51 protein-coding genes and 2 pseudogenes (1 of these 53 running past the window's edge) are annotated in these 56,174 nt (G+C 69.9%); 27 read left to right on the top strand and 26 right to left on the bottom strand.

Annotation, left to right across the window (positions count from 1 at the left end):
- The 3 genes from ACYVK3_RS08775 to ACYVK3_RS08765 all read left to right on the top strand — a co-directional run.
- Positions 1–132 carry the end of a VOC family protein gene (locus tag ACYVK3_RS08775; RefSeq protein WP_460496890.1) on the top strand. 309 nt of this gene lie to the left of the window's left edge, so 132 of the gene's 441 nt are visible here — the last part of the coding sequence; its start codon lies off the left edge, out of view; its stop codon occupies positions 130–132.
- A gap of 145 nt (positions 133–277) precedes the next feature.
- Positions 278–850: a hypothetical protein gene (locus ACYVK3_RS08770; protein ID WP_460496889.1), complete on the top strand. Its 573-nt coding sequence runs from the start codon at positions 278–280 to the stop codon at positions 848–850.
- Between the two features lie 225 nt (positions 851–1,075).
- Positions 1,076–3,490, top strand: a complete 2,415-nt coding sequence (locus ACYVK3_RS08765; RefSeq protein ID WP_460496888.1) for an ExeM/NucH family extracellular endonuclease — start codon at positions 1,076–1,078, stop codon at positions 3,488–3,490.
- Between the two features lie 51 nt (positions 3,491–3,541).
- On the opposite strand, the gene ACYVK3_RS08760 is transcribed toward ACYVK3_RS08765, so the two are convergent.
- The 4 genes from ACYVK3_RS08760 to mshB form a co-directional block, all read right to left on the bottom strand.
- Positions 3,542–4,324 (bottom strand): PP2C family serine/threonine-protein phosphatase, encoded by a 783-nt coding sequence (locus ACYVK3_RS08760; protein WP_460496887.1) that lies wholly within the window; start codon positions 4,322–4,324, stop codon positions 3,542–3,544.
- A gap of 4 nt (positions 4,325–4,328) precedes the next feature.
- Positions 4,329–4,991 (bottom strand): MgtC/SapB family protein, encoded by a 663-nt coding sequence (locus tag ACYVK3_RS08755; protein WP_460496886.1) that lies wholly within the window; start codon positions 4,989–4,991, stop codon positions 4,329–4,331.
- 28 nt (positions 4,992–5,019) lie between these two features.
- On the bottom strand, positions 5,020–6,810 hold the full coding sequence (locus ACYVK3_RS08750; protein ID WP_460496885.1) for a pyruvate oxidase: 1,791 nt from the start codon (positions 6,808–6,810) through the stop codon (positions 5,020–5,022).
- A 66-nt stretch (positions 6,811–6,876) separates the two neighbouring features.
- Entirely contained in the window at positions 6,877–7,755 is an 879-nt protein-coding gene (gene mshB / locus ACYVK3_RS08745) for a PIG-L family deacetylase (protein WP_460496884.1), read from the bottom strand.
- 209 nt (positions 7,756–7,964) lie between these two features.
- On the opposite strand from mshB, the gene ACYVK3_RS08740 reads away from it, so the two are divergent.
- The 4 genes and pseudogenes from ACYVK3_RS08740 (at position 7,965) to ACYVK3_RS08725 (ending at position 12,400) form a co-directional block, all read left to right on the top strand.
- Positions 7,965–8,771, top strand: coding sequence for a hypothetical protein (locus tag ACYVK3_RS08740; RefSeq protein ID WP_460496883.1), 807 nt, complete (start codon positions 7,965–7,967; stop codon positions 8,769–8,771).
- Positions 8,772–8,781: 10 nt separating this feature from the next.
- Positions 8,782–10,707, top strand: coding sequence for a succinate dehydrogenase flavoprotein subunit (locus tag ACYVK3_RS08735; protein ID WP_460496882.1), 1,926 nt, complete (start codon positions 8,782–8,784; stop codon positions 10,705–10,707).
- A pseudogene (locus tag ACYVK3_RS08730) lies at positions 10,704–11,453 on the top strand (succinate dehydrogenase/fumarate reductase iron-sulfur subunit); the annotation flags it as partial. The gene ACYVK3_RS08735 and the pseudogene ACYVK3_RS08730, both read left to right, overlap by 4 nt.
- Positions 11,454–11,755: 302 nt before the next feature.
- Positions 11,756–12,400 (top strand): dihydrofolate reductase family protein, encoded by a 645-nt coding sequence (locus ACYVK3_RS08725; RefSeq protein ID WP_460496881.1) that lies wholly within the window; start codon positions 11,756–11,758, stop codon positions 12,398–12,400.
- Positions 12,401–12,460: 60 nt separating this feature from the next.
- On the opposite strand, the gene ACYVK3_RS08720 is transcribed toward ACYVK3_RS08725, so the two are convergent.
- Both ACYVK3_RS08720 and ACYVK3_RS08715 read right to left on the bottom strand, forming a co-directional pair.
- Positions 12,461–12,889 (bottom strand): organic hydroperoxide resistance protein, encoded by a 429-nt coding sequence (locus ACYVK3_RS08720; RefSeq protein ID WP_460496880.1) that lies wholly within the window; start codon positions 12,887–12,889, stop codon positions 12,461–12,463.
- 152 nt (positions 12,890–13,041) lie between these two features.
- On the bottom strand, positions 13,042–13,608 hold the full coding sequence (locus ACYVK3_RS08715) for a TetR/AcrR family transcriptional regulator (RefSeq protein WP_460496879.1): 567 nt from the start codon (positions 13,606–13,608) through the stop codon (positions 13,042–13,044).
- 84 nt (positions 13,609–13,692) lie between these two features.
- On the opposite strand from ACYVK3_RS08715, the gene ACYVK3_RS08710 reads away from it, so the two are divergent.
- From ACYVK3_RS08710 to ACYVK3_RS08700, 3 genes are read left to right on the top strand one after another with little or no spacing between them, the layout of a single operon-like run.
- On the top strand, positions 13,693–14,103 hold the full coding sequence (locus tag ACYVK3_RS08710; RefSeq protein ID WP_460496878.1) for a hypothetical protein: 411 nt from the start codon (positions 13,693–13,695) through the stop codon (positions 14,101–14,103).
- Between the two features lie 47 nt (positions 14,104–14,150).
- Positions 14,151–15,224, top strand: a complete 1,074-nt coding sequence (ychF, locus tag ACYVK3_RS08705) for a redox-regulated ATPase YchF (RefSeq protein WP_460496877.1) — start codon at positions 14,151–14,153, stop codon at positions 15,222–15,224.
- 10 nt (positions 15,225–15,234) lie between these two features.
- Complete coding sequence (locus ACYVK3_RS08700; protein ID WP_460496876.1) at positions 15,235–16,017, top strand: SDR family NAD(P)-dependent oxidoreductase; 783 nt, start codon at positions 15,235–15,237, stop codon at positions 16,015–16,017.
- Between the two features lie 53 nt (positions 16,018–16,070).
- Here ACYVK3_RS08700 and ACYVK3_RS08695 read toward each other — a convergent pair whose 3' ends face one another.
- On the bottom strand, positions 16,071–16,430 hold the full coding sequence (locus ACYVK3_RS08695; RefSeq protein ID WP_460496875.1) for a 4a-hydroxytetrahydrobiopterin dehydratase: 360 nt from the start codon (positions 16,428–16,430) through the stop codon (positions 16,071–16,073).
- Between the two features lie 424 nt (positions 16,431–16,854).
- On the opposite strand from ACYVK3_RS08695, the gene ACYVK3_RS08690 reads away from it, so the two are divergent.
- A complete protein-coding gene (locus tag ACYVK3_RS08690; RefSeq protein ID WP_460496993.1) occupies positions 16,855–17,247 on the top strand; it encodes a (deoxy)nucleoside triphosphate pyrophosphohydrolase in 393 nt (130 codons plus the stop codon).
- Here ACYVK3_RS08690 and ACYVK3_RS08685 read toward each other — a convergent pair.
- Complete coding sequence (locus tag ACYVK3_RS08685) at positions 17,244–18,440, bottom strand: type III PLP-dependent enzyme domain-containing protein (RefSeq protein WP_460496874.1); 1,197 nt, start codon at positions 18,438–18,440, stop codon at positions 17,244–17,246. The genes ACYVK3_RS08690 and ACYVK3_RS08685 overlap by 4 nt on opposite strands.
- Before the next feature lie 36 nt (positions 18,441–18,476).
- Between ACYVK3_RS08685 and ACYVK3_RS08680 the strand changes: the two genes are divergently transcribed.
- Both ACYVK3_RS08680 and ACYVK3_RS08675 read left to right on the top strand, forming a co-directional pair.
- The gene (locus ACYVK3_RS08680; RefSeq protein WP_460496873.1) at positions 18,477–18,884 is read left to right on the top strand and encodes a RidA family protein; all 408 of its coding nucleotides are present in this window, start codon (positions 18,477–18,479) and stop codon (positions 18,882–18,884) included.
- A gap of 36 nt (positions 18,885–18,920) precedes the next feature.
- Positions 18,921–20,510: an N-acyl-D-amino-acid deacylase family protein gene (locus ACYVK3_RS08675; RefSeq protein WP_460496992.1), complete on the top strand. Its 1,590-nt coding sequence runs from the start codon at positions 18,921–18,923 to the stop codon at positions 20,508–20,510.
- A 61-nt stretch (positions 20,511–20,571) separates the two neighbouring features.
- On the opposite strand, the gene ACYVK3_RS08670 is transcribed toward ACYVK3_RS08675, so the two are convergent.
- Positions 20,572–23,298, bottom strand: a complete 2,727-nt coding sequence (locus tag ACYVK3_RS08670) for a S8 family serine peptidase (protein ID WP_460496872.1) — start codon at positions 23,296–23,298, stop codon at positions 20,572–20,574.
- 248 nt (positions 23,299–23,546) lie between these two features.
- Complete coding sequence (locus tag ACYVK3_RS08665; RefSeq protein WP_460496871.1) at positions 23,547–24,278, bottom strand: hypothetical protein; 732 nt, start codon at positions 24,276–24,278, stop codon at positions 23,547–23,549.
- Positions 24,279–24,319: 41 nt separating this feature from the next.
- Between ACYVK3_RS08665 and ACYVK3_RS08660 the strand changes: the two genes are divergently transcribed.
- On the top strand, positions 24,320–25,453 hold the full coding sequence (locus tag ACYVK3_RS08660; protein ID WP_460496870.1) for a DNA recombination protein RmuC: 1,134 nt from the start codon (positions 24,320–24,322) through the stop codon (positions 25,451–25,453).
- 371 nt (positions 25,454–25,824) lie between these two features.
- On the opposite strand, the gene ACYVK3_RS08655 is transcribed toward ACYVK3_RS08660, so the two are convergent.
- Positions 25,825–26,778, bottom strand: coding sequence for a 4-hydroxy-3-methylbut-2-enyl diphosphate reductase (locus tag ACYVK3_RS08655; RefSeq protein ID WP_460496869.1), 954 nt, complete (start codon positions 26,776–26,778; stop codon positions 25,825–25,827).
- Between the two features lie 95 nt (positions 26,779–26,873).
- On the opposite strand from ACYVK3_RS08655, the gene xseA reads away from it, so the two are divergent.
- Positions 26,874–28,076, top strand: a complete 1,203-nt coding sequence (xseA, locus tag ACYVK3_RS08650; RefSeq protein WP_460496991.1) for an exodeoxyribonuclease VII large subunit — start codon at positions 26,874–26,876, stop codon at positions 28,074–28,076.
- Positions 28,073–28,279, top strand: a complete 207-nt coding sequence (locus ACYVK3_RS08645) for an exodeoxyribonuclease VII small subunit (RefSeq protein WP_460496868.1) — start codon at positions 28,073–28,075, stop codon at positions 28,277–28,279. Before xseA ends, ACYVK3_RS08645 begins: the two co-directional genes overlap by 4 nt.
- Here ACYVK3_RS08645 and ACYVK3_RS08640 read toward each other — a convergent pair.
- The gene (locus tag ACYVK3_RS08640) at positions 28,276–28,821 is read right to left on the bottom strand and encodes a DUF4245 family protein (RefSeq protein ID WP_460496867.1); all 546 of its coding nucleotides are present in this window, start codon (positions 28,819–28,821) and stop codon (positions 28,276–28,278) included. The two genes, ACYVK3_RS08645 and ACYVK3_RS08640, sit on opposite strands and share 4 nt — an antisense overlap.
- A 175-nt stretch (positions 28,822–28,996) precedes the next feature.
- On the opposite strand from ACYVK3_RS08640, the gene ACYVK3_RS08635 reads away from it, so the two are divergent.
- From ACYVK3_RS08635 to ACYVK3_RS08610, 6 genes are all read left to right on the top strand, one after another.
- Positions 28,997–29,884, top strand: coding sequence for a carbohydrate kinase family protein (locus ACYVK3_RS08635; RefSeq protein ID WP_460496990.1), 888 nt, complete (start codon positions 28,997–28,999; stop codon positions 29,882–29,884).
- Between the two features lie 58 nt (positions 29,885–29,942).
- Positions 29,943–30,959, top strand: a complete 1,017-nt coding sequence (locus ACYVK3_RS08630) for an L-histidine N(alpha)-methyltransferase (RefSeq protein ID WP_460496866.1) — start codon at positions 29,943–29,945, stop codon at positions 30,957–30,959.
- Between the two features lie 55 nt (positions 30,960–31,014).
- Complete coding sequence (locus ACYVK3_RS08625; protein WP_460496865.1) at positions 31,015–31,620, top strand: histidine phosphatase family protein; 606 nt, start codon at positions 31,015–31,017, stop codon at positions 31,618–31,620.
- A gap of 256 nt (positions 31,621–31,876) precedes the next feature.
- Complete coding sequence (locus ACYVK3_RS08620) at positions 31,877–32,416, top strand: hypothetical protein (protein ID WP_460496864.1); 540 nt, start codon at positions 31,877–31,879, stop codon at positions 32,414–32,416.
- Entirely contained in the window at positions 32,413–32,874 is a 462-nt protein-coding gene (locus ACYVK3_RS08615) for a hypothetical protein (RefSeq protein WP_460496863.1), read from the top strand. The genes ACYVK3_RS08620 and ACYVK3_RS08615 overlap by 4 nt, the downstream gene beginning before the upstream one ends.
- A 39-nt stretch (positions 32,875–32,913) precedes the next feature.
- Positions 32,914–33,162 (top strand): hypothetical protein, encoded by a 249-nt coding sequence (locus tag ACYVK3_RS08610; protein WP_460496862.1) that lies wholly within the window; start codon positions 32,914–32,916, stop codon positions 33,160–33,162.
- Positions 33,163–33,267: 105 nt separating this feature from the next.
- Here ACYVK3_RS08610 and ACYVK3_RS08605 read toward each other — a convergent pair whose 3' ends face one another.
- The 3 genes from ACYVK3_RS08605 to ACYVK3_RS08595 all read right to left on the bottom strand — a co-directional run bounded on the left by ACYVK3_RS08605 (position 33,268) and on the right by ACYVK3_RS08595 (position 38,512).
- Positions 33,268–35,409 carry a HelD family protein gene (locus ACYVK3_RS08605; RefSeq protein WP_460496861.1) on the bottom strand — a complete coding sequence of 714 codons (2,142 nt, stop codon included), beginning with the start codon at positions 35,407–35,409 and terminating at the stop codon, positions 33,268–33,270.
- A 72-nt stretch (positions 35,410–35,481) separates the two neighbouring features.
- Entirely contained in the window at positions 35,482–35,916 is a 435-nt protein-coding gene (locus ACYVK3_RS08600) for a GNAT family N-acetyltransferase (RefSeq protein WP_460496860.1), read from the bottom strand.
- Positions 35,903–38,512, bottom strand: a complete 2,610-nt coding sequence (locus ACYVK3_RS08595; protein WP_460496989.1) for a tetratricopeptide repeat protein — start codon at positions 38,510–38,512, stop codon at positions 35,903–35,905. Before ACYVK3_RS08595 ends, ACYVK3_RS08600 begins: the two co-directional genes overlap by 14 nt.
- Positions 38,513–39,505: 993 nt before the next feature.
- Between ACYVK3_RS08595 and ACYVK3_RS08590 the strand changes: the two are divergent.
- A pseudogene (locus tag ACYVK3_RS08590) lies at positions 39,506–40,639 on the top strand (HNH endonuclease signature motif containing protein); the annotation flags it as partial.
- Between the two features lie 1,037 nt (positions 40,640–41,676).
- Here ACYVK3_RS08590 and ACYVK3_RS08585 read toward each other — a convergent pair.
- From ACYVK3_RS08585 to ACYVK3_RS08575, 3 genes are all read right to left on the bottom strand, one after another.
- Positions 41,677–42,669 (bottom strand): phosphotransferase enzyme family protein, encoded by a 993-nt coding sequence (locus ACYVK3_RS08585; protein ID WP_460496859.1) that lies wholly within the window; start codon positions 42,667–42,669, stop codon positions 41,677–41,679.
- A 51-nt stretch (positions 42,670–42,720) separates the two neighbouring features.
- Positions 42,721–43,428, bottom strand: a complete 708-nt coding sequence (locus ACYVK3_RS08580) for a hypothetical protein (protein WP_460496858.1) — start codon at positions 43,426–43,428, stop codon at positions 42,721–42,723.
- Positions 43,429–43,504: 76 nt separating this feature from the next.
- Positions 43,505–44,395 carry a sulfotransferase domain-containing protein gene (locus ACYVK3_RS08575; protein WP_460496857.1) on the bottom strand — a complete coding sequence of 297 codons (891 nt, stop codon included), beginning with the start codon at positions 44,393–44,395 and terminating at the stop codon, positions 43,505–43,507.
- A gap of 122 nt (positions 44,396–44,517) precedes the next feature.
- Between ACYVK3_RS08575 and ACYVK3_RS08570 the strand changes: the two genes are divergently transcribed.
- Complete coding sequence (locus ACYVK3_RS08570) at positions 44,518–45,060, top strand: thioredoxin family protein (protein ID WP_460496856.1); 543 nt, start codon at positions 44,518–44,520, stop codon at positions 45,058–45,060.
- Here ACYVK3_RS08570 and ACYVK3_RS08565 read toward each other — a convergent pair.
- The 8 genes from ACYVK3_RS08565 to ACYVK3_RS08530 all read right to left on the bottom strand — a co-directional run bounded on the left by ACYVK3_RS08565 (position 45,044) and on the right by ACYVK3_RS08530 (position 53,617).
- Positions 45,044–46,732 (bottom strand): hypothetical protein, encoded by a 1,689-nt coding sequence (locus ACYVK3_RS08565; RefSeq protein WP_460496855.1) that lies wholly within the window; start codon positions 46,730–46,732, stop codon positions 45,044–45,046. The genes ACYVK3_RS08570 and ACYVK3_RS08565 overlap by 17 nt on opposite strands.
- A gap of 1 nt (position 46,733) precedes the next feature.
- Positions 46,734–47,621 (bottom strand): carbohydrate ABC transporter permease, encoded by an 888-nt coding sequence (locus ACYVK3_RS08560; protein ID WP_460496854.1) that lies wholly within the window; start codon positions 47,619–47,621, stop codon positions 46,734–46,736.
- Complete coding sequence (locus ACYVK3_RS08555) at positions 47,618–48,535, bottom strand: carbohydrate ABC transporter permease (RefSeq protein WP_460496988.1); 918 nt, start codon at positions 48,533–48,535, stop codon at positions 47,618–47,620. Before ACYVK3_RS08555 ends, ACYVK3_RS08560 begins: the two co-directional genes overlap by 4 nt.
- 18 nt (positions 48,536–48,553) lie before the next feature.
- Positions 48,554–49,822 carry an ABC transporter substrate-binding protein gene (locus ACYVK3_RS08550; RefSeq protein WP_460496853.1) on the bottom strand — a complete coding sequence of 423 codons (1,269 nt, stop codon included), beginning with the start codon at positions 49,820–49,822 and terminating at the stop codon, positions 48,554–48,556.
- A gap of 214 nt (positions 49,823–50,036) precedes the next feature.
- A complete protein-coding gene (locus tag ACYVK3_RS08545; protein WP_460496852.1) occupies positions 50,037–50,684 on the bottom strand; it encodes a Maf family protein in 648 nt (215 codons plus the stop codon).
- Positions 50,681–50,896: an acyl-CoA carboxylase subunit epsilon gene (locus tag ACYVK3_RS08540; RefSeq protein WP_460496851.1), complete on the bottom strand. Its 216-nt coding sequence runs from the start codon at positions 50,894–50,896 to the stop codon at positions 50,681–50,683. Before ACYVK3_RS08540 ends, ACYVK3_RS08545 begins: the two co-directional genes overlap by 4 nt.
- Positions 50,897–50,901: 5 nt before the next feature.
- Positions 50,902–51,912, bottom strand: coding sequence for an NYN domain-containing protein (locus ACYVK3_RS08535; protein WP_460496850.1), 1,011 nt, complete (start codon positions 51,910–51,912; stop codon positions 50,902–50,904).
- A gap of 130 nt (positions 51,913–52,042) precedes the next feature.
- Positions 52,043–53,617: an acyl-CoA carboxylase subunit beta gene (locus ACYVK3_RS08530; RefSeq protein WP_460496849.1), complete on the bottom strand. Its 1,575-nt coding sequence runs from the start codon at positions 53,615–53,617 to the stop codon at positions 52,043–52,045.
- Positions 53,618–53,659: 42 nt separating this feature from the next.
- Here ACYVK3_RS08530 and ACYVK3_RS08525 point away from each other — a divergent pair, with 42 nt between their 5' ends.
- The 3 genes from ACYVK3_RS08525 (at position 53,660) to ACYVK3_RS08515 (ending at position 56,148) form a co-directional block, all read left to right on the top strand.
- A complete protein-coding gene (locus ACYVK3_RS08525; protein WP_460496848.1) occupies positions 53,660–54,469 on the top strand; it encodes a biotin--[acetyl-CoA-carboxylase] ligase in 810 nt (269 codons plus the stop codon).
- An 11-nt stretch (positions 54,470–54,480) separates the two neighbouring features.
- Entirely contained in the window at positions 54,481–55,464 is a 984-nt protein-coding gene (locus ACYVK3_RS08520) for a TrmB family transcriptional regulator (RefSeq protein ID WP_460496847.1), read from the top strand.
- Between the two features lie 156 nt (positions 55,465–55,620).
- Positions 55,621–56,148 carry a YdbT family protein gene (locus ACYVK3_RS08515; protein WP_460496846.1) on the top strand — a complete coding sequence of 176 codons (528 nt, stop codon included), beginning with the start codon at positions 55,621–55,623 and terminating at the stop codon, positions 56,146–56,148.
- Positions 56,149–56,174 lie beyond the last annotated feature (26 nt).

Genomic DNA, 56,174 nt, shown 5'->3' with positions numbered 1-56,174 from the left:
ACCGTGGCCCGCCTGAAACCCCACGGCGCCGAGCTCGTCGGCGAGATCGTGCGGTACGAGGATGTCTATCTGCTCTGCTACGTCCGCGGGCCCGAAGGCATCGTCGTCGGACTGGCCCAACAGCTCGACTGATCGCGGCCGGAGCCGTCAGTCGCCGTCCGCTGCGGTTCGCGGGGGCCCTCGCGCTTGTGCGCCGGGCCGATGGCATCCGAATTCGATCGGCGTCGCATCGGTTCGGCCTCGGAGCGGTTTCCGGGCGGCCGCCTAGAATCACCGCATGATGACCTCGCGAGCTTTCCTCAAACGGCACATGGCGATCGGTGCGCTGCTCGTAGTCCTGGCCGCGGCCGGATGCGGCACGGGGTCGGACGCCGACGCGTCGAACCCCGAGTCTGCCGCGGCCACCTCGCCCTCCCCGAGCCTGGAGACCGCCGCTTCGGCCGCTCCGCGCTCCACCGCCCCCAGAAAACCGGAGGCGACGGAGGAGGACTCCGCATCGTCCGGCGAGAACAGCGCCGACTTCGAGTCCTGCGACGACGGCGCATGCGAGGTGTCCTTCTCCGGTTCGGTCGAGTTCCCCCTCAGCGGGGCCGATGGCCAGTGGACGGTGGAGGCCGCGTTCGAAGACGACGGCGTCAGGGTGAACTTGACCAAACCGAGCGGACTGGGCGGCGGCGGAGGCCTGCTGTATCACCCCGCCTGCACCTTCGCCGCCCACGCCGACGGCAGCGGGAGCCTCTCATGCGCCGAGGAAGGGCAGGAGCTGCCGGAACCAGGGGCCGGAGGGATCGTGGTGCACCTGCTGGAACGCACCGACGACACCGCGGTCATCCAGGCGATCCTGGGATGACCCCCCGGCCGGTACATCGGGGGCGCCCCAGGGGCTGAGGGGCCTCGGCAGGCACCTCGTCCCCGCCGGGCGCCCCGACCATCAGCCGCGCGAATCGGCTCACTGCCTGGCGCGCCCGTTTCGTTGCCGGGACGTCACCTGGGCGTCGAACTCATGGCCTAATCTCGAGGCGGCCCCTCGGCCCGCTCGCGCGGGCACGTATCCGTCCCCGAATCGAGGACCCTCATGCGCTCTCGTCTCTTGACCCTCGCGGTACCGGCCCTGGTGGCCGTGCCCCTGGCCGCCATGCCGGCGATGGCCGCCGAACCGGCCACCGACGGCCTCGTCATCACCGAATACGTGGAAGGCAGCAGCTTCAACAAGGCCATCGAGATCTACAACGGCACCGGCACCGCCGTGGACCTCACCGACCTGGAGTTCCGGCTCTACTCGAACGGTCGAACCCTCGCCGAAGGCCCCACCTCGTCCTACACCTTCGGCGGTGCGCTGGCCGACGGCGACGTCTTCGTGCTCGCCCACCCCAGCTTCAACGACGACGAGGGATTCGCGCTCGGCGGCGAGATCGACGCCACCTCGGGCGCGGTGAACTTCAACGGCAATGACGCGGTCGTCCTGTTCGACACCGCTTCGGGCGACGTCATCGACGGTTTCGGCCAGGTCGGCGACGACGCCGACTTCGCCGCCGACGTCACCTTGCGGCGCACCGACCTGGCCCGGGACACCGTCCCGGACGACGCGTTCACCTTGGACGCCTTCTCCTCGCACCCGAGCAACACCGTCGACCGGCTCGGCGTCCACCCCGACGAGAGCGGCGGCGAGCCGGACCCCGACCCGTCGAGCTGTGATGCGGCCGCCGGCGACATCACGCCCATCAGCGCGGTCCAAGGGTCCGGGGCCGATCCTGCGGAGCGGTACGACTCGCCCCTGGACGGCCGGACCGTCACCGTGCGCGCGGTGGTCACCATGGCCGACGCCGATCTCGACGGATTCTTCGTCCAGGAGGAGCCGGCCGATCACGACGGTGATCCGCTCAGCTCCGAGGGCCTGTTCGTCCACCGGCCGGACGGCGACCTGCCCGCCGCGGGCGACACCGTCGAGCTCACCGGCCGGGCCACCGCCTACTACGGGCTGACCCAGCTCTCCCGCCCCGAGCTCGCGATCTGCGAGGCGGCACCGGTCGAGATCGAGCCGACGCCGATCGCGCTGCCGCTCGACGGCCACGGCCGCGAAGCGCTCGAGTCCATGCTGGTCGTGACCGACCAAGACCTCGTCGTGAGCGGGCTCTTCGCGGCGTACCAGTTCGGCGAGCTGGGACTCGCCCACCCTGATCTGCTGCGCCAGCCGACGTCGGTCCACGCGCCGAGCGACCCGGCCGCGACCGAGCTGCACGAGGCCAACGCGGCTTCCTTCCTCAAGGTCAACGACCGCGACGAGGCGTCCAGCCAGTACAACCCCTTCCCGTGGGAGCTGTACGACGAGGGCCTCTCCGCGGGCGACACCATGCCCGCCGGATCGGTCGTCGGCGCCCTGAACTACAGCTTCGACGAGTTCAAGATCGAGCCGCTGGGCGACCGGTACTTCCCCGAGACCGAGGACACCGATCAGCGGCCCGAGGCTCCGGCCCTGGCCGACGGGAACGACTTCGCGTCGTTCAACGTCCTCAACTACTTCAACACCTTCGGCGACTCCGAGGTCCTGCGCGGCGCGCAGAACCAGGAGCAGTTCGAGCGGCAGACCGCGAAGATCGTCGACGCGATCCTCCAGATGGACGCCGCCGTGCTCGGCCTGATCGAGATCGAGAACGACTACGAGGACCACTACGACGACGACCCGAACACCGTCCCGTCGGTCCAGACCCTCGTCGAAGCCCTCAACGCCGAAGCCGGCGCGGAAGTCTACGACTGGGTGGTGCCCGAGGAGGACCTCCTCACCGACGAGGGCCTCGGCGGCGGCGGTCTGGGCACCGACGCGATCGCGCAGGCGCTGATCTACCAGACCGACCGCGCCGTGCCGGTCGGTCCGACGACCACCTTCGACATCAACAGCGAACTGACCGGCGACCCGGGCCTGAGCCGCTGGCCGCTGGCGCAGACGTTCAAGATCGACAAGGAATTCGTCACCGTGGTCGTGAACCACCTCAAGTCCAAGGGCTCCTCCTGCGAGAACGGCGCCGGCCCCGGCTTCGGCCTCGGCGAGGACGTCGAGACCGAGCTGACCGGCAACTGCAACCTCACCCGCGACCACGTCGTCGAGCGGCTCATCGCATGGGTCGACGAGGGCGCCACGCCGTTCCCGACCGACGACGCGCTGCTGGTGGGCGACTTCAACTCCTACGAGGAGGAGGACCCGATCGAGACGCTGGTCGACGCCGGCTTCACCGACCTGGTCCAATCGCTCGGGGACGACGCCTTCACCTACAAGTTCGACGGCCGCTACGGGCGACTGGACTACGCGTTCGCCTCGCCGTCCCTGGCCGCGAAGATCACCGACGCCGAGGTGTGGCAAATCAACTCGCGCGCCCCGGTCGGGTACCTCTACTACAACGACCCGATCGACGACACCGCGCACGGCTCGTCCGACCACGACCCGCTGCTGGTCTCCCTGGTCAGCGACGGGCCTGGACGCGGGGGCCGCAGGTAGGGCACGGCGGCGAGGGGCGGCGGCCGAGGCCGCCGCCCCTCGTTCGCGTCGCTACTGAAAGCGGATGAGCACGCCGGTCGCGTCGTCGTGCGGCTTGCCGCGGTCGTGCAGCGCGGGATCGGCGCGCTCGGCCTCCCGGACCTGTTTTAGAAGCCTCGGCACGCCGAGCGACCGCGCGGTCTCCAGCATGTCCTGCCACGAACGGCCGTACCGCTCGGTCAGTCTCGTGAGGCCGTCGGTGGCGAGCACCGCGGTCTCGAGCCCACCCGCCGGGACGGCGCCGGCGAGGGCTTCGTCGGCCGCCTCGGGATCGGTCGAGGCCACCCAGAAGCCGCCGGGGCGATTGCGGACCTCGGCGAGGTAATCGACGGGGTACCTCCGGATGCCGCCGACGTCGACGGCCTTCGGCGGATTCGCCAGGCGCGCGAGCCGATCGTCGGAGAGGACGTGCGGGTCGCCTCCGCGCCGCTGCCAGACCACGGCGCAGTCGCCGAGCACCAGCCATTCGAACCGCTCGCCCGCCACCCGGGCGAGGGCGACCGTGGCGGCCGGTGAGACCGGATTCGCGAGGTCGCATGTCGAGCGGTGCCGACCGGCGACGGCCTGGATCGCCGCCGCGAGCGCCGAACGGAGCGGCCGCCGCTCGTCCGACAGTCGCGGTGCCAGTGCGCTCGCCAGGGCGGCGACGTACCAGGGCACGTCGTGCACGCAGCCGTCGTCGGGATATCGCGTCACGCCGTCCAGCACCAGCGCCCATGAGTTCGACACCAGGTAGCAGTCTTCGTTCGGCGCCGGCCCGCCCGCCAGCGTGGCGGCCGCGGTCTCCACGGGCACGGGCTCAGCCCTCTTCGAACGAGACGCCGACGATGCTGGTCTCTCGAATCAGCTGGCTCGTCAGGTCCGCGACCGAGCCCCTGCCGTAGAGGGTCAGGGTCGTGGTGCGCTCACCGTTCCGGTGTTCGTTCTCGGTGCTGATCTCGACGACGTTGAAGCCCTCGTCGGTGCATGTCGAGAGCGCGTCGGTGAGCGTTTCCGTCGAGGTGTACGTCAGGTGCAGCTTGCCGGCGTGGAGGGCGTGCCTGGCGATGACGCGCTCGATCGGGTTGAGGCCGAGCACGACGATCAGGTGCATCGCGGTCACCGCGCCGGCCAGGAGCGGCAGCCCCGCCGCGGCGGCCATGGCGATCGCCGTGGTCACCCAGATCGAGGCCGCGGTCGTCATCCCGAACACGAGGTTTCTCTGGACGAAGATGACGCCCGCGCCGAGGAAGCCGATGCCGGCGACCACTTGGGCCGCGATACGAGCGGGGTCGACGCCGGGCGTGCCGACGATGAGGTCGAAGCCCCAGCGTCCGGACGTGACGAACAGGGCGGCGCCGACGGCGATGAGCGCGTGCGTGCGCATCCCGGCGGCCTTGCCCTGGTATTCGCGTTCGGCGCCCACGACGACGCCCAAGCCCATGGCCAGCGCGACCAGCGCCAGCTGTTCCCAGAATCCCATCTATGTCGTCCTTCGCGCTCTGGCTGCTTCACCTGCCGCCGGGCATCATCTCACGTGCCTTCGTCTTGGCGCCCTGGACGAACACGTGCCAGGCCTCGGGATCGCCCTTGAGCAGGGCCTGGGTTGTCGATGTGATCTGTTCGAGCGTGGCGTGGGGCGGGATGGGCGGCACGGCCGGGTCGCAGTGGACGTCGATGACGACCGGCTTGTCGGCCGCGAAGGCCCGGTCCCAGGCGTTCGCGAGGGCGCCGGGTTCGTCGACGGTCATGCCCTCCAGTCCGATGGAGTGGGCGAAGTCGGCGTAGGAGATGCGCGGCAGTGACTGCGAGGGCTCGAACTTCGGCGCGCCGCCCATGGCGCGCAGCTCCCAGGTGACCTGGTTGAGGTCGGCGTTGTTGAACACGCACACGATCAGGCGCGGGTCGTCCCACAGGTGGTGGTAGTGCTCGACGGTGATGAGTTCGGCCAGGCCGTTCATCTGCATGGCGCCGTCGCCGACGAGGGCGACGACGGGGCGCCGCGGGTCGGCGAACTTCGCGCCGATCGCGTAGGGCACGCCGCTGCCCATCGTCGCGAGGGTGCCCGACAGGGAGCCTCGCATGGTGCCGCGCATCTTGAGGTTGCGCGCGTACCAGTTGGTGGAGGAACCGGAGTCGGCGGTGACGATGGCGTCGTCGGGGATGCGTTCGGACAGTTCGTGGACGATGCGCATCGGGTTGACCGGATCGGCGTCGACCATGGCCTGCTGTCCGATGGTGTCCCACCAGTCGGCGACGTTCTTCTCGATGGTCTCGCGCCAGGACCGGCGGGGTCGGCGGTCGAGTTTGGGTATGAGGGCGGCGAGTGTGGCCTTGGCGTCGCCGACGAGGTTGATCTCGGTGGGGTAGCGCATGCCGATCATGGCGCCGTCGATGTCGATCTGCACGGCCCTGGCCTGCCCGTATTCGGGAAGGAACTGGCTGTAGGGCATGTTGGAGCCGACGATGAGGAGGGTGTCGCAGTCGCGCATGAGTTCGTAGCTGGGGCGCGTGCCGAGCAGGCCGATCGCTCCGGTGACGTACGGGAGCTCGTCGGAGAGGACGTCCTTGCCGAGCAGTGCCTTGGCGACGCCGGCGCCGGTGGCCTCGGCGACGATCCGCAGCTCTTCGGCGGCGCTGCGGGCGCCTTGGCCGGCGAGGATGGCGATCTTCTCGCCTTCGTTGATGATCTCGGCGGCGCGGTGGAGGTCGCCGTCGTCGGGGAGGACGTGGAAGCGCTCGCGTCCGGGGTCGGAGGAGGGGACCTGCTTGAACTCGTGTTTGGGTGCCTCGTAGTCCGCTTCCTGGAGGTCGGCGGGGACGATGACGGCGGTCGGGCAGCGGTGTGCCTCGGCGGTGCGGAAGGCCCGGTCGAGGGCCATCGGGAGCTGCTCGGCGACCTCGATCTCGGCGAGGTAGCCGGAGGCGACGTCCTTGAAGAGGGTGTGGAGGTCGACTTCCTGCTGGTAGGCGCCTCCCATGGAGCTGCGGGCGACCTGGCCGACGATCGCGACGACGGGCACGTGGTCGAGCTTGGCGTCGTAGAGGCCGTTGAGGAGGTGGATCGCGCCGGGTCCGGAGGTGGCCATGCAGACGCCGGGTCTTCCGGAGAATTTGGCGTAGCCGACGGCTTCGAAGGCGGACATCTCCTCGTGGCGGGATTGGACGAAGCGCGGCCGGTTGTCGGATTCGCCGAAGGCGACGAGGATGCCGTTGATGCCGTCGCCGGGATACCCGAAGACTTGTTCGACGCCCCATTCGCGGAGCCGTTCGATGATGTGGTCGCCGACTGTCGCGGCCATGGCGGGCCTCCCAGGTGTCGCTGTGTTCGGGGCCTTGGGATTACCCTGGCGGGCCGTGCTCAATCCTCAGGCGAGGAGGTCGGTCTCCCAGCCGTGCGGGCCGGAGCCGGTGCCCTTGTCGCCCTTGACGAGACGGTAGTGCTCGGCCCCGGCGTGCTCGGCGGCGAGCTGTTCGCCGAGGACGTCGAGCCAGTCGCCGGGGGCGACCTGGGTGCGGTAGGCGCGCATCGCCGCGCGCTTCTTCTCGGCGGCGGCCGGGTCGCTGACGCAGGCGTCGATCTCGTCGTCGGGGGTGCCGAAGGGGAGCTCGTCGACCGAGGCGGCGTCGGCGAAGGGATTGTCGCCGGCGCCGGCGAAGAGTTCGAACTGCGCGGCGAGGAAGCCTTTGGACATCGTTGTCCAATAGATCTTGCGGATGCTGTGGGCCGCGCCGGACTCGGCTCGCCAGGCGGGGTCGGCGGCGAGTTCGGCGCCGCGCATGGCGACGCGGTGGGCCTGGATGTGGTCGGGGTGGCCGTAGAAGCCGTCGGGGTCGTAGGTGACGAGCACGTCGGGCCGCCGCTCGCGGATGATGCGGACGAGGTCGGCGGCGGCGGTGTCGACGTCGGCGCCCCAGAAGGCCCTCGGATGTTCGTTGCTGGGCAGGCCCATCATGCCGGAGTCCCTCCAGCGGCCGACGCCGCCGAGGAAGTGGGTGTCGGTGACGCCGAGGGCCTCGGTGGCGTGGCGGTACTCCCAGTAGCGGAAGCCGCCGAGCTGGTCGGCCTCGGTGGCGGCGAGCATCGCCAGTTCGGGGACGCGGACCTCGCCCTCCTCGCCGAGCGTGCAGGTGACGACGGTGACGTGCGCGTCCGGCCGGGCCGCGTAGTGGGCGAGGGTGGCGCCGGTGCCGACGGTCTCGTCGTCGGGGTGGGCATGGACGAACAGGATGCCGCGTTCGGTCATGCGGGCAAGCCTATCCGCGAGGTCGGACCTCAGCAGGGCACTGTAGCCACATGCGGCTCGTGGAAAACACTGAACGCTACCGATACGATCTGAAATTTGCTCGGCTTTGTGATGAACCCCATGTCCTACGGCCGCAATCGGGGCGTTATCCTGCGCTGAGCGGGCGCTCAGAGCCCGTGTTGTCCGGATTCTCGCGCGAAGGGGCGCTGATGGCCACTACCGACGACACCTCCGTATCCACACCGCCGCGCGCGGCGATCAAGGCCCGAAATCTCAGGACCGACAATTGGATGCGCGGTCCGATCCTCACGGTCGTCGGCATCACCGTCTGGGCCGCCTACGCGACCTTCCGCGTCTTCTACCAAGGCGACTACTGGGTGGCCGACTACCACTACCTGACGCCGTTCTACTCGCCGTGCGTCTCCGAGGGCTGCCTCCCCGAATCCGCCCACTTCGGACGGTTCCTGCCGAACCATCCGCTCCTCCCCTACGCGGCGCTGAGCCTGCCGTTCCTGCTGGCCTTCCGGCTCACCTGCTACTACTACCGCAAGGCGTACTACCGGTCGTTCTGGCTCTCGCCGCCCGCCTGCGCCGTCCCCGACGGGCACGCCCGCTACACCGGCGAGACCCGCTTCCCCCTGATCGGGCAGAACTTCCACCGGTACTTCTTCTACGCCGCCGTCCTCATCTCGGCCATCAACACCTACGACGCGATCCTGGCCTTCCACTCCCCCGAGGGCTTCGGTTTCGGCATGGGGAACCTCGTGCTGCTCACCAACGTGGTCCTGCTGTGGTGCTACACGCTCGGGTGCCACTCGTGCCGCCACGTCATGGGCGGGCGCTTGCGCCACTTCTCCAAGCACCCGGTGCGGTACCGCCTGTGGACGGCCGTGACCGTGCTCAACAACCGCCACATGATGTGGGCCTGGATCACGCTCGCCTCGCTGGCGCTGACCGACTTCTACGTCATGGCCGTCGCGGCCGGCTGGATCAACGACCTCCGATTCATCAACTAAGGCAGGCAACATGAGTGACATCTCGAACGACGAAGTCGAACGGCTGGCCTGCGACGTCCTCATCATCGGCGCCGGCGGAGCCGGCCTGAGGGCCGCCGTGGAGGCCAGGGTCGCCGGCAAGACCGTCATCGTCATCTCCAAGTCCCTGTTCGGCAAGGCCCACACGGTCATGGCCGAGGGCGGCGCGGCAGCGGCGATGGGCAACGTCAACTCCCGCGACAACTGGAAGGTCCACTTCCGCGACACCATGCGCGGCGGCAAGTTCCTCAACAACTACCGGATGGCCGAACTCCACGCCCAGGAGGCGCCCGACCGGATCTGGGAGCTGGAGACCTACGGGGCGCTGTTCGACCGCACCCCCGACGGCAGGATCAGCCAGCGCAACTTCGGCGGGCACGAATACCCCCGTCTCGCGCACGTCGGCGACCGCACCGGCCTGGAGCTCATCCGCACGCTCCAGCAGAAGATCGTCTCGCTCCAGCAGGAGGACCACGCCGAGACCGGCGAGTACGACTCGAGGCTCAAGGTCATCGACGAGACCACCATCACCGAGCTGTTCACCGAGGGCGGCAAGGTGATCGGCGCCTTCGGGTACCGGCGCGACACCGGCGCCTTCATGGCGATCGAGGCGCCCTCGATCGTCCTGGCGACCGGCGGCATCGGCCGCTCGTTCAAGGTCACCTCGAACTCCTGGGAGTACACCGGGGACGGCCACGCGCTGGCGCTCAAGGCCGGGGCGAGCCTGATCAACATGGAGTTCATCCAGTTCCACCCGACCGGGATGGTGTGGCCGCCGAGCGTGCGCGGCATCCTCGTCACCGAGTCGGTCCGCGGCGACGGCGGGGTCCTGAAGAACGCCGAGGGCAAGCGGTTCATGTTCGACTACATCCCCGAGGTGTTCAAGGCGCAGTACGCCGACAACCCCGAAGAGGCCGACCGCTGGTACGACGACCCCGACCACAACCGCCGCCCGCCCGAGCTGCTGCCGCGCGACGAGGTGGCCCGCGCGATCAACTCCGAGGTCAAGGCCGGCAGGGGCACCGACCACGGCGGCGTCTATCTGGACATCGCCTCGCGGCGCGGCGCCGAGTACATCACCAAGAAGCTGCCGTCGATGTACCACCAGTTCAAGGAGCTGGCGGACGTCGACATCACGGCCGAGCCGATGGAGGTCGGACCGACCTGCCACTACATCATGGGCGGTGTCGAGGTCGACGCCGACACCACCGCGTCCAAGGTGGCGGGCCTGTTCGCGGCCGGCGAGGTCTCCGGCGGCATGCACGGCTCGAATCGGCTCGGCGGCAACTCCCTGTCGGACCTGCTGGTCTTCGGCAAGCGGGCCGGCGAGTTCGCGGCCGAGCACGCCGATCGCAGCGACCCGGTCAAGATCACCGACGAGCAGCTCGCCAAGGCCGCGGGGAACGCGCTGCGTCCCTTCGAGAACGACGGGGAGAACCCCTTCGCGCTCCAGTCCGAGCTCCAGGCCGTCAACGGCCGCCTCGTCGGGATCATCAGGCGCGCCGGCGAACTCGAGGAGGCGCTCACCGAACTGGAGGCGCTGCGCCCGAGGATCGCCAACGTCGGCGCCGCCGGCGGGCGGGCCTACAACCCGGGCTGGCACCTCGCGCTGGACCTGCAGAACATGCTGCTGTGCTCGTTTGCCACCGCGAAGGCCGCACTGGAGCGCGACGAGTCGCGCGGCGGCCACACCCGCGAGGACGCGCCGGGCATGGACCCGCAGTGGCGCAAGACGAATCTGGTCGAGACGCTCGAAGCGGGCGAGGTGAAGCTGCGGCGCCAGCCGGTCCCGGCGATGCCGCCCGAACTGCTGGCGCTGTTCGAGAGCAGCGAGCTGGCCAAGTACATGACCCCCGAGGAATACCAGACCGCCGCGGAGGCCGACGCCTCCGCGGCGGGCCAGGAGGACGCCGAATGAGCACGCGAACATTCCGAGTGTGGCGCGGCGACGCCGGCGGCGGCGACTTCGCCGAGTTCGACGTCGAGGTCAACGAGGGCGAGGTGATCCTCGACGTCATCCACCGCATCCAAGCCGAGCAGGCGCCCGATCTGGCGGTGCGGTGGAACTGCAAGGCCGGCAAGTGCGGCTCGTGCTCGGCGGAGGTCAACGGCATGCCGCGCCTGATGTGCATGACGCGCATGAACCTGTTCGAGGAGGCCGAGACGGTGACGGTCACGCCGCTGCGGACGTTCCCGGTCGTGCGCGACCTCGTCGCCGACGTGTCATTCAACTACGAGAAGGCCCGCGAGATGCCGGCCTTCCAGCCGCCGGCGGACCTCAAACCGGGCGAGTACCGGATGCAGCAGGTCGACGTCGAGCGCGGTCAGGAGTTCAGGAAGTGCATCGAGTGCTTCCTGTGCCAGAACACCTGCCACGTGGTACGCGACCACGAGGAGAACAAGCCGCCGTTCTCGGGTCCGCGCCTGTTCATCAGGGCCGCCGAACTCGACATGCACCCGCTCGACGCGCGCGAGGACCGCGAGGATTTCGCGCAGGACGAGCAGGGCCTGGGGTACTGCAACATCACCAAGTGCTGCACGGAGGTCTGCCCGGAGCACATCCACATCACCGACAACGGGATCATCCCGATGAAGGAGCGCGTCGCGGGCGACCGCTACGACCCGCTGGTGTGGCTGGGTCGCAAGATCTTCCGCAAGGGCAGGAAAGAGGAGAGCGAGCAGGGCTGAGGCCCGCCCGCGCCGTTTTCACGGCGACGTCCGCGCGCGCTTCGACGCCAGGACCTCGAGGAGCGCGGCCGTGGCCGGCGGGTCCGGCGGGTCTCCATTCGTGGCGGCGTAGATCCGGCGTGTGCTGTCGGCGAGCGGTGTGGCGTGGACGCCCGTCCCGAACGCAGCAGCTTCAGGCCCTCGGCCGGGTGGGCGGACATCATGACAGTGGCCCCGGCATGATCACTGCAGAACCGAGCCGATCCGACGGCGCTCGGCCGACTGAGGGAGCACCAGCCATGTCACTCACGCGCGTCCACAACTTCGCCATCTCACTCGACGGCTTCGGCACCGGTGAGGGTCAGAGCTCCGAGGCCTATTTCGGTCACGCCGGGGAGCGGCTGCACGAATGGATGTTCGGCACGCAGTGGTGGCGCGGGCGCGAGGAGTCCGGTGGCAGCGGCGGCGTCGACAACGCCTTCGTCCAGCAGCACGACCCGGGGATCGGCGCCGAGGTCATGGGCGCCGGGAAGTTCGGTCCCCCGGGATGGCAGGAGGACCCGGCGTGGAAAGGGCCGTGGGGGCCCAACCCGCCGTTCCACACGCCGGTCTTCGTCCTCACCCATCACGTGCGCCCGTCGGTCGAGATGGAGGGCGGCACGACGTTCCATTTCGTCGACGCCTCCCCCGCCGAGGCGCTCGCGACCGCCCGCGAGGCCGCCGGCGGGCAGGACGTCCGCATCGGCGGGGGCGCCACGATGATCCGGGAGTTCCTGTCCGCCGGACTCATCGACTACATGCACATCGTGGTGGTCCCGATCCTGCTCGGTCGAGGCGTGCGCCTCTGGGACGGACTGGAGGGCCTGGAGCGGCACTTCCGGATCGAGGCCACCTCCTCGCCCAGCGGCGTGACGCACCTGACGTTCACCCGCGCGGGCACCTGAGGCGCCGCACGCAAAGGCGACCCACCCGCCCCCGCGTTCCCGACCGCTCAGGGAATACCGCTAATCGTCGGCGGCTTGGACGAGCTCGACCGTGACGTCGATGTTGCCGCGGGTGGCGTTGCTGTACGGGCACACCTGGTGCGCCTTGGCGACCAGGCCCTGGGCGGCGGTGCGCTCGGCGCCGGGTGTGCTGACCTTGAGATTGGCGGTGAGCGCGAAGCCTTCGCCCTCCTTGCCGATGCCGACCTCGGCCCTCACCGTGGAGTCGCCGAGCTCGACTTCGGACGAGCGGGCGATCGCCTGGAGCGCGCTGTGGAAGCACGCGGCGTAGCCGGCGGCGAACAGCTGCTCGGGGTTCGTCTTGCCGCCGGGGCCCCCGAGTTCCTTCTGGACGGCCAGGTCGAGCTCGACCAGGCCGTCGTCGGTGGCGACCCGGCCGTCGCGGCCGGAGCCGGACGAGGTGGCGTGTGCGGTGTAGAGCGGCTTCATGACGTCTCCTTCTCATCGCTTTCAAGGTGGTGCCGGACGGAGTCGGCGAGCCGGTCGGGCCGGCCGCGGAGGGCGTGGATTTCCTCGGCGGGCGAAGCCGAAACGCGATGCCCGCCGCGGCGGGCCTCATCGTTCGTCACACCGGCTGCGCCTCAGTGGGAGCCGAGACGCACTCGCGAGGCGATCTCGCGGACCGCCGACTCGGGATCGGCGGCGATCTCCGGCGGGAAGTTGCCGCCGGTGAGCAGCTCGGCGAAGCCGTGCACCAGCGACCAGGCCGCGAGCGCGGTCGCGCTCAGGACCGGCTCGCCGCCGGCGAGCTCGGCCGCGCCCTGGAACAGCACGTGCCGCGAGCGGGCCTCGGCGCGGGCGAGCTCGGGATCGTCCTCGTGCAGCAGCTCGGGCCGGAACATGGTCTCGAAGTAGGCCCGGTTGTCGATCGCGAAGCGCACGTACGCCACCCCCACCTCGATGAAGGTGCCGCTCTCCCGCTGAGCGCGTTCGAGCGCGTCGGCGAAGCGGTCGAAGCCCTCGGCCGCGACGGCGGTGAGCAGGCCGGCCTTGTCGCCGAAGTGGTGCGCGGGGGCGGCGTGGGAGACGCCGGCCCGCTTGGCGACCGCCCGGAGACTGAGGGCGCCGGGACCGCCCTCGGCTATGGACTCGACGGCGGCGGCGATGAGGGCGCGGCGCAGGTCGCCGTGGTGGTATGAGTAGCTCACCCGTGAACCCTATCGCAAATCTTGACACTGTAAAGACACGACTGTATCTTGACAGTGTAAAAATCCTTCGGAAAGGGAACGCTCATGCTCGAACTCAGCGACGCCTCGCGCCTCATCGCGGGCATCGTGCTGCTCACCGTCGTCACCGTCGAATTCGGCGGCACGTTCATGCTCAAGATCGTGCGCGGCAAGGTGCCCATGACCGACTTCCAGAAGCGCTTCGCCCGGGCCGGCCACGCCCACGCCGGCGTGCTCATCACCCTGGGCCTGGTCTGCCTCGTGCTGGCCGACGCCACCGAGCTGACCGGCGTCGTCGGCGGGCTCGCCCGCGCCGGCGTGCCGCTGGCGGCGATCTTCATGTCCGCCGGGTTCTTCCTCGCCTCGCTGGGCAAGGACGTGACGCGGCCCAACCGGCTCATAGCGCTGCTGTGGATCGGGGCGGCGTTCCTGGCCGCCGGCGTCGTGACCTTGGGAGTGGGCCTGCTGACGGCATGAGCACGCGCCTGGCCGGGTCCGCATAGGCCCAGCTAGGCTTGTTTCTCGTGAAACTCAGCATCGGTATCGTCGGCCTGCCAAACGTCGGCAAGAGCACGCTGTTCAACGCGCTGACCCGCTCGGACATCCTGGCGGCGAACTATCCGTTCGCCACGATCGAGCCCAACGTCGGCGTGGTGGCCGTCCCCGACGAGCGGCTGCCGAAGCTGGCCGAGATCCACGACTCCGAGAAGATCATCCCGGCGACGGTGACGTTCGTCGACATCGCCGGACTGGTCAAGGGCGCCTCCGAGGGTGCGGGCAAGGGCAACCAGTTCCTGTCGAACATCCGCGAGTGCTCGGCAGTCGCCCAGGTCGTGCGCGTCTTCGAGGACGGCAACGTCACCCACGTCGACGGCAGGATCTCCCCGCTCGACGACATCGAGACGATCAACACCGAACTGATCCTCGCCGACCTCCAGACCATCGACAACGCCCTGCCGCGCCTGGAGAAGGAGGCGCGCATGGACAAGACGAAGCAGCCGAAGGTCAAGGCCGTGCAGGAGGCCCGCGAGATCCTCGACGGCGGCACGACCGTCTTCGCCGCCGGGCTCGACACCGAGCTGCTGTACGACCTGCACCTGCTCACCGCCAAGCCCTTCATCTACGTGTTCAACGTGGACGAGGAGCAGGTGGGCGACGCGGCGCTCGCGGCGAAACTGCGCGACATGGTGGCCCCCGCGCAGGCGGTCGTCCTCGACGCGAAGTTCGAGTCCGAGCTGGTCGACCTCGAGGCCGAGGAGGCGCGGGAGCTGCTGGAGTCCACCGGCCAGACCGAGCCGGGCCTCGACCGGCTCGCCAGCGTCGGCTTCTCGACGCTCGGCCTCCAGACGTACCTGACGGCGGGCCCGAAGGAGACGCGGGCGTGGACGATCCCGCAGGGCGCCACGGCGCCCGAAGCGGCCGGCGAGATCCACACCGACTTCCAGCGCGGCTTCATCAAGGCCGAGATCGTCTCGTTCGACGACCTCGTGGAGGCCGGGAACATGCAGGCGGCCAAGGCCGCCGGGAAGGTCCGCATGGAGGGCAAGGACTACGTCATGGCCGACGGCGACGTGGTGGAGTTCCGCTTCAACGTTTAGGGGGCAGCGCATGGACCGCTCGACCGCGGTCGTCACCGGCGGCGGACAGGGCGTCGGCAGGGCGATCGCCGAACGGCTCCTCGCCGAGGAGTGGTCCGTGGTCGTCGTGGAGATCGCCGAGTCGGCGGGCGCGTGGTTGAGGCCGTCGGTCGAGGCCGGGCGTGCGGCGGTCGTCGTCGGCGACGCCGGGGACGACGCGATAGCCGTGCGGGCCGCTGCGGCGGCCGATGCGCTGGGGACGTTCACGGGGTGGGTCAACAACGCCGCGGTGTTCCGCGACGCGTGGCTGCACGAGTCGGGCGGGTCCGCGGTGGCCGAGCTGATCGAAGCGAATCTGCGTCCGTGCCTGGCCGGGGCGGCCGCGGCGGTGGCGGCGTTCCGCGCCTCGGGCACGGCCGGGTCGATCGTGAACGTCTCTTCTCATCAAGCGCAGCGGCCCGTCAGCGGCGCGCTGCCGTACGCGACGGCGAAAGCCGCCGTAGAGGGCCTGACGCGCGCTCTGGCGGTGGATTACGGGCCGTGGGGCATCCGGTGCAACGCCGTCGCTCTCGGCTCGATCGTCACCGATCGCCTGGAGGAGCTGCGACGGGCCCAGTCGGCGGCCGAACGGGCCGTGACGGACGAGGAGATGCGGCTGCTGCACCCGCTGGGGCGGGCGGGGCTCGCCTCGGAGGTGGCGGAGACGGTCGCGTTCCTGCTGTCGGAGCGCTCGGCATTCGTCTCCGGCGCGGTGGTGCCCGTCGACGGCGGCCGGGCCGTGAACGGCCCCGATCCCGAGCGCAGGCGGCCCTAAGGGGCTTCGTCGAGGCCCCGGCGCCTGAGCCGGGGCCCGCGTTTCGCTCGGGATCATTGGTTTCGTTTGCGCCAGCGGGAGAAGCGGCCCTTGGAGAAGTGGGAGTCCTCCTCGGCCGCGAGCTCACCCGCGATGGTGATGTACGCGCTCTCGACCCTTCCGGCGAAGGTCACGTCGGTGAGGCTGACGCCCCCGTCACGGCTGAGCACGATGAGCGTCGCGTGATCGGACCTGGTCACATCCGGGTGGACGTTGAGCGTGTCGGCGAAGATCTTGATCTGTTCGGCAAGCTCGGCGTGCTGAGATTCGTCAAGCGGCAGCGTCCGCGCGAGACGGCCGTCGTCCGCTTCCCAACCGTTGAGCTCCCTGAGTGCATCCAGCAGCACGTTGTCGTCTTGCTCCGTTCTCCCCATATGGCACCATCGCCATCTGTGTTGGCCGCGCTCCGAAGAAAGCCCAGGTGTGACTGGGCCGCAGCCGATCAGTAAGGTAGGTCCTCTGGCTCCGATGGACACGAGGGGCGTTCGTGTCTGAATTGTCGCCGGATCTTTATCATTTCTGAACCGAGTGTTCCCCCTTGCTCAGCTTCTGTCCAGGGAGACATATACGGCATTCCGGTAATATAGGATTTTTCAGTACAGTTCTTGTCTGTTTCCGTGCTGCCGGAGGCGATTCCCGACCAATAGTGCCGCCGAATATCACCCGAACGTATGAGCAATCTCGCGGAAATCGCCTTGACACAGACCACCACATCGCCCGCAGAACGGTACGCACCGTTACAGACACGCGACTTCTGCGTGGTAAGGACGTCACCGGCACGGATAGACTCCCCGCGTGATGGAACCGCGATTGGTCGTCGGCGCCGCGATCCACGAGGGCGGCAAGGTCCTCGCCGCCGCCCGCGCCTACCCGCCCGAGCTCGCCGGCCTCTGGGAGTTCCCCGGAGGCAAGGTCGAGCCGGGCGAGACCGAGGCCGACGCCCTGCGCCGCGAATGCCGCGAGGAACTCGGCGTCGAGATCGAGGTGGGCGAACGCGTCGGGGGCGACCTCACGGCCGATGAGGGGCGGTTCCTGGTGCGGGTCTACGCGGCGCGGCTGCGAGGCGGCGAACCGGAGGCGCGCGAGCACGGCGGGCTGCGCTGGCTCGCCGCCGAGGAGCTCGACGACGTGCCCTGGCTGCCCGGCAACCGGCCCGTCGTCGAGGCGCTCAAGGGTTTCCTGGCCGACTAGAAGAAGGTCCGAACCGCGTCCACGACGAGGCCCTCGTCGACCACCGGAATCAGGCCCCACTTGTCGAAGGCCGTGCACGGATGCGACAGACCCAGATGGACGATGTCGCCGACGCGCAGGCCGTCGGGCGCACCGCTCAGGAACAGGTGCTGGTCGCTGATCTGCGGGCAGGCCGCCCCGTCGAGTCCCAAGGGGATCGGCAGGTCCTGGTCGAAGGGGACGTCGCGCCGCCCGGCGTCGAGGATCGCCAGGCCCGGCTCGGGACGCGACAGGACGCTCGCCCTGGCCCGCAGCGTCGGACGCAGACTCGGGCCGTCCGCGCCCCGGCAGCCGGGCGCGATGCGGGCGTAGAAGCCGTGGTCGTGGATCAGATACGAGCCCGCACGCAGCAGCACCTCCGCCTCGCTCGCCAGCGGGCCGAGGACCGCGGCCACGCGGTCGTAGTAGGCGCTGCCGCCAGCCGTGACCATCGGGCGATCGGTCTCGAAGTCCAAGGCGCCGAACAGCTCCGCGAGCTCGCGGAGGTAGTCGTCGACTGCCGCGAGCGCGGCGGCGTCCGTCCGCGCGGTCACCGAGCCCTCGTATCCGGCCACGCCGAGCAGTCGGAGATTCGAAGCCGCCCGCACGGCCGAGGCCACGGCCCGGGCATCGGCGCCGCTCCTGGCGCCGCCGCGACCGCCGGTGACGCCGAGCTCCACGGCCACGCCGAGCGGGGCCGTGGCGCAGCGGTCGAGGAGCTCGACCGCGTCGAGCGAGTCGGCGAAGACCGTGACGTCGGCGCCCTCGGCGGCCCAGTCGGCGAGCCAGGCGATGGCGGCCGGGCGGGTGAGCTCGTTGGCGATGAGCACCCGTTCGACGCCGAAGGCCCTCGCCACGCGCGCCTGCGGCAGGTTGGCGACGGTGATGCCGACGGCCCCGGCCTCGATCTGGCGGCGCCACAGCTGGGGGGCCATCGTGGCCTTGCCGTGCGGGGCGAGTCCCAGCCCGCGCTCCTCGCACCAGGCGGCCATCGCCGCGAGGTTGTGGTCGAGGGCCTGTGCGGAGAGGGCCACCGAGGGCGTGTCGAGCTCGTCCTCGCGCGGGCCGGTGCCGAGCCAGTCGCCGAGGCGCTTGCCGTGCGCGGCGGTCGGGATCGCCTTCCAGCGCCAGTCGAGGATCGCTTCGCGCAGGTCGCTGAGCCGTCGTTCGTCCATCGAGCGCCCCCTAGAATAGGAATGTATCTTTACTATATGACTGCGAAGGACGCCATCCACACCAGCGCCGCCCCTCCTCCCGCCCATGCCTTCCCGCAAGGCGTGCGCAAGGGCCCGCTCCTCCAGGTCTCCGGGCAGGGCCCGGTCGACCCCGGCACCGGCGAATACCTCCACCCCGGCGACGTGCGGGCCCAGACCGTGCGCACCCTCCAGAACGTCGAGGCGATCCTCGCCGCCGGCGGCGCGAGCTTCGACGACGTGGTCATGCTCCGCGTCTACCTCGCCGACCGCGCCGACTTCGGGGCCATGAACGAGGCCTACGCCGAGTTCGTCGCCGCCCGGACTTCCGAGGGGATACCGTTGCCGTGCCGCACCACCGTCATCTGCGGTCTTCCCCGGGAGGAGATGCTCGTGGAGATCGACGCACTGGCGAGCACGGCCTGACCGAACCGCCCGAGCACAAGGGGCCCCATGCCTGAGTTGGACATCCTCATCAGCGGAGCCGAGGTCGTGGACGGGACCGGCGCCGACCGGTTCCGCGCCGACGTCGGCGTCAAGGACGGGCGCGTCGCCGCCGTCACCACCGGCGAGAGGCTCAGCGCCGCAAGGGTCGTCGACGCGGCGGGGTTGGTCTGCTCCCCCGGCTTCATCGACATGCACGCCCACTCCGAACTCGCGGTCCTCACCGACCACGACCACCTCGCCAAGCTCGGGCAGGGCTGCACCCTCGAGGTGCTCGGCCAGGACGGCCTCAGTTACGCCCCCGTGGACGAGGCGACCGCGCCGCAGATGTGGGACGCCATCAGCGCCTGGAACGGTCGCCCGGCGGGCCTGGAGACGAACTGGCGCAGCGTCGGCGACTACCTCGACCGCCTCGACGCGGGCACGCCGACGAACGTCGCCTACCTCGTGCCGCACGGCACCGTCCGGATGCTCGCCATGGGCTGGGACAATCGCCCGCCCACCGAGTCCGAGATGGACACCATGAAGGCGCTCGTCGCGACCGGCCTCGAAGAAGGCGCGGTCGGGCTCTCGGCCGGGCTGAGCTACGCGCCGGGCATGTACGCCGACACCGCCGAGCTCGTCGAACTGTGCACAGTGGTCGCCCGCTACGGCGGCTACTTCAGCCCGCACCAGCGCAGTTACGGCGCGGGTGCCCTGGAGGGCTACGCGGAGATGATCGAGATCACCCGCGCCTCGGGCTGCGCCCTGCACCTGGCCCACGCCACCATGAACTACGAGGTCAACGCCGGCCGCGCCGGGCAGTTGCTCAAGCTCGTCGACGCGGGGCTGGACGAGGGGCTCGACATCGGACTGGACACCTACCCGTACCTGCCGGGCATGACCATGCTCGCCGCGCTGCTGCCGAGCTGGTCGGTCGAGGGCGGCTACGGCGCGCTCGCCGAACGCCTGGCGGACGGCCCGGCACGCGAGCGGATCGTCCACGAGCTCGACGAGGTCGGCACCGACGGCGCCAACGGCGTCCCGGTGAACTGGGAGCGGATCGAGATCGCCGGGGTCGTGAAGCCGGACCGCCGGCACCTTGTCGGGCGGACCGTCGCCGAAGCGGCGCGAGCGGCCGGGGCGCCGCCGTCGGAGTTCTACCTCGAGCTTCTCCTCGCCGACGACTTCGGCACCGCATGCCTGATGCACGTGGGCAACGAGGAGAACGTCCGCGAGATCATGCTGCACCCCACCCACACCGGCTCCACCGACGGTGTCCTCCACGGCGAGAAGATCCACCCGCGCGGCTGGGGCTCCTTCGCGCGCTACCTCGGCCACTACTGCCGCGAGCTCGGGCTGTTCTCCTTGGAGGAGTGCGTCGCGCACCTGACCGGCCGCCCCGCACGCCGGCTCGGACTGGCCGACCGCGGCATCGTCGCCGAAGGCGCGGCGGCCGACCTGGTCGTGTTCGACCCCGAGACCGTCGAGGCGCGGGCGACGTTCGCCGAGCCGCGGCGCCAGGCCGCGGGCATCCCGTACGTGATCGTCAACGGCCGCATCGCCGTCGACGACGGACGGCGCACCGACGCGCTCGCGGGCCGGTCCGTCCGGCACCGCCCCTCGTGACCGCAGAGCAGGGGCCTCCCGCCGTTCGGCGGGAGGCCCCTGACTCGGCTCGGATACCGCCTCAGTCGAGGACGATGTCGGCCACGACGACAGCGTCGGCGACCACCTCGACGTCGATCTCCTTCCCGCCGTGGTCGTCCGCCGACGCCAGCAGCGTGGTCGGTCCGGCGTCGGTGAACAGCACGTAGCGGCCGTTCCGATCGACGACGGCCTCGGCGGAGGTCTCGGTGTCGTATACGACCGCACCCGCCGGCACGTTGCCGTCCGCGTCGACGATCGTGCCGGTCACCAGGCCGCCTTCCAGGGCCTCGCAACCGATCTTGACGTCGTCGACCATCCACCAGTAGGCCCAGGCGCCGTTGTCGGTGTAGTGGAACTTCAGCTGCGCCTCGGTCGCCTCGGCCCACGCCGAGAGGTCCACCGACTCCTCGGAGGCCTCCAGATCCTCGTTGTTGTGCCAGACCTGTTCCCAGCTCGCCCCGCCGTCGGTGGAGATCGCGATGTCGATTTCGCTCCCGAGCCCGCCGTCGTAGAAGAAGCTCGCGAACGCGAGCGTCGGGTCCGCCACCGCGCTCAGGTCGAAGACCGGCGTGATCAGGTCCGTGTCGACCAGCGCCTCGGGATCGGCCGCGTCCGAGTTCGCCTGCGCGAACCCGCCGCTGCCGGAGGTGAGGTTGCCGTAGAGGTGGGGGTCGTCGAAGACCCAGCCGTCGGCCTCGCCGCGGTTCTCCACCGTCCAGCCCTCCGGCACCTCGCCGGACCCGAACTCCTCCTGCAGAGCATTGGATCCGTAGCCCGGAGCGGTGCAGCCCGGTGCGAGCGGCACTTCAATGCGCGCGGCGTCGTCCGGGTCGGTCTGGACGGTCTCGTAGCCGGGGTAGGCGGTCTCGACGGTCAGCGGCCAGTCGCCTTCGACGGGGATCGTCAGGCTGAACGCGCCGGTCGCCGGGTCGGTGACCGTCTCGGCCTCGCCGCCGGACGTGCGCACCGTCGCCGCGAGCGGCCAGCCCTGAGAGGCGCCGTCGACGACGACGCCTTCGACGGTGCGGGTCGGCAGCGCGGTCAGGGCGGCGTCGAAGACGGCCTCGCCGTGCTTCTTGACCCGGACCCAGCCGGTGACGGACTCGTAGGTGAACTTCGCGACGGTGACCTTGTACATGCCGGCCGGGATGCGGTCGAAGGCGTAGGCGCCGTCGGCGTCGGTGTACGCCACGCGGTCGACCGGGCCCTCGAAGTCGAGCCTGGCCCGGGACAACACCTCGCCGGCGTCGTCGGTGACGACACCCGACAGGGAGCCGAACCGGCCTTCCGGCGCGTCGTCGGCCGCCGCGTACGCGTCGATGAGGCCGTGTCCGTAGACGTTGTTGGCCTCGTCGTTGCCTCGGCACGAGCGGTCGTCGACGGGGACGGCGTTCTCGGTCAGGTACTCGTAGACGTTCCCGTAGTCGCCTTCGAGCACCGGCGAGGCCGACATCATCAGCGCGATCGCGCCGACCACGTGCGGCGCGGCCATCGAGGTCCCGGACATCTCGGCGTACTCGTCGCCGGGCACCGAGGAGACGATCGCGTCGCCGGGGGCGGCGACGTCGGGCTTGATGTAGCCGTCCATGCCCGGGCCCTTCGAGGACCATTCGGTGGCGTTGCCGTCGATGTCGGTGGCGCCGACCGCGATGACGTTCTCGTAGACACCGGGGCTGCCGACGGTGAGGCAGCCTTCCTCGCCGGCGTTGCCCGCCGCGAACACGGGGATGATCCCGGCGGCGTGCCACAGGTCGATGACGTCGGCGTAGAACGGGTCGTAGCCGCCGGTGCCGGACCAGGAGTTGTTGACGACGTGCGGCGCCATCGCCGGGTCGGGGTTGTCCCCACGCGCGTCGGTGGGCGCGGTGATCCACTCGCCGGCGGCCAGGAACGACTCCAGGGTCGGGGAGGCGCCGGCGGAGGCGGACATCCACCTCGCGCCGGGGGCGACGCCGATCCGGTTGCCCTCGCCGTCGTCGCCGACCATGGTGCCCATGGTGTGGGTGCCGTGCCCGAAGAGGTCGCACGGCTCGCCGTCGCATTCGCCGGTGGCGTCGAAGAAGTTGTAGTCGTGGGTGAAGGTGCCGTCGCCGTCGTTGCCGCGGTACTGGTCGACGAGCGCGGGGTGGTCGTACTGGACTCCGGAGTCGATCGAGCCGACGACGATGCCCTCGCCGTCGATGCCCTCGGCCCACAGTTCAGGGGCGCGGATGTCCTCAAGGTGCCACGCGGGACTCTCCTGCTGCGGCTCGGCGGATACGGCCCCGGGGAAGCGGGGGTCGCTCTTGCCGTCGGGCGCGATCGGTTCGATGTAGTCGTATTCGGGCGCCTCGACCACGGCCTCGACCTCGTCGAAGGCGACGAGGTCCTCGATCAGTCCGGCGTCGCCGACGACCTTGACGGTCGCCGAGCCCCAGAACGTCTCGTACTCGGCTCCGGCCGCTTCGAGCGCGCCGACCACGTCGGCCTGGCGCTGCTCGGCGTAGGCGAGGGCGGCCTCGACGGCGGCCTGGCCCTTCTCCTCCTTCTCGTCGGCGGCGACCGCCTCACTCCAGTCGGGTGCGCCGGTGAAGCGGAGCCACAGCTCCGTCTCGCCGACCGCCTCGACCTGTTCCAGGACTTCGGTTTGGACCTTCTGCTCGATGAGCTGTTCGGTCTCGGATTCGGTCACCTCGGCCCTGGCGCCGGTGGCGGCGAGGGTCGGGACGAGCGCGCCCGCGAGGGCGGCTGCGAGGATGCGGCGTGGACGCCGCGGGGAAGATGTCACGAACTCTCCTCAATAGGGGGATGGCCTCGCGCGGGTTGGACACGAGGCGGCGGGGTTTGTCTCCAACGGGATGGTTTGGTGACTGGTGACATGGTGTCAGAGATCGCACGGCTTTGCGATCCCTATGTGACTGGACGCCGCATACGTCCATACCGGTTGCATCTGAGGCCGAATTGCCCGCATACGACACCGGGCCCCAGCCGTGTTCGGCTGGAGCCCGGTGGAAGAGCGTGACTCGGTGCAGTCGGTCAGATGTCGAAACCCCCGAAGTCGCCCCCGAAGTCGCCGCCGCCGTCGTCCATACCCGCGTCGCCGCCCTCGGCGGCGCCGCCCGCATCGGCTCCGGCGTCGGTCGATGCGCCCTCGACCATGCCGCCGGCGTAGGCCGGAGCGAGCATCGCGTCGAAGATCATCATGCCGACCAGGGCACCGCCGACGCCCGCCAGGGCGGGCTTCCACCACGGCGTGTTGTACCAACCGGAGGGGACGGGACGTCCGTCCACATTGCCTCCAGGGTAGTAGTGGCGGTTCTCGTTGTCCGGCGTGGGAGAGCCGGTGTAGGAGCGGCCCTCGACCTCGGCCGACACGCGTTCCTTGAGCGCTCCGGCGCGGGCCTGGCCCGGCAGCGTGGGGACCTCCGGCCCCGGCTGCATGCCCATGGCCTCGCGCGCGGCCCGGATGTAGTGGAGCCCTTCGATTGCGGTCTCGCTGACCAGCCGGTGCTGCCGGACGGTGGAGGCGGAGTCGAGTTGGGCGCCGGCCGCGGTGTAGCGCTCGCCGGCGTCGGCCAGCGCCTGGCCGGCGGCCGGGTTGTCGCCCGGGGCGGTGAGGTTCATGGTCTGGCCGCCGAGGCGCTCGTACAGGCGCCTCGCCTCGGCTTCGGCGTCGGCCAGTTCGCGTTCGGCGCGGCGCTTGTTGGAGTAGACGACGAAGGCCATGACCGCGGCGGCGATCACGAGCAAGATCAACCACAGTTCCATGAACTGAGCCTACCCGCGGGGCCGCCTTTAGACTGGCCCGTATGACGTGGGTCCTATTGGCGGTGGTGTGCCTCGCCGCAGGTGCGGTGGCAGGCTGGTTCGCCGGGCGGAGCAGGCAGGCCGCCGAGCTGGCGGCGGCGACGGCCCGGCTGGAGGCCGCGGCGGACAACGAGGAACGCCTGGAGACGACGCTGAAATCGGTGGCGTACGAGGCGACCGACCATTCCCGGCACGCCGTCGCGGACGTGCTCGCGCCGATCGCCGAGACCCTGGCTCGCTATGAGACCCGGCTCGGGGACGTGGAGCGGGCCCGGTTGGACGCGTACGCGCAGCTGCGCATCCAGCTCTCCGGCGTCGCCGACATCTCCGAGGCGCTGCGGGACCAGACCGGGCGGCTGCTGAGCGCGCTCCGCTCGCCGCAGGTGCGCGGCCAGTGGGGCGAGGTGCAGCTGCGGCGGCTGGTGGAGGCGGCCGGAATGGTCGAGCACTGCGACTTCACGCAGCAGCATTCGGCGGAGGTCGACGGGCGGGTGGTGCGCCCGGACCTGGTGGTGCGCCTGTCGGGCGGGCGCTCGATCGTCGTTGACGCGAAGGCGCCGCTCCAGGCGTATCTGGAGGCGCTCGAGGCCGACGACGAGGACGCCCGCGAGTCGTCGCTGCGCGTCCACGCGAAGCATCTGCGGCGGCACGTGGAGTCCTTGGCCACCAAGGAGTACTGGCGGGCGTTCGACGACTCGCCGGAGCTGGTGGTGCTGTTCGTGCCGGCTGACGCGTTCCTCGACGGCGCGCTCAGGTCCGACCCGGCACTGCTGGAGGACGCGTTCGCGCGCAACGTGGTCGTGGCCTCCCCGGCGACGCTGATGGTGCTGCTGCGCACCGTCGCCCACACCTGGCGCCAGGAGGCGCTGGCGGCGCACGCCAAAGAGGTCCACAAGCTCGGCCGGGAGCTCCATGAGCGCCTGGCGACGGTCTCGGGGCATTTCGCGCGGCTCGGATCGTCGCTGGAGGCCGCGGTCGGGTCCTACAACGCGGCGGTGGCGAGCGTCGAGTCGCGCCTGATGGTGACGGCGAGGCGGTTCGCCGAGCTGGAGGTGGCGGCCGAGCCGCCCGAGCCGATCCCGCCGGTGGTGACTCCGGCGAGGCGCCCGACGTGGGACGCGCCCCAGGACGTGTGAGCGCGCCGGCCCGGTGCTAGCCGATCGGGGTCTTCGTGGGGCGGACGACACAGCATTCGTCGCCTTCGGGGCCGGGCCAGCACCGTCCACGACTCCTCGCCGGTCGGCCCGATGTCGACTCGCTTCGCGCCGAGGCCGAGGATCCGCTCGAAATCTCGGCGAGGCGGTCTTCGGCGCTCTGAGACGACCCGCCGGCGGAGGACCGCGGCCCAGAAGCGGGCCAGTCCGGAGCGACCGTGAGCATCGATGACGATGTGCTGGAGAGCGACAGCCCTCATCGAAGTATCCACCGCCCGCAGCGGCGGTCGGCGGCGCCCCGGGGGCGAGGGTTCAGGGGCGCGGGAGGGTGGCCGTTGTCCTCAACGCTTCGGCTAGGACGCCTTGAGGTCGCGGACGAGTTCGCGCGGGAGCTGGAAGGTGATCTTCTCCACGACCGGCTCGACCTCTTCGACCTCGCCGAAGCCGTGCTCGGCGAGGTAGGCGAGCACGTCGGCCACGAGGTTGTCCGGCACCGAGGCGCCGGAGGAGACGCCGACGGTGCTCGCGCCCTCCAGCCAGGCCTGGTCGATCTCGTGGGCGAAGTCGACCAGGTACCCGTCGCGGGCGCCGTGCTGGATGGCGACCTCCACGAGCCGCTTGGAGTTCGAGGAGTTCTGGGAGCCCACGACGATGACCACGTCGCAGTCCGCGGCGATGTCCTTGATGACCTGCTGGCGGTTCTGGGTGGCGTAGCAGATGTCGTCGCTCGGCGGGCTCTGGAGCATCGGCAGCCGCTTCTTGAGCCGGTCGACGGTCTCCATGGTCTCGTCCACCGACAGGGTCGTCTGCGAGAGCCACACGACCTTCTCGGGGTCGCGGACCTTCACCGAGTCGACCGACTCGGGGCCGTCGACGAGCTGGATGTGCTCGGGGGCCTCGCCGGAGGTGCCGACGACCTCTTCGTGTCCCTCGTGGCCGATGAGGAGGATGTCGTAGTCGTCGCGCGCGAAGCGGCGGGCCTCCTGGTGGACCTTCGTCACGAGCGGGCAGGTGGCGTCGATGGCCTTCAGGCCGCGCTCGGTGGCCTGCTCGTGGACCTCGGGGGCGACGCCGTGCGCGGAGAACACCACGACCGAGCCGTGCGGGACCTCCTCGTTCTCCTCGACGAAGACCGCGCCCTTGTCCTGGAGGGTCTCGACGACGTGGCGGTTGTGCACGATCTCCTTGCGGACGTACACGGGAGCGCCGTAGAGCTCCAGCGCCTTCTCGACGGTCTCCACGGCCCGGTCAACGCCCGCGCAGTAACCGCGGGGCTTTGCCAACAACACTCGTTTGGGGTCTGCCACGCCTCGATGGTATCCGGCAGTCCGGATATGTCACAGGGGCCGGTTACGCTGACCACGTGACCGACGCAGCGCCACGCACCGGACCGAACGCACCCATGAGCGCGGAGAACCCTTGGCCGCTGCGGGTGGTCTCCAAGAAGATCGGCGACTGGATCGCCCGGCTCGGCGAGGTGTGGACCGAGGGGCAGATCACCGAGATCAGCCACCGCGGCCGCACGGTCTACCTGACGCTGCGCGATCCGTCGGCCGAGGTGTCGATGCGGGTCGTCGACTTCACCGGCGCCTCCGCGGCCTGCGACCCGCCGCTGCGCGACGGCGCCCAGGTGGTCGTCCGCGCGCAGGCGCAGTGGTGGGACAAGAACGGCTCGCTGTCGCTCCACCTGCGCGAGATCCGCCAAGTCGGGCTCGGCGAGCTGCTGGCGCGCTTGGAGCGGCTCAAGAAGCTCCTCGCCGCCGAGGGCCTGTTCGCGGCCGAGCGCAAGAGGCCGCTGCCGTTCCTGCCGTATCGGATCGGGCTCATCACCGGACGCGCCTCGGACGCGATGCGCGACGTGCTCAAGAACGCCCAGGCCCGGCTGCCCGCCGCCGACTTCGAGGTGCGGGAGGTCGCCGTCCAAGGGCCGAAGGCCGTCACCGAGGTCTGCGCGGCCCTCGCCGAGCTCGACGCCGATCCCGGCGTCGAGGTCATCATCATCGCCCGCGGCGGCGGTTCGATGGAGGACCTCCTGCCGTTCTCCGACGAGACGCTGTGCCGCGCCGTCGCCGACGCCGTCACTCCGGTGGTCTCGGCGATCGGCCACGAACCGGACACGCCGATCCTCGACTACGTCGCCGACTGGCGCGCCTCCACCCCCACCGAGGCCGGCAAGAAGGTCGTCCCCGACCTCGCCGAGGAGCAGCGCGGCCTCAACATCAGCCTCACTCGCCTGCGCCAGGCGCTGAACGCCATGCTCACCAGGGAGGAGGACGCCCTGGCCGCCATGCGCGCCCGACCGGTGCTGTCGCGCCCTGAGGCGATGCTGGAGGCGCGCGCCGAAGCGGTGGAGCACCTCATCCACCGGATGCGCTCGCGCGTCGGCTCGCGCCTCGAACGCTCCACCGACGACTTGGAGCACCTGCGGGCGCGACTGCGATCGCTCTCGCCGCAGTCCACGCTCGATCGCGGCTACGCGATCGCCGCGGACGCCGAGACCGGCGCTATCCTGCGCTCCGCCGCCGACGCGGGCGAGCACATCAGCGTCCGGCTGGCCGCGGGGGGCCTGCGGGCGGACGTCACCGAGAAGGAAGAGGGGCCATGACCGACAAGAACCTGACCTACGAAGAGGCGCGGGCGGAGCTCGTCGCCACCGTCGAGAAGCTCGAGGCGGGCGGCGCCTCCCTCGAAGAGTCGCTCAAGCTCTGGGAACGCGGCGAAGCCCTCGCCGACCTGTGCCAGTCGCACCTCGAAGGCGCCCGCGAGCGCCTCGCCGCCCGCACCGAGACCGGCGGCGAGGAAGACTAGGGCAGTCCCGCCGTGACGCCTTCGGCGAGTTCGGGAAGCTCGGGGACGGCGTCCGGCTCGGCGAGGAGCACGATCGTGGAGCCGCCCAGTTCAGCCACCCACGCCTCGCCGTCGGCTATGTCGTAGGCCGACCACGCCGTCCCGCCGGCCGTCACCGGCTCTCCGGCGCCGTCGATCTCGTCGTGGACCTCGTCGACCGGGCCATTGGTCTGCACCAGTTGGAGGCCGTGGCCGTCGGGCGAATACCAGCCGGTCCGCAGCGTCACGGCCTCGTCAGCGGTCGCCAGCGCGCTGGATATGGCTTTCCAATCGTCCGACAGCTCCGGCTCGACCGGGTCCAGGCCGAGGGATTCCGCGCTCATGTAGTCCTCGGCGGTGTTCACGACGCTGACCTCCCTGTCCGGGGAGGCCCAGTTCCACGCCCAGTAGAAGATGCCCAACGGCACCAGCAGCACCGCCAGGGACAGCGCCATGTCGCGCATCCGGCGCTGCTTCGGGCGAGAGGTCGGCTCAGCCGTAACCTTGACGTCATCGCTGGACATGACCCAATGGTGACCGACCGCCTCGGGACGGGCCGCACCACCCCACCGTCAGGTGGCGTGCCCGTCTCCCCCTTTGTCCACAGCCCGCGCCCGCCACGAGCGGATCGGCTTGGAATACCCTCACCCCCAAACTGAATGCACTGCCCCCGACCGGAAGGAGCCACCGTTGATTCTCGTGGCAGGCGAGAACGTGATCGACCTCGTGCCCGCGCCCGGCGGTCAGCTGCGGCCCACCTGCGGGGGCGGGCCCGCGAACACGGCGGCGGCCCTGGCTCGGCGCGGGGTCCCGACCGCCCTGGTCGGAGCGGTCGGCGGCGACCACTTCGGGCGGCAGGTGTGGCGGCGCCACATCGCCGCCGGGGTGCGGCGCGACTACCTGGAACGCACCAAGCTGCCTTCGACGCTCGCGCTCGCCGTGGTCGACGAGGACGGGACCGCCGACTACGACTACTGGACGACCGGGACGGCTGACTTCGCCTGGGAGCGAAAGCAGCTTCCCACTCCCGACCCGGCCCGGGTGGACCTCGTCCACTTCGGCTCGCTGGCCGCCTATATCGGGCCGTCGGCGCGGATCATCGAGAACTGGGTGAACCGGGCGAGGCGCGCGGTGCCGATCACGTTCGACCCGAACATCCGGCTGTCGGCGATGGGCGAGATCGACCAGGTGCGGCGGCGCACCGAGCGGTTGGTCGGGCTGGCGGACCTGGTGCGGGTCTCGGAACGCGACCTCGCCCGGCTCTACCCGGACGGCGACGTCCACAAGATCGCGCACGCCTGGCTTGGACTGGGCCCAGAACTGGTGGTGGTGACGCTGGGCGAGGCGGGATCGGTGGCGTTCCACCGCAAGCACGTCACGGAGACGCCCGCGGTACCGGTGGAGGTGGTCGACGCGATCGGCGCGGGCGACACCTTCACCTCGGGGCTGCTCGGCTGGCTGACCTCGGCGGGCTGGATGCGCCGCGACCGGATGGCGGCGTGGGGCAACAAGACGGTGATGGCGGCCGCGCTGCGGTACGCGAGCCAGATCGCCGCACAGGCCTGCACGGTGCCGGGCGCGCCGTGACCGTGCCGCCGACGCCGACGCCGACACAAGCCAGATCACAGCGACATAAGATCGGAGTGTGTCCGAACCAGAACTGCGTATCTGCCTCGACGATTCCGACCTCGACGCCGCGTTGCGTTTCGACGCGAGGAGGGGCCTGACCTCGGCCCCGAAGTACCTGCCGATGCGGCTGCACTACGACGGACGGGGCGCGGCCCTGTTCGGCGAGCTGACGTGGCAGAGCGAGTACTACCCCTCGCGCTGCGAACGCGAGATCCTGGGGGCGAACTCCGAGGCGATCGCCGACGTACTCGCCACCGAGTCGAACTCCGGGGGCTTCGAAAGCCCCATGGGGGCACCGGTGTCGGTCATCGAGCTGGGTTCGGGGCGGGCCGAGAAGATCCGGGTCCTGCTCGACACCCTCGACCGCGACGGGCAGCTGGAATCGTTCTGGCCCTTCGACGTCGACGCCGGCTCGGTCCGGAACGTGCTCGATGACCTGGCCGTCCGCTACCGCGACATCATCCTCGGCGGCATCGTCGGCGATTTCACCCTGCACCTGGAGCACATGCCCGACCACCAGCACACGAGACTCGTCGCCTTCCTCGGCGGGACGTTCGGCAACTTCACCGGGATGGAGCGCGACCAGTTCCTCCAAGACCTGCGCGACGCGCTGCGGCCCGGTGACTGGTTCCTGGCGGGCGCCGACCTGGTGAAGGACCCCGAGATCATCCTGGCCGCCTACAACGACGCCGCCGGGATCACCGCGGAGTTCAACCGGAACGTCCTGCGCGTGCTCAACGAGCGCCTCGGCGGCGACTTCGAGCCGAACAACTTCGAACACGTCGTACGGTGGGACGCGGACGCCTCCAGGGTCGAGCTGCGGCTGCGGGCGCTCAAGCCGATGACGGTCAACCTGCCCGCGATCGAGCTCCAGGTCGAACTCGACGCCGGCGAGGAGATCCAGACCGGCATCTCCGTCAAGTTCCACCCCGAGGACCTGGAGAACCAGTTGCGGGCGGCGGGTTTCCAGCCGGAACGGTGGTGGACCGACGCGTCCGGCTACTTCGGGCTCTTCCTCGCCCGGGTGGCCTGAGGCGGATGGCCGCAACACGGTGACCGCCGCCGGGCGGCGAACTAGGGTGGTCGGTATGGGACAAATCGTGCTGATCCGCCACGGGGAGACGACCTGGTCGGCCTCCGGGCAACACACCTCGGTCACCGACCTCGAAATCACGGAGAAGGGTGTGGCCCAGGCCAAGGCGCTCGCTCCGATGCTCGGGCACTGGGATTTCACCGCGGTCTGGTCGAGCCCGCGCAAGCGCGCCACGCAGACCGCCGAAGTGGCCGGGCTGCCCATCACCGACATCAAGCCGGACCTGGTCGAGTGGGCGTACGGCGACTACGAGGGCATGACCTCCGAGGAGATCAGAGAGGCCGATCCGGAGTGGACGCTCTGGACCGCCGGAGGCAAGGGACCGGGCGGCGAATCGGCCGCGCAGGTGGAGGAGCGCCTCGACCGGGTGCTCGACGAGGCCCGCGAACTGCTCGACCAGGGCGACGTGGCGTTCTTCGCCCACGGTCACAGCCTTCGGGCGGTCGCGGCGCGATGGCTGGGCAGGCCCGCGCGCGACGGGCGCGAGTTCACCATCGAGACGGCTTCGATCGCGGCGCTGGGTTTCGAGCACGGGCGTCCGGCGATCGCGCTGTGGAACCTGACGCCGGAGCTGGCGAATATCCCCATTGGAAATGACTAACGACCGGGACATAGTCGCATGACGACAATTCCCGCGAGCAAATGGCATGGGCAATTCCGGGAGCATGCGCGTGTTGATGGTTGCTTTCGCGCACTGCGCGTGCGAAGGTGCTCGCACGCGCAGTGCGCGAATGTTCGACCCAAATTCAATATGGAATCGGTGGGCCGCCGCCTGAAACGCGAATCTCCGTGGCGGCCCACCCCCAAACCCTGAGAGGAAACCTCCCATGGTTAGCGTCAGCCTACGCCAAAATCCGATGCTCGCAACAGAGCAAAACGCTCGCGTCGCCCTTCGGCCGGTCTCGGGCACGCCGCTCTGGGCGCGACCGGACGCTCCCGGCGAGTCTCGTCCGGTCCCACCCTGGGACGAGTGGACCATTCCGCCCAGGCCAGCGGCCCTCGCCAGCGCCCGCAAGCCGAGCCCGCGCCCGGCCGAGCCGTTCCATCCCTGGCGAATCGGCTTCGAGCGACCCGAATCCGTCGATTACCCGATCGAGGGACAAACGGAGTCCGGGACCGTCACCAAGCGGCTGGTCTTCCTGCTCGGTCTCGCCTACCTGTTCTTCGCCGCGCTCGCGACAGGCCTGGTGTGGACCGGCCACCTCGACTCCGCGCCCAACAAGAAGGAACCGGCCAACGCACTCCCTCCACGGCCACGACCGCCGGAAAGGCACCCGCACTCCCCCGGCCTGCACACCCGTCCCGACGGCAGTCGGTATCTCGTCATGCCGATGCCGTCCGACGTCGCCGACCGACTCCGGCGGCAAGCGATCGCGATCGGCGGTGGCTCGGCATGAGCCCGTCGCGCTACGCCCTGTACCGGATCCGCGCCCGCTACCAGCGGGCCCTGAACGCCCTGCCGATCCCGGCCGTATCCGTGCACCCGATCGATCCGAAGCGCCTGACCGTCCTCGGCGAGGCCACGATCGCCGGGCGCGCGATCGTCTTCGGGACACTCGCCGAAGCACCACGGCTGTGGGTGGCCTTCAAAGACGCCGAGCCGGGTCTCATCGGGTATATGACCGGCCTGGTCGTCGGCGAGCCGGATCTGTGGATCTGCGATGCCGCGCACCGGGCATGGACGCTCGAGGGCGACAACACGCCGAGCTTGAAGCGTGCCGCCGCCCGAGTCTGGTTCGACTGCCGGCGCGATTGCGGGGGCTTACCCAGCGGACCGCCGCGTTCACTCCTGCGCGTCGGCGCCGATGGGCTGCCGCGGCCGTGCCGGACCTCCGTCCGAGCCGGGACGGACTAGCCTGGGAAGACAGGCGAAAGTGATGAGGTGGGGCTGCCCATGAGACGAATCCTGCTGCTGGGCCTCGCCTTCATCGTGGGCGGCTTCTTCGTCGTCCGCGCCATGATGGAGCCCTTCGTCATCGACTTCTCCGACCCGTCGACCTACGAGAACGACTGGGGAGGCCCGAGCCTCATCGGCGTGCTGCTGGTGCACATGGGACCGGGCCTCATCGCCGTGGCCCTGTTCCTCCGGTGGATGGTCAGGTCCGACCGCCGCCAGCGCGCCGATCCCCCGGCCGAGCGCTGATCCGGAGCCGGCGCCCGCCGTGATCGGTGTATGCCGAGATTCGGCATACTCGTGCACACGAATGACGCGGCTCCGGCGGCGCGCGCCGCTCGCGTCCAGGTGCGCTCAGTTGATGTCGATCCTGGTGAGGCGCTGGGTCGATCGGGTCAGGACCACGTAGGCGACTCCAGGGCCGTGCTCGGCGGCGATGCCCTCCAGGTCGGCGGCGATGACCGCGTCCCACTCCAGACCCTTGGACTCGAGCGGCCCGACAAGCGTCACGCGGCCGTCATGCACGATATCGGCCAGCTCGTCGTGCCGCGAGTACGGCGCGATGATGCCCACCGTTCCCTCGACCGCGTCGAGCGCTTCGGCGACGGCACTGGCCACTTCCGGCAGCAGCGCGTCGGCGTCGACGCTCCGCTCCTCGACGTCCACGCCGGTCTCGCGGACCGCCTCGGGCAGGTCGATGTTCTTCAGCCGCGGCTTGGCCCACTCGGCGGCATAGTCGAAGACCTCTTTGGAGTTCCGGTAATTCTTCGTCAGGTGGAACTCGTGGATCCGCCCGCGCGGCACGGCCCTTCGCCTCGCGTCCGCGCTCTCCTTGGGCCTGGGCCAGCTCGACTGGGCCTCGTCCCCGACGATCGTCCAGCCGGCGGCGCGGCCCCGGCGCCCGAGCATGCGCCACTGCATCGGCGACAGGTCCTGCGCCTCGTCGACGATGACGTGCGCGTAGTCCTCGTAGAACGCGTCCCTGGGTTGGCGCTCCCCGCGGTCGTAGTAGCGGTCCTGGGTGGTCGAGACCTCCTCGACACCGCCGTAGGTGCGGATGCGGTCGCGCCGGCGCGGCTCGGGCTTCACGCCCAGCAGCATGCGCAACTCGTCCAGCAGCGCCACGTCCTGGATCGAGAACTCCGGCTGCCGGAGCGACTCGGCGACGGCATCGATCGCCGCACGCTTGAGCTGCCCCTCCGCGGCCGAGGAGAAGCGGCGCGTCTCGCCCGCCCAGGCGAGCACGTCGGCCGGGTCCAGATCGGGCCACCAGTGGTCGAGGAACGTCAGGAACTCACCGCGCGAACCGACGTCGCGGGAGAACTTGCCCGGCTCGGCGTCGGGAAGCACAGGCTTCACCTTGCGCCACAGGGCGACGAGCACGGCACGGCCGGCCTCGGTCTTGGCGAGGTTCGGGCGCTGCTCCTTCTCGAAGACGCGGGCGCGTGCGGCGGCGAGCTCAGCCGCGTCGAGTCGGAACACCTCGCCGAGGTAGGTGATCCGCAGCTCGTCGGGCGCGCCGGGCGGCGTCTGGCGCACCAGGCGCCTGAGGACCGGCAGCATCACGCTGCCGCCCTTGACGGCGGCGACCTCCGGGCTGTCCTGCCGGGTGGCCTCGACGCCGGCGTAGAGCTCGCCGAGGGAGTAGAGCGCGGCGGTCTCCTCGCCGAGGCTGGGCAGGACGCGGCCGATGTACTTCATGAACACCGCCGAGGGGCCGACGACGAGGATGCCGGCCGCCTCGTAGCGGCTGCGGTCCTGGTAGAGCAGGAACGCGGCACGGTGCAGCGCGACGACGGTCTTGCCGGTGCCCGGTCCGCCGGTGATGAGGGTGGCGCCGCGCCCGGGCGCGCGGATCGCGGCGTCCTGCTCGGACTGGATGGTGGCGACGATGTCTCTCATGCGGCCGGTCCGCTTGCGGCCCAAGGCCGCCATGAGCGCGCCGTCGCCGATCACCGGCAGCCGGTCGGCGGCGTCCTCGTTGAGCAGGTCGTCGCTGATCTCCTCGACGCGGCGACCGAAGGAGCGGATGACGCGCCGCCTGGCGACCTCCTGGCGGTCGACGGCGGTGGCGCGGTAGAACGGGGCGGCGGCGGGGGCGCGCCAGTCCACCAGCAGGGTCCGGTACTCGTCGTCTCGGACGCCGAGGCGCCCGACATGGCGGACGCGGCCGTCGTCGAAGTCGAGGCGCCCGAAGACGAGTCCTTCGTGCTGGGAGTCGAGGTCGGCGATGCGGCGGGCGGCGCGGTAGACGAACACGTCGCGCTCGAACTGCGCACCGGGCACGGTCGCGTCGCGGTGCGCGTATCCGGCGTCGCGGTGGCCTTCGGCATCGGCGCGGAGCACGTCGACCCGGTCGTAGACGCGGTCGACGAATTCCTGTTCGAGCGCGACCTCCTGGTCAGGGGTATTGGCCGGGTTCGGGGTCGGGACGGCGTGGGACGTGTCGACATCCTGCGGGTTTTCGGCGTCGACCTGGTCTGCTTTCTCGGACACAGCGCTCCTCGCTCGAATTCGGGAACGCACCAGCCTAGCGCGTCGGAACCTGGCCCGTCTTCTGATCGACCCCTACTTGTGATCGCTCCACAACCGGTGCATCCAGGTGGTCTCCTCGCGGTCGAGATCCGTGAACCCGAATTTGCGGTAGAGCCCGTCCGCGTCGTCGGTCGACAGGACGATCCGGCGCAGTCCCATGGCCTCGACATCGCGCATGATGCGTTCCACCAGGCGCTTCCCCAGGCCCTCACCGCGCGCTTCCCGGTCGATGTAGACGTCGCCGAGCCAAGCGAAAACGGTGCGGTCGGTCACCAGCCGGGCGAATCCCAATTGGCGCCCCGAGGTGTCGTAGAGGCCGTAGCACAGGGAGTGCTCGACGGCCTGGGCGACGCGTTCCCGGGGCCGATCGGGGGCCCAATACGTATCGGTGGAAAGCGCCTTGTGGAGCCAGTCGAGATCGATGCGCTCGGGATCGGTGGAGATGACGTAGTCTTCAGCCGCTGCCATTTCGTTCCTTCCGCAGTCGCGAACGCCACCAGCTCGAGCTCGCCTCGGAGGGCAGGAGATCGTTGTCCGCCAAGACCCGCCGCACCCGCTCGGCTCGGCTGTGCCGGATCCCACTGTACAGCTTCCGCGACTCCTCCAGCGCCTCCGCGGCCTCGTCCCGGCGGCCCAGAGCCAGGAACGTCTCACCTTGGCCCGCAAGGGCGTCGGCGGTGCCGACCTGGTCCATGATGTGCCGGTACAGCTCGACCGCGGCGGTGAACCGCTCGAGCGCCTCGGCGTGGTGGCCCTCGGCGGCGGCCAGGTCGCCCAGGCCCCGCAGCGTGTCGGCCTCGACGAGCTGATCGTGGCTGGCGCGGGCCAGATCCAGCGCGGCGTCATAAAGGCGGGCCGCGACGGGCAGTTCCCCTTTGCGGCGGGAGACCTCCGCGCGGCCCCAATAGGACTCGGCGACGCCGCGCAGATCGTTGTGGTCCTGGAAGAGCCGCCCGGCATGGCGGTACAGCTCGAAGGCGCCGTCGAGGTCGGGATCGGGCCGCAGCACGGTGATCTCGGCCAGACCCAGAAGACACTCGGCCTCGCCTCGGTCCAGCCCGAGCGCGGCGTAGCCCTGGCGGGCCCGCTCCAAATGCTCGGCCGCCGTCTGCCAGTCCTCGCGCAGCCGAGCGACGTGGCCGAGTCCGCAGCGGGAGTTGGCCTCGCCTTCGGGATCGCCGAGCTCGGCGTAGAGCTCCATGGCGAGGGCCAGCTCGTGCTCGGCTTCGGAGTAGCGGTCGAACATGCGGAAGACGCGGCCGCCGAGCGAACGCCTCGAGTCGGCCTCGGCCCGGCGGTCGCCGAGCTCCTCGCTGAGCCGGATCGCGGTGGACAGGAACAACTCGGCGTCGCGTGTGTAGCCGATGCGCAGCAGCGGCGGGCCGGCGAGCTCGCACAGTTCCATGAGGACGCGCCGCTCCGTCTCGCCGGATTTCACGTGGAAGCGCACGGCCTCGCGGAGATTGCGGCGCTCGGCGGTGAGCCACCGTCGCGCTTCGTCGACGGTGAGGTGCAGCGAGCCGATCTCGGTGCCGCAGTGGCGGCCTTGGGAGTCGTCGAAGCAGTCCCGGACGGCCCGCACGTAGTCGAGCTGGCGGCGCAGCAGGCGCAGTCGCGCGTCTCGGGCGTCGTCCGCACCGATGTATTCGCCCAGGTCCTCCTCGACCGATTCCAGGGTGCGGTCGTGGAAGCCGTAGGAGCCGTCAGGACCGGGTTTGAGCAGGCCGGCCTCGACGAGCGCTTCGAGGCGCAGCGCCGCCTCCTCGGGGCTGATGCGGTCGAGCGCGGCGAGATTGTCGGCGGTGAGCCGGAATCCGGGCTGTGCCGCGAGCATGCCGAGCGAACGGTGCAGGTGCGGGTGGAGGCGGTCGATCACGAGCGCGTGTGCGGTGGCGACGAGGTCGCCGGCCTGCGGTGCCGCGCTCGGGTCGGCCGCGAGTATCTCGGGCGGCAGGGCACCGAGCAGTTGCTCCGGCCGCAGATCGAGCGAGCGCAGCAGCGGCAGCAGCAGCGGGACGGTCGAGACGCCGCGCACGAGCCGGGTCAGTAGCTCGGAGTCGCTGCCGTTGAGCCCGCTGACCTGGCCGATGACCGCCTCGATCGGCAGCGGCGGGATCGCCCAGCGGTGCGCGAGCAGGCCCGGCGGGTTGGCGCGGCTGGTGACGATGAGGACGCAGTGGCCGTCGCCGGGGAGGAACGGCTCGACCTGGTCGATGCCGCGCACGTCGTCGAGCACGACGGCCTGGACGTTGCGCTGGCGGATGGTGGTCTTCCAGCGTGCCCGCAGTTCGGCGGCGGGCAGGCGGTCGGCGCCGACGACGTCGTAGCGGCGCAGCAGGTCGGAGAGGACGCGCATCGGGTCGGTGCCCTGGTAGGCGGCGCCGCTCAGTTCCTTTGCGGCGCCGCGCAGGCGCACGAACGGCACGGCCTTCCCGCCGAAGTCGTCGAGGCGGCAGGCGAGCGCGGCGGCCAGTGTGGACTTGCCGGAGCCGGGGTCGCCGTGGATCCACACGATGGTGGCCCCGGCGGCGGTGCGGCAGTGGTCGAGCAGTTCTTCGAGGTCGTTGTCGCGGCCCAGCAAAGGCTCGTCGGAGACCGGGACGCCGAAACCGGTGCCGGAGAAGTCGACCTCGGCCGAGTCGGAGGCGGCCTCGAAGTAGGCCTTGCGGGCCTCTTGGACGCGGCTGTGGAGGCTTTCGAGGGTTCCACCGGTGACGCCTTGGCGGCCGATCTCGGCCAGCAGGCCCTCGTACAGTTCGCGGACCACCGTCACGGTGGCGATATCGTCGGGGTCGAGGTCGCTGAAGCGGCGGGCGAAGGTGTCGCGGAGGACCAGATTGCCGTACTCGTCGACGAAGTCCTCTTCGCTCAGCCCGTCGAGGGAGCTTCTGAATCGCGCGGCGATCGCGGCGCGGTCGGGTTTGGAGGAGGCGATCTGGGCGGCGGTCTTCACGGCCGCCCGGCGAACGGCCCGGCGCAGCGCTCGCTTGGCCCGCAGCCGGGGGAATTCGTCGCGAAAGGACAGTCCCATCAGGTCCGAAATGAATCCGATGATCTCAAACATGAAGGCCACGGTCACGAACTCCAAGCGCTCGAGGGGACTTGGCGCCGACACCAGGATACGTCATTCGCGCAAGGCGACCCGGCCCTCGCGCTGAGCGTTGCCCCGACCGAAGCGGTGCCGGCGCTGACCTCGCCGCACCCTGGAGGAAGGTTCACGTGGAGTTGTCGAGCCGGAGGAGCAAAGGACCCGAGGGCGGGTAGGATGAGTAATCCTCAAGGGACTGCGACAAGGCGCACTTCCCCAGCGCACGCAGCGTGTCACATGCTCGAATGGCAATATCCGCACTTGTCGGGTTTTTGACTTCGCAAGTCGATTGTGCCGTTGTACGGTATTTCTACGCCACTCAGTGATGGATCGGCTACGAAAATGTCGCTGCTCGACAAGAGACACCGCCTCCATCACCAGGTGGCCGCTCGGCGACGTGGGGTAGTCCGAGCGGCCCGCGGCGGGGCTCCGCTTACCTGGCCCGGAGCCCCGCCGCCCAATCCCGCAAGCGGTGGAGTCGGACGCCGGCCGACGCAGGGATCCTCGAAGCGCTGCTCGGCGGCGCGACCGGGGCCAGTTCCAAGAACGCGCGCTGGCCATGCTTTTCGGCGGCATGCGCCCGCCCGCGAGGCAATGAGGACGCGGAGACCCGCGGGCCGCCGCTGACACCCGGGGAGCCCGGCAATGGAAGGTGGGCGCTGGCGGGAACGGTGTGGGGTTGATGGTTGCTCTGCGCTAAAGGCGTCAGCGACGAAGAGGTTGGTTCTTTGTGGATGTTGGGTCGGCGGGCGTGCCGGTGGGGTGTGGGCGCGGGCCTCTGCGCGGGCGGGCCGTGTGGTGTCCGGTTTGTCTTGCGGGGCAGGACTTTTCGTGGTCTCGGGCGGCGGAAACGTGAGTGTTTTCCCACCCTAATGGGTGATGACAGAGCGGCTGTGACCTGGGAGAATAGAGGTATAGCACGAACCGGTGGAAACAGCAGGTTCGTACGAGACCTCAAGGAGGTGTCAGATGGCCAAGGCGAGCATGAAGACCAGCAGGACCGAGCGGAGCGAGCGGGCTCAGGCCATCCACACCAACCTCGACAGTGCCGCCGCCATGATCAACCAGGCCCACGCCAAGGTGCTCGCTGATGTGATCGAGGCGAAGGCGTGGAATATCCACCGTGACTGCGATGGCTTCTCGGCCTTGCGGGAGTGGCTGGTGTCGACCTTCGACTTCCACCTGCGCGTCGCGGCCGACCTGGCGGCGATCGCCCGCACGGCCGGGAAGTTCACCGTCCTCGCCGAGACCGCCACCTCCGCTGCGGCGCGGATCGACCGGGTCGCGGCGGCCGTGCGCCGCCTGGACGCCACCAAGGCCCTCCGCGTCTACGCCCGCACCCCCTACCGAGAGCCGGTCCCCTCCCCCTTCGACGCCGAGGTGTCGTGTGCGACCCCGGAGCATCTGATCGCGCAGTACTGCATCCACGCGACGGTGAAGGACGTGCACGCCCAGCTCGATGAGCTCCAGGCCGCCCTCGACTCCGGTGAGGAGCTGTTGGACGGGCTGGGGCAGCAGTCGTTGCAGCGGCTGGATCTGGTGGAGACTGAGAACGGCATGTTCGTCCTCTCCGGGCTGCTGTCTGCGGATACCGGGAAGCTGTTCGCGAAGCTGTTGACGACGGCCGTGCCGCCTCCCCGGCAGGACGAGGTCGACCAGGACGGGTGCCTGCCGCCTGCGGCGAACCGGCGGGCCGAGGCGTTCCACCAGGTGCTCGCGGCCCACGGGGCGGGCCCGAACGCGGCCAAGCGGCACGGGCACACCGCCATCCTGCACCTGTCGGTCGACATCGAGACCCTGGCTGGGGAGGACACCGGACGCGTGGCCACCTTGGAAGGCGACCCGATCAGCCTGGGGAAGGCCCGCCTGCTCGCCTGCGAGGGCCTCGTGATCCCCAACGTGTTCAATCACCGGACCGGTGAAGCGATCGAGCTCGGCCGGGCCCTGCGCCTGCCCAACAGCGCCCTGCGGCGGAAGCTGGAACTCGAGCAGCCCGGCGGGTGCGTCTGGAACGGCTGCCTCGCACCGGTGCAGTGGACCGAAGCCCACCACATCCGCCACTGGGCGAATGGTGGGCCGACAGTGGCGGAGAACCTGATCCTGCTGTGCCGGTTCCACCACGGCCGCATCCACACCCCCGGCTGGACGATCACCAAAACCGGACCCGGTAAGGCCCTGATCGTCCACCACGACGGGCACGAGGACACCGACCCCGACCTCACATGCGGCTGCGCCGACTGGCGCACCGACACCGACCTGGATCTGGGCTTCGCCGACGACATCGCGAACGCCTTCCCCACCGGCCTGTACCCCGAGGAATGGTCGGAGACCCTGAAACCCGACCTCGAAGCCGTTGCCGAGCAGGCCGAGACCGCGCAGGTCATGGCCGCCGCGAAAGCCGCCCGCGCCAAACTGCGAGCACGCTTCACGACACCGACTCCCCAAAGCGAGACCGCACCCGAACCGGCTTCAGCACCGGCACCCGAACCGGAGCAGGGCCAGAGGCGGGAATACGAGACTTCGACAGCGCTGACCGAGGCGAAGCGGATTCGCGAACCGGTCGGGGCCGCACCGGCACCGGACTACGGACCGCCCCCGTTTTTAGGGTGCCCGCCACGGGATGCCCTGGCGGGGAAGGCACCTCATAGGCCGCCAGCTCGAAACCGGCAACGGCTTCGAGCACATCCCCATGCCCACACCCCGAACCGGACCACCAACCGCCGAACCGGGCGCCCAGCCAAGGCCAGGGCCAGCCGACACGGCTCGGCCCCACCAGGCCCTCCAAACCCGCCGCCGGGCCAACCCCCCCAACCCCTCCCGGCACGGCACCACCGACCACCTCCGCGACGAACAGCCAACACCAGCCCAACTGCCACAGCTTTTATCGCTGCCATAGCGCAGCCGGGCCATCCACGACACCGACCCCGCCAACGCCTCCGGGGCCATTTCCGATCTCGACAGGCTCCCCGCCGAACCACAGCAGCACCAACCCCAGTCCCCCCCCCCCCCCGGCCACCCCGCCACCTCGTCATCGCTGCCTCAGCGCAGGGCGACCATCGCTCACGCCCGTTCCCGCCAGCGCATCGGCGGCCATTGCAGGGCTCAGCGGGCCATCCAGCCGGGCCACACCGGCTCCTGCCTCACGCGCGCAGCCAGGCCGCCCATGCCTTTGTCAGCTTGACCTGGGCTGTGAGGGCGGTGATCGAGTCGCGCAGGCCTTGTCCGAACGCTGCTTGCAGCTCCCGGCTGCCGCCTCGGTGTCCGCAGGCCATCCATAGTTGGTAGGCCGCGTACGAGAGGCGCAGGGCGAGCAGGCCGGTGAAGGCCGTCTCGTCGGTCGCCCCGATGCGCCCTCCGGCGGCGGCGTAACCGTTGAGGCAGGCCTCGACGGTCGCTCGGTCGGGCTCGACCCGGCCCAGATCGGGGCTGGCTTCGCTGAAGGCGATGCCGATCAACTCCCACCATGGCACTTGCGGCCCGGCGTGGTCGAAGTCCAGCAGTACCGGGCCGTCGGCGGTGACCAGGATGTTGTCGGGAGACGTGTCTCGATGCATGACGAGCTTCACCGGTCCCGATGCCAGGGTCTCCCCGACGATCGCGTTGATGCGCGCCGCGAGGTCTTTGAGTTCGCGAGCCCCGTCGACGTCGAGGACACCGAGCCGCTTTGCCTGAGCGAGCCAGTCGTCCCAGTCGGATTCCGGGTGGGTGTTGAAGTCGGCGTCGACCCCCGGGTCGGCCTCGATAGCGAGCTGTTCGAATGCCGCGGTGACCGTGCCCGTCCACTTCGCCAGGTGCGGGGCGAGAGGAGCGGTCGGTCGAGTGCCTTCGAGGAACCGGCAGGCCCTGGCGTAATGGTCCTCGCCGATCGGCCGCCACAGACCGGTCTCGGCAGATGGCGGCGGCAGCGGTTCGGGCATGGCGACTCCGGCCTGCCAGGCGGCGAGTTCCAGCTTTCCGGCTTGAGCGACGACGCCTTGCCAGAAATCACCCCACGGCCGGACGACCTTCACCACCCACGGCCCCGAAGCGGTCGCAAGTTTCCAGACCGGGTGCGGCTCCCCGCTTTTCAGTACGGACGCAGGCCGCCGCAAGCCTCCGAGGCCGAGTCGCTCGGCCACCTGCGCTGGTTCCATAGGGCCATTCAACGCGGGGAGGCGCTCCGGCGCCACCGGTTTTTCGCGTGACTAGTCCGGCTCGCGGCTTCGCCTCGGCTTGATCACGTGCGTCTTTCCGCGGCGGCGCTCGTCCACCACTTCGATGTCCGGCGCGAAATCCGCGACCGCTTCGGCCACGGCCCTCAAGCACAGCGGAGACAGCCCGACGCTTCTCGACAGCAGCGTCTGGCTCAGACGCACCGGTGAGCCGTTCTCCCGGTGCTCCTTGCTCGCGCGCTCCTTCGCGCTCGGCTCCTTTTGGCTCACGGTGTAGTAGTCGCCGGTCTTCTCCACGCCCAACCGCGTCCGCCAGCCGGGAAAGAGCCCCAGGATCCTGGTCTGCTGCCGCCATACGATCAGCCGCTGCACCTCGTTCCAGGGAAGGTCGACGCTGGGCGTGTCCCTGCGCACATGGAGCAGGCGGATGCCCTCCGAGAACAAGCGCAGCCCTTCGGCGTCGATCTTCGCCACGACCGGGCCTCGCAGCAGGTAGAACGCCTTCGCCGCCGTCCAGGCGACCACGATCAGCAGGAAGAACGCGAGCGTCAAGGGCACTGAGGTCTCGGTGTCGACGCCTCCCGAACTTCGGTAGACGACCGTCTCCTCCGCGGAATCCATGAACATCCACGGGGTCGCCGCCACGAGGGCCGCGGCCGTGGTGAACCACAGCAGATCGCCGAGCCTGATCCGGTCGGCGATCGTGATCTCATCATTCGGGCGTCGGTCTTGCGCGGTCACGGGTATTCCTTCGTAACGGGGGGCCGATCTCATTATGTCGGCGCCCGGCAACCTCCGGCAAATCCCGGACGGCTCGTCATGCCCGATGAAGCCATTCGAGAAGGTCCGCCGGCGCGAGCTCCGCCGCTCGCGACCGGTAGGCGTCCAGCTCGGCCTCGGACAGGACCTCGTCGGCCGCCCCCGACGATCCTCTCCTGAAGAACGCGTCCTTGCTCTTCATGACGCCGGCCGGATCGGGCGCCAGCGTCGCCGCTCTCGATCGCATCTCGGCGAAGGTCGCGGCATTGACCAATCGAGGCCATGTCCGCGGTGCCACGTCGATCCCCAGCCACTCGGCGATCCTCCGCATCTCGCCGTCGAGATCGGCCGAGAGGTCGGCGTAGTGGACGAGCAGCACGTTCGGCTCGTCCCGGCGCGCCCACGCGTCGGAGAGGTGCCACATCACGCCCGGCAGCGAGTCGAGTGACTCGCGCGGCTCCTTGGTCGAGCCGATCCAGTCGACCAGCCAGTCGTGCAGTGACGGCCTCGGGCCCGCGGGCGCGGCCGATTCGGGGACGCCGGTGAGTTCGCGGATGCGGTCGCGGTCGAGGTTCTTCTTCTGGTGGTACAGGGAGACCGCGGCGTCCAGCGGGTGCCTCGCGACCACGATGTAACGAGCGCGCGGGTCGATCGGAATGCCGTCGAGCGGCGTGTGCGTCTTGATGAACCGGCGGTGCTCCTGCGCTTCCAGCTGGGCGAACACCTCCTCCTTCGGTGCGATCGTCCAGTCCAGCCACGGCGAGAGCGCGGGCAGCGGCTCCGGCGGTTCGGGCGTTTGGAAGACCAGCAGCGCGCAGATCATCTGCATCCACGTCGTGCCGCTCTTGGATCGGGTGCTGATCACGATGTCGCCCGAACGGATCGGAAAGCCGAGCCAGCGTCCGCTGTCTTCGTCATGGAAAACGTATCGGTGCGGAATCTGCGGCATTGCGGGAGTCTACGAGGCCGCCGACCGTGCCGACCAGCGCCGTACGGTCCGGGTCTTGGAACCGGACAACGCTGTCCCTACGATGGAGGCGACAACCGAACTACCGGAGGAGTGCGATACCCGTGGCTCTCAATTCGAACATGGTGCCGCTCGGCACGCCCGCGCCGGACTTCACCCTGCCGGACCTCGACGGCAACGAGCGTTCACTCGCCGACTTCGACGCGCCCGCCCTCTTGATCGCGTTCGCCTGCAACCACTGCCCCTATGTCCGTCACATCGAGCAGACCTTCGGGTCCTTCACCTCCGGCCAAGCCGACCTCGACGTGGTCGCCGTCTGCGCCAACGACGCCGAGAACTACCCCGATGACGGCCCCGCCGGCCTGGCCGAGCAGGCCGCGCGCGCCGGCTGGGCGTTCCCGTACCTGATCGACGAGTCGCAGGAGGTCGCGCGCGCCTACAAGGCCGTCTGCACGCCCGACTTCTTCCTGTACGGGCCCGACCGCAAGCTCGCCTACCGCGGCGCCTTCGACGGTTCGACGCCCGGCAACGGCGTGCCCGTCAACGGCGAGTACCTCGCCGCGGCGGTCGAGTCGGTCCGCAAGGGCGAGCCGGTCCCCGAGCCGCACTACCCGGCCACCGGGTGCGGCATCAAATGGCGGGAATAGCCCGCAGCGTCAGCGAGGTGCGCCCGTCGCGCCCGAGGGGGATGCGGAGCTTGACGCCTTCGGCGGCGTCGGTGCCGGACAGGTGCGTGTAGTCCTCTCCCGGGTGATAGGCGGGCGCTCCGTCGGCGTCCGTCCCGGCGCCGGTGGCGGTGATCGCGATGGCGCCCGCGCCGCACCGGTACTCGCACGCGTCGCCGGCGAGTTCGAAGGCGCCCGGTGCGGCGCCGGCGCGCACGCCGGTGAGTTCGCCGCCGGGCCGGAACGTCAATTCGAGGCGTTGCCGCACCTTGGCCGGGGTCGCCTCGCAGTCGAGGTGGACGACGTCGCCCGATATGCGGATGCGGAGCCGCGTGGTGAGCGCGACTTCGGTGGCGGGGCGGTTGGCGAAGTCCATCGAGGCCGAGAAGCGGCCGTCGTCCGCCAGCTCGTAGCGGCCGTCGCGGCGGCGGTGCTCGACGGGCAGCGGGCCGTAATAGGACGCGGCGACGCGCTCGCAGAGCACGAAGGTGCCCTCGTCCTCTTCGTGCAGGCCGTCCGCGCGGAACGGGCCGAGGCCGAAGAAGTCGCGCGACAATCGCACCGCGTCGAGGACGGCAGTCCCGGCGGCGACGCGCAGGAACGTCGGATTGCTGGCCAGGCCGGAGCGGATCCGGCCGTGCTCGGCGTAGTCGGAGCCGCCGAAGACACTGGCGTAGCGGTCGCCGTCGCGGACGACCGCGAGACCCGAAGAGGGGAAGACCGCTCGCACCGGCTTCCTCGGCGCGGCGGGCGGCAGCGGTGACGCGAGCGCGGGTTCCAGCAGGATCTCGGCGAGCGCTCCGGCGGGGTCGGCGAGCGGGCGCTCCAGGGTCTCCTCCACCACACCGGCGAAATCGCCACGGTCGCTCGCGATGGCGAAGCGGCGGAACTGCATGAGGAACGCGTCGACGCGGACGACGCCCCGCTGGTCCTGGCGTCGGGAATGGACGGTCTCGACCGTGCCGTCGGGCAGCGTCGTCGCCATGACCGCCTCGAGGTTGCGGACCACGTGATCCAGCAGTTCGGGACGTTCGAGTTCGAGGCCGATCGCGGTCAGGGACGGGTTGGAGACGTGGGCCGCGTAGTTGGCGCTGCGTTCGGAGTACATGCCGTCCTCGGCGATGTCCACGCCCTCGGCCAGCCACTGCTCGATCCGCTCGACGAGCCGCGGATCGGGCCAGTGGCGGTGCAGGCGGGCCAGCGCCGCGCACAGCTCCCATCGGTGGTTCGGGGTGTGCACGCCGCCGCGCAGGAGCGGCTCCCGAGTGGACAGGGCGATCTGTTCGAGCGCCCTCGCGGCGGACTCGGCGAGCGCCGGAGCCGGAAACCGCTGGAGGAGCGCGTAGGCGTCGCACAGGTCGTTGACGGTGAACGCGGTGTCCGGCGGTGAGGCGAGGTTCTCGCCGTCGAACAGGCCTTCCTGGCCCTGCATGGCGGCGAGGTGCTCGATGAGCCGGAGCGATGCGCGAGCCGCCGCCTCGGAGCCTCCGAACGCCGAACGCCGGTGGACGCAGCAGGCGATGAGGGCCTTGGCGCCCGCCATCACCGCCCGGTGGTGGACCGTCGCGGTCAGCAGCTCGTCGATGCCGTCCAGGACGCGCCGGGCGCGTTCGTCCGCGCCGGCCGTCACCAGGGCGATGAAGGGTTCGTCCATGTCAGTCCTTGAGGCCCGCGTTGAGGTCTTCGTTCATGACGTACCGCTGGAAGACGATGAACAGGAGCACCAGCGGCAGGATCGACATCGCCGAGGCGGCCAGCAGCAGCGGCCAGTCGATGTTCTCGGCGCCCACGATGCTGCGCAGCGCGATCTGGAGCGTGAACCTCCGTTCGTCGCCGACGACGATGAGCGGCCAGATGTAGTCGTTCCAGCGCCACTGGAAGGAGAAGATCGCCAAAGTCATGATGATCGGCCTCGACATCGGCAGCATGATCCGGAAGAAGATCCCCCACTCGCGCGCGCCGTCGATCCGGGCGGCCTCGATGATGTCGTCCGGAATGGACACGAAGAACTGCCGGAACATGAACACGCCGGTGGCCGTCAGGATCGAGGGGACGACGAGCCCGGCGAGGGTGTTGTACATGCCGAGCTCGCGGATCACCACGAACGTCGGCGACAGGATCACCTCGGTGGGCAGCATGGTGGTGGCGAGGATGCACACGAAGAACACCTTCACCCACCAGTAGCCGTACTTCGCGAGGGCGTAGCCGGTCATGGCGCTCGCGATCACGGTCAGGATCGTGGTCGTCACCGCCACCGCGAGGGTGTTGGAGAAGTACAGGTAGAAGTCGAACCGGTCCCACGCCTGCTCGAAGCCGGCGGTCGTCGGGCTCTCGGGGAGGATCGTCAGCGGGTACCGGAACAGCTCCGAGCCCGGTTTGAAGGCGCTCAGCAGGAACCAGACCAGCGGGAAGGCGTACACCGCGGCGAGCGCCCACATGAAGGTGGACATCGGGATGACGCTGGTCATCTCGCGCGCCTTGCGCGTCTGGGTCTTGCGTGTCTGGGCCTTGCGGGCCTGGGGACGGGTCATGACGGTGCTCATGCGGCTCGCCTCCGGTTGACCCACATCTGGAGCAGGGCGATGGACAGCAGGATGACCAGCAGGATCATGGAGACGGCGCTGGCGTAGCCGACCTTCGCCTGGGCGAAGCCGGTCTCGTAGATGTACTGGATGAGGAAGGTGTTCGACGTGCCTGGTCCGCCGCCGTTGAGGGCCTGGACCATCGCGAACTCCTTCATGGCGCCCAGCGAGGAGAGCAGGACGACCAGGAAGGAGGTCGGCGCGATCGAGGGCAGGGTGATGTGCCGGAACCGCTGCCACCCGTTCGCGCCGTCGATCTCGGCCGCCTCGTAGTACGAGCGCGGGACGTTCTTGAGCGCGGCGATGAAGATGAGCATGTTGAACGCGGTCCCGCCCCAGGTCGCGGCCATGACGACGACCATGAGCGCGAGGTCGGGGTCGGTCTGCCAGGCCAAGGGGTCGGCTCCGAGCCGGGTGACGACGTAGTTGACGAACCCGAAGCTCTCGCCGAACATCCACCGCCAGATGACGCCGGCGACGATGGGCGAGATGAGCCACGGGAAGAAGAAGATGATCTTGGCCGCGGCCCTGCCCTTGGTGTAGTTGGAGACCAGGAGCGCGGCGATGGTCAAGGACATCACGTACATCAGCGGGACGCTGAGCGCGGCGAACAGGAGGGTGCGGGTCAGGGCCTGGTAGAACGTGGGGTCGCCGAAGAGGTTGCGGTAGTTCTCCAGGCCGATGAACTCGTAGGTCCCGATGCCGGTGTAGTCGGTGAACGAGTAGATCAGGCCCAGGCTGCCCGGCCAGACGAAGAAGACGCCGAACAGGACGACGTTGACGCCGGCCAGCGCCAGCGGTGCCGAGCGGTAGCTGACGCGCCGCGGGGCCGCACCGCGCCGTCGCTTCGGCGCGGTGCGGTTCTCGTTCTCGATCGTTGTGGCCGCCAAGGCTTACCCGCAGTTGCCGGATTGCTCGTCGAGGGCGGCGATGATGTTCTCGATCGTCGTGGGGACGTCCTGCTCGTCGTTGGCGAGCTTGACGGCCTCGTCGCGGATGGGGTCGCCTTCGGCGGCGGCGTCGGTCGCGCCGGAGTAGACGATCTCGAGCTGCGAGGTGATCTGGTAGCCGGAGATCGGGTCGGAGGCGGCGACCTCCTCGTTGTACAGGTCGAAGCTCGCCTGGAAGTCGCCGTAGTCGATGTCGAGGCCCTCGATCACGGGCAGGAAGCCGGAGATCTCGGAGATCTCGGCGTAGTTCTCGGGGGTGTAGAGCCAGTTGACGAAGTCGTAGGCCTGTTGGGCCTTCTCGCCGTCGAAGACGACCATGAGGCCGCCGCCGAGGTTGGTGGCGCGGCGTTCCTGGGCGGGCATGGGGACCGAGGCCCATGCGAAGTCGGCGATGTTCTCGGTAAAGTCGGCGACCTGCCAGGAGCCGGAGTAGTAGGCCGCGACCTGGCCGCTCTTGAACAGGGCGTTCGGGTCGTCGCCCGAGACCCAGACCGAGCGGGGCATGATGTCGTCGTCGTTGATGTCGGCGAAGAACTCCAGGGCGGTTGCGGCCTGGTCGTCGGTCGCCCAGGCGCAGTCGTCGCCTCGGACGAAGCCGTCGCTGCCGAACTGGTACATCAAAGAGCGCAGGCGGTGCGAGGACGCGTCCATCACCAGGCCGTAGCGCGCTCCAGTGCCGGCCTTGACGTCGCGGAGGGCGGCGATGAACTCCTCCCACGTCCAGATGTCGTCGGGGGTCGTGGGGTAGGCGACGCCGGCGGAGTCGAACAGGCTCTTGTTGATGAACAGGCCGACGGCGGTGAGGTCGGTGGGGATGGTCGGGATCTCGCCGTCGGTGTTCTCCACCAGCAGGTTGTCCATGACGCCGTGCTCGGAGGCGATGCCGGAGAGGTCGCGGAGCCGGTCCATCCAGATCGCGTCGACCGAGCTGACGCGGGCGAGGTCGGGCAGGCCGTCGGCCTGGGCGGCGTTGCGCAGCCGGGTGGTGAAGTCGTCGTAGGGGACGTCGTCGATCGCGATCGCGACGCCGGTCTCCTGTTCGTACTTGTCGGCCATCGCCTGGAAGCCGCCGCCCTGGTTGGCGTCGCCGGACAGCCAGAACCGGAGCGTGTCGTCGCCGCCCTCGCCGCCGCCGCCGACGAAGCCGCAGGAACTCAGCGCCGTCGCCGCGGGAACCGACGCACCGAGGGCCATCATGAGTCTTCTCTTCATTGAGGTCTCTTTTCAGGGGGATGGAAGGACCGGGAGCGCGCACGGCACACCGGGTCGCACCGCCGAACCGCAGCTCGGGAGCTTGATCACGACTAGCGCGCGCTAGTCGTATGTTTCTATCAGTGCGCCCCGCGCATTGTCAAGCGTGTGCTCGTCGCGCGAGGGCAGTGTTACCGAGTGGCGTCGCTCCCCGTGCGCGGCCGCACCGAAGGGGCTATGAGCGCCAAAGATCGGTGAGGGCGATCTCCAGCTCGCCGAGCATGCTGCGCAGCAGCGGCATCGACAGCCCGATGACCGTCCCGGGGTCGCCCTCGATCCGGTCGATGAAGGCCGAGCCGTAGCCGTCGAGCGTGAACGAGCCGGCCACGTGCAGCGGTTCGCCGGTGGCGACGTACGCCGCGATCTCCGCGTCGGAGACCTCCGCGAAGTGCACGACCGTGCCCGAGGCCCGCACGATCCTGCGGTCGGCGCCCGGGTCGATCAGGCAGTGGCCGGTGTAGAGCGTGCCCGAGCGGCCGCGCATCCGCTTCCAGCGCGAGCGCGCCTCCTCGGCGCCGTCGGGCTTGCCGAGGATCTCGTTGTCGAAGTGCAGCACCGAGTCGCAGCCCAGGACGAGCGTCCCCGGGCTGACCAGCTCCAGCACCGCGGACGCCTTCAGCTCGGCGAGCGTGCTCGCCAGCTCGGCCGGGTCGTGGCCCCTCACCTGGCTCTCGTCGACGCCGGAGACGACGACCTCGGGCGTGATGCCGGCGGCGGTCAGCAGCGCGCGGCGGGCCGGAGAGGCCGAGGCCAGCACGAAGGTGCGAGGGCCGCCATGAGCCGAGTTCGGGGGTGCGGGCGGGGTGGCGGGTGGGCGACTCACCGGTCCAGGCCCCGTCGCGCCGGCACGGCGGTGTCGCGCCACGACCGGCGCACCCGCAGCCTCAGGCCCGGGTCGGCCCACGAGGCCCTCCGTTGACGGCCGGCGGTCTCGGACTCCTCCTCCTCGCGCGGCAGCGCGGTGACGAGGCCGACGATCGCGGCCAGCTCCTCATCCGTGGGATTCCCACGGAGCACCTTGAGCTCCAAGCTCATCCGGCTCACTCCTCGATGTCGAATTCGCGGTGGACCCTCTCCCAGAAACCGTCGCGGACCCAGATCCGGGCTTCGGGGTGGTCGCGTAGAGAGTAACCGAGTTCCTTCTCGGCCTCCACCAGAAGTTCCTTGTCGATGACCGTCGGCAGCTGGGGGCCCGGCAGTAGATCGGCGATGTTGTCGGCGCCGCGGGTCAGCAGCCATTTGTGGCCGACGTACTCCCCCACGGAGCGAACCGTCTCGGGGTCGAGCTTCTCGCCCGTCTGGGTGGTGCGCACGAATTTCGGCCGCGCCGATTCGGCCTGCGCGAGGGCCTCGGCCGCGTTCATCGTCACCGCGACCGATTGGCGCTGCCCGAAGACCGCGGCCGGACTGGGCACCTCCGGCTCCGGTTCGGCCATCGGAGCGCCCACCATGCCGCGGGTGGCCGCCGCGGCGGTCCCGCTCTTGGCGAAATAGGGCTTGAGCTCCTCGGCGTCGATGGTCTCGACCGTGTCCGACTCCCAGACCAGCCGCTCGGCTTGATTGGTGCCGTACGGCGGCTCCACCCCCCACAGGTGTATCCGGACGCCGTAGGCCTGGGCGACCTCGACCGCCGGCACCATGTCCTCGTCACCGGCGAGCAGGATCGCGTCGTGGATGGCGCGGTGGCGGGCCAAGAGCTCCAGGTCGGAGCGGATCTGCGCGTCGACGCCCTTCTGCTGCCCGCGCGAGTTGAGATTGCCGAGCCGGACCTTGACGAACTCCATGTTGGCGATCACCCGCTGATCGACCGTGGGCACCCGGTCGCGGGCGGCGTCGAACCAGTACAGTCGCAGCAGCTCGCCGTCGGGGAGGTGGCGGGCGGCGCGCTCCATGAGCGTGCCGATGAGCTTCTCGGCGTCGACCCGGTAATCCCTGCGGCTGGTGGCGTCCAAGAGCAGTTCGGCCGCCGCCGCGTAGAGGTAGCCGACGTCGATCAATATGGCAAACCGCCTGGTCAAATGCCCAGGCAGCATCCCTACGGTCTGTGTCATGGCCCACTCCCAATCTCTGTCGGGACGAAATGTCCCGCTTCCCCCGGCTCTATAAGACCGTACCCGGATCGGGCTCCTGAGATGGGAGTGGTGGGGCGGACCCCGCGTGCCGTGAGATCCGCCCGGGCGCCTACAGCGGGATGTTCCCGTGCTTCTTCGCGGGCAGCTCGTCGCGCTTGGAGGCGGTCATGCGCAGGGCCCTGACCAGCTGCGCGCGGGTCTCGCGCGGCTGGATGACCGCGTCGATGTAGCCGAGCTCGGCGGCGACGTACGGGTTGTTCAGCTTCTCCTCGTAGTCGGCCATGAGCTCGGCGCGCCGACTCTGCTCGTCGTCGGCCTTGGCCAGCTCGCGCCGGTAGAGGATGTTGACCGCGCCCTGCGAGCCCATCACCGCGATCTCGGCGGTCGGCCACGCCAGGTTGATGTCCGCCCCGACGTGCTTGGAGCCCATGACGCAGTAGGCGCCGCCGTAGTTCTTGCGGCAGATGACCGTCAGCTTCGGGACGGTGGCCTCGGCGTAGGCGTAGATGAGCTTCGCGCCGCGCCGGATGATCCCGTCGTGCTCTTGCGAGGTGCCCGGCAGGAAGCCCGGGACGTCGACGAACGTGATCACCGGGATGTTGAACGCGTCGCAGAAGCGGATGAACCGCGCGGCCTTCTCCGAGGCGTCGATGTCGAGCGTCCCGGCGAAGTGCATCGGCTGGTTCGCGACGATGCCCACCGGGCGGCCGTCGAGGCGGCCGAAGCCGACGATGATGTTCTTCGCGAACAGCTCCTGCGTCTCCAGGAACTCCCCGTCGTCGAGGACGGCCTCGAGGATCTTGTGCATGTCGTAGGGCTGGTTCGCCGAATCCGGGATGACGGTGTCCAGCTCGACGTCGGTCGCGGTCAAGTCGAGCTCGAAGTCCTTCGACTCGTACACCGGCGGCTCGTCGAGGTTGTTCGACGGGAAGTACGACAGCAGATGCTTGACGTACTCGAGCGCGTCGTCCTCGTCGCCGGCCAGGTAGTGGGCGTTGCCCGCGACGGCGTTGTGCGTGCGGCCGCCGCCGAGCTCCTCCATGCCGACGTCCTCGCCGGTGACGGCGCGGACCACGTCCGGCCCGGTGATGAACATGTGGCTGGTCTGGTCGACCATGACGGTGAAGTCGGTGATCGCCGGCGAGTAGACCGCGCCGCCCGCGCACGGGCCCATGATGAGGGAGATCTGCGGGATGACCCCCGAGGCGCGCACGTTGCGGAAGAAGATGTCGCCGTAGCCGCCGAGGCTGGCCACGCCCTCCTGGATCCGGGCACCGCCCGAGTCGGAGATGCCGATGATCGGGCGGCCGGTGCGCAGCGCCAGATCCTGGATCTTGGTGATCTTCTCCCCCGAGACCTGGCCGAGCGAGCCGCCGAGGACGGTGAAGTCCTGCGCGAACACGCACACCTCGCGGCCCTCGATGGTGCCGTAGCCGGTCACGACGCCGTCGCCGTAGGGCCGGTTGGCCTCCATGCCGAAGTTCGTCGAGCGGTGCCTGGCGAGCGCGTCGAGTTCGACGAACGACCCCTCGTCGAGCAGCGCCTCCAGGCGCTCGCGTGCGGTGCGCTTGCCTTTCTCATGCTGCTTCTCGATGGCGCGGGGATTGCCGGTGGCCGCCTCGTCGCGACGCTCTTGGAGGTCGGCGAGCTTCCCGGCCGTCGTGTGGATGTCGATGTCGGTCACGCTTCGGATCGTATCCGCCCCGATGATCGCTACGCTGGTCGCGTGAGCACACCGACGAGAACGCCACTGGACGCCCGCGAGCTCAGGTCCAGGTTGTCGGAGAAGTCCGACTTCTGGACCGAGATCAGTGTGATGGAGGTCACTGGCTCGACGAACGCCGACCTGGCGGCGATCGCCCGGCGCGGCGGCGAGCAGGGCCGGGTCCTCATCGCCGAACAGCAGACGCACGGCAAGGGCCGCATGGGACGCCAGTGGGTGTGCCCGGTGGGCGCGGGCCTGATGATGTCGGTGCTGCTGCGGCCCGAACGCCCCAAGGACGAATGGGGCACGCTCAGCATCGCCGCCGCCGTCGCCCTGGAGGAGACGCTCCGCGCCGTCGCCGGAGTCGCCGCGAGGCTGAAGTGGCCCAACGACGTCCTCGTCGACGGGCGCAAGGTCTGCGGCATCCTCGCCGCCGTCGAGGGCAACGCGGTCGTGCTCGGACTGGGGCTCAACGTCTCGCTCACCGAAGCGGAGCTGCCGTTGCCCGAGGCCACCTCGCTGCTGCTCGCCGGGGCCTCGACGCTCGACCGGGAGGCGCTCGGCGCCGACTTCCTCGCCCACTTCGCGGCCGTCTACGAGACGTGGGAGGCGGAGGGGCCGGCGCATGTGATCGCGCGCTGGCGCGATTATTCGGCGACCCTCGGACGTACCGTTGAGGTATCTTTCCCGAACGGCCGCAAGGTGGCGGGGATCGCGGCCGACATCGCCGACGACGGCAGGCTCATCGTACGGCGGCAGGACGAGGAGGGACGCGAGGAGGCGCTGACGGTCGCCGCGGGCGACATCGTCCACCTTCGAAGGAGCGATTGAGAGGTGGCGGATTGACCGACGACGGACGAGACGGACCCGACGAGCGCGCCACCGGGCTCGGCGGCGACGCCGAACGGCTCTACCGGCTCCTGCTGTCCACATCCGACGCCTCGGTCACGCAGCTCGCCTCCGAGAGCGGGCTCGCCGCTGACGCGGTGCGCGACACGCTCGCCGAGCTCGTCGACGCCGGCTTCGCCACCATGATCGCCGATGCCCGATACCGCGCCGTCGCCCCCGACATCGTGCTCGGCGGCCGTATCGCCTTGCAGCTCAACACCGTCCGAACCGGATACGAAACGCTGCGCGAACTGCTGGAGATCCACCGCACCGGCCCGGGCCGGGGCGGGCGCGACGGCCGGGCGCGCTGGGAGCAGGTCACCGGCGCCGTCGCCATCTCCTCGCGCCTGTCCCAACTCCGCGAGACCGCCGAGCGCACCATCCGGACCTTCGTCAAACCGCCCCTCCTCATGCCGCTTCCCGACATCGAGGACCATCGGGAGCTCCAGGAGCGGGGCGTGTGCCACCGCCTCCTGTTCGACCGATCGGTGCTCGACACCGCGCCCGAGGCCGACTACCTGAAGCGGTCCGTCGAGTGGGGCGACGAGATCCGCTTCGCCAAGCGGCTGCCGCTCAAGCTCGTCATCGTCGACGACCGCACCACCGTCATCGAGGGCCCCGACGAGGGCCGTCCGCGGGCCATCGTCACGGCGAACAAGTCGATCGCGCGGCTCGCGCTCGCGCTGTTCGAGCAGCTCTGGGAAGACGCCATCCCCGCGCCGGTGGCCGAACGGGACGGCGCCGCCGACATCGACGGGGACGACGCGCTCCTGCTGAGCCTGCTCATCGCCGGCCTCACCGACCAGTCGATCGCCTCGAAGCTCGGCATCGGGCTGCGCACCGTCCAGCGGCGCGTGCGCGACCTGATGGACCTCGCCGACGTCGACACCCGCATCCAGTTGGGATGGCACGCCGCCAAGAACGGCTGGGTGTCCTAACAGGGCCGCTCGGGGACCTGAGCTCGGTCGAATCTGGCGGGCCCGAGCGCGGACGTGGTGTTGTACTGTGCAGGTGAAACGATTACCGCCCATTCACGGCGAAGCTGGCGAGCCGTCAGTTCGCACAGCCCAGCGCTCACTCCTGGAGGTCCTTCAGTGGGGTATCCCGACGATCAACTTGCCCGCGGCGAAGTGGTCCAGCTCCATACTCGCCCACACTGGAAGGAGGCCGTCGGGCCCGTCCTCTGGTTCGTCGTCTTCCTGCTCATCGGCGCGATCGCCATCTACTACACGGCCCAGACCGACTGGGCGATCAAGATGTGGCTCATTCTCGCCGAGGTCGTCGTCACGGTCGGCCTGCTCGTGTGGCTGTCGGTCATCCCGTGGATCGCCTGGCAGACCACCCACTACGTCATCACCGACCAGCGTGTCATGTGGCGGACCGGGATGATCACGCGCGAAAGCCGCCACATCCCGCTTGCCCGCGTCAACACCGTCTCGTACACGCAGTCGATCTCCGAGCGCATCTTCGGCTACGGCGACCTGAAGATCGACTCGGCGACCGACGACGGCGAGATCGAACTCATCGACGTGCCGAAGGTCGACAAGGTCAAGGCCGTGATCTACCAGCTCGCCGAGGACGACCGCAGTCGCCGCGCGGGGGCCTCCGGCGACGGCACCTGATCCGTGAACCGACAGCGGGGCCCGGC

The organism is Glycomyces tarimensis, assembly GCF_054776215.1.
The sequence above is the reverse complement of the archived record's forward strand: the minus strand, read 5'-3'. Positions and strand labels throughout refer to the sequence as shown.

Coding starts and splice junctions, on each gene's coding strand:
- ACYVK3_RS08770 (WP_460496889.1), top strand. CDS start 278: ATGATGACCTCGCGAGCTTTCCTCAAACGGCACATGGCGATCGGTGCG.
- ACYVK3_RS08765 (WP_460496888.1), top strand. CDS start 1,076: ATGCGCTCTCGTCTCTTGACCCTCGCGGTACCGGCCCTGGTGGCCGTG.
- ACYVK3_RS08755 (WP_460496886.1), bottom strand. CDS start 4,991: ATGGGATTCTGGGAACAGCTGGCGCTGGTCGCGCTGGCCATGGGCTTG.
- ACYVK3_RS08750 (WP_460496885.1), bottom strand. CDS start 6,810: ATGGCCGCGACAGTCGGCGACCACATCATCGAACGGCTCCGCGAATGG.
- mshB (WP_460496884.1), bottom strand. CDS start 7,755: ATGACCGAACGCGGCATCCTGTTCGTCCATGCCCACCCCGACGACGAG.
- ACYVK3_RS08740 (WP_460496883.1), top strand. CDS start 7,965: ATGGCCACTACCGACGACACCTCCGTATCCACACCGCCGCGCGCGGCG.
- ACYVK3_RS08735 (WP_460496882.1), top strand. CDS start 8,782: ATGAGTGACATCTCGAACGACGAAGTCGAACGGCTGGCCTGCGACGTC.
- ACYVK3_RS08725 (WP_460496881.1), top strand. CDS start 11,756: ATGTCACTCACGCGCGTCCACAACTTCGCCATCTCACTCGACGGCTTC.
- ACYVK3_RS08720 (WP_460496880.1), bottom strand. CDS start 12,889: ATGAAGCCGCTCTACACCGCACACGCCACCTCGTCCGGCTCCGGCCGC.
- ACYVK3_RS08710 (WP_460496878.1), top strand. CDS start 13,693: ATGCTCGAACTCAGCGACGCCTCGCGCCTCATCGCGGGCATCGTGCTG.
- ACYVK3_RS08700 (WP_460496876.1), top strand. CDS start 15,235: ATGGACCGCTCGACCGCGGTCGTCACCGGCGGCGGACAGGGCGTCGGC.
- ACYVK3_RS08695 (WP_460496875.1), bottom strand. CDS start 16,430: ATGGGGAGAACGGAGCAAGACGACAACGTGCTGCTGGATGCACTCAGG.
- ACYVK3_RS08690 (WP_460496993.1), top strand. CDS start 16,855: ATGGAACCGCGATTGGTCGTCGGCGCCGCGATCCACGAGGGCGGCAAG.
- ACYVK3_RS08685 (WP_460496874.1), bottom strand. CDS start 18,440: ATGGACGAACGACGGCTCAGCGACCTGCGCGAAGCGATCCTCGACTGG.
- ACYVK3_RS08680 (WP_460496873.1), top strand. CDS start 18,477: ATGACTGCGAAGGACGCCATCCACACCAGCGCCGCCCCTCCTCCCGCC.
- ACYVK3_RS08665 (WP_460496871.1), bottom strand. CDS start 24,278: ATGGAACTGTGGTTGATCTTGCTCGTGATCGCCGCCGCGGTCATGGCC.
- ACYVK3_RS08660 (WP_460496870.1), top strand. CDS start 24,320: ATGACGTGGGTCCTATTGGCGGTGGTGTGCCTCGCCGCAGGTGCGGTG.
- xseA (WP_460496991.1), top strand. CDS start 26,874: ATGAGCGCGGAGAACCCTTGGCCGCTGCGGGTGGTCTCCAAGAAGATC.
- ACYVK3_RS08645 (WP_460496868.1), top strand. CDS start 28,073: ATGACCGACAAGAACCTGACCTACGAAGAGGCGCGGGCGGAGCTCGTC.
- ACYVK3_RS08640 (WP_460496867.1), bottom strand. CDS start 28,821: ATGTCCAGCGATGACGTCAAGGTTACGGCTGAGCCGACCTCTCGCCCG.
- ACYVK3_RS08625 (WP_460496865.1), top strand. CDS start 31,015: ATGGGACAAATCGTGCTGATCCGCCACGGGGAGACGACCTGGTCGGCC.
- ACYVK3_RS08620 (WP_460496864.1), top strand. CDS start 31,877: ATGCTCGCAACAGAGCAAAACGCTCGCGTCGCCCTTCGGCCGGTCTCG.
- ACYVK3_RS08615 (WP_460496863.1), top strand. CDS start 32,413: ATGAGCCCGTCGCGCTACGCCCTGTACCGGATCCGCGCCCGCTACCAG.
- ACYVK3_RS08610 (WP_460496862.1), top strand. CDS start 32,914: ATGAGACGAATCCTGCTGCTGGGCCTCGCCTTCATCGTGGGCGGCTTC.
- ACYVK3_RS08600 (WP_460496860.1), bottom strand. CDS start 35,916: ATGGCAGCGGCTGAAGACTACGTCATCTCCACCGATCCCGAGCGCATC.
- ACYVK3_RS08595 (WP_460496989.1), bottom strand. CDS start 38,512: ATGTTTGAGATCATCGGATTCATTTCGGACCTGATGGGACTGTCCTTT.
- ACYVK3_RS08585 (WP_460496859.1), bottom strand. CDS start 42,669: ATGGAACCAGCGCAGGTGGCCGAGCGACTCGGCCTCGGAGGCTTGCGG.
- ACYVK3_RS08575 (WP_460496857.1), bottom strand. CDS start 44,395: ATGCCGCAGATTCCGCACCGATACGTTTTCCATGACGAAGACAGCGGA.
- ACYVK3_RS08565 (WP_460496855.1), bottom strand. CDS start 46,732: ATGGACGAACCCTTCATCGCCCTGGTGACGGCCGGCGCGGACGAACGC.
- ACYVK3_RS08560 (WP_460496854.1), bottom strand. CDS start 47,621: ATGAGCACCGTCATGACCCGTCCCCAGGCCCGCAAGGCCCAGACACGC.
- ACYVK3_RS08550 (WP_460496853.1), bottom strand. CDS start 49,822: ATGAAGAGAAGACTCATGATGGCCCTCGGTGCGTCGGTTCCCGCGGCG.
- ACYVK3_RS08540 (WP_460496851.1), bottom strand. CDS start 50,896: ATGAGCTTGGAGCTCAAGGTGCTCCGTGGGAATCCCACGGATGAGGAG.
- ACYVK3_RS08535 (WP_460496850.1), bottom strand. CDS start 51,912: ATGACACAGACCGTAGGGATGCTGCCTGGGCATTTGACCAGGCGGTTT.